The sequence below is a fragment of the Streptomyces beijiangensis genome (genome assembly GCF_017315755.1).
Classification (GTDB): Bacteria; Actinomycetota; Actinomycetes; order Streptomycetales; family Streptomycetaceae; genus Streptomyces; species Streptomyces beijiangensis.
In genome coordinates this window covers 1-46,906 of record NZ_JAFLRJ010000099.1, presented here as the reverse complement: position 1 = coordinate 46,906, position 46,906 = coordinate 1, and the positions used below count along the sequence as shown (strand labels likewise).

Genomic DNA, 46,906 nt, shown 5'->3' with positions numbered 1-46,906 from the left:
GAGGAGCCCAAGATCCCCGTCGGTGTCCACGACCTCGGCGCACATGATCAGCCGGGACAGCAGGCCATGGCCGTGGCGCTGGCAGACGTCGGCCACGGCCTGGTGGAGGTCCGCGGTGAAGTCGCCGTTCACTCGCCGGCCTCGGCGATCTCGCTCATCCCGTTCAGGAACAGGGGGCGGATCTCCTCAACGGCCGGTCCGACGTGCGGGTATGGGCGCTGGTTGTAGGTGCGCCCCAGCGAGTCCTGGCCGACGAACCCGTACTCCAGGCGGCGGCCCTGCGGCTTGTTCGTGCCGACGATGCCGACGACCGCATCGCCGGAGGTCTGCACGCTGTGCGTCCAGCTCCTGCGGTAGTCGCCAGTTGGTGCGTTCGGCCCCGGACGACCAGAGGCGTGCGCTTTGATCCGGGTCTCCAGAAGCATCGCATAGTGCCGCACCGCGACAACCGCCCGCGGCAGGGTCAGCGCCGCCCAGCGGTCCAAGGCGGCAGCAATCTGCGCCCCGTTGGAGTACGCGCCCGCGTCAGGATGCGCGTTCGGGTGCGGGTTCAGTGGTGACGGCATCAGAGGACTCCCATCCGGCCCAGTCCCCACGCGCCCATTCGATGAGCAACCGCAGCATGGCCCTGGTGAGCTCCTGCGGCTGCCCGTCCAGTAGATCATGACGGGTCAGCACGGCCCGCTCCAGTTCACGGCCGTCGATCGCCTCCAGGAAGGAGGCCGCGGCAGGTCCTGGGTCGGGGGCCTCGCCGACGACCACCCGCGCCAACCCGTCGAACTCCGCGCCGGCGCGGGGGCTCAAATGCAGGACAGCGGTGCACGGTTCCCCGGCCGCCTGCTGGAGGGAGTACGCGGCCACGTGCCGCGAGACGTCGACCCCGTCGAGCACCATTGCGGCGCCTACCGCATTCGGGGTGACCCGCAACCGGCAAAGACCCGACTCCTCGCGTTCGTGTGCGGTCACAGCATCGCCCCTACGCTGCCGCCCTGCTCATCGAGCCGCGTTACGCGCACAACTTCCCAGGTGGAAGCCTGCGTTCGCGCTTCGGCGTACCACAGGCGGCCTACCGCAACCGAGGTTGTGTCGGCTGCTCCGATGACCTCGACCTGGTCGCCGGGCTCAGCAACAGGCGCGGTCAGCGGGGTCAGGAGCTGGTACCAGGCCGCGGACTCTCCCGCCCAGTCCACGCCGGTCATCTGGGTGGCCGTGATCTGCCCGTGGGTGGAGAGCAGCGCGCCCTGTCCCTCGTACACGATCTCCCGCACGGGCTCCCCCGTGTCAGGGTCGATGGGTGCGCCGGAGAGACGGCTGATCCGGACCGTGTCGACGAGCAGCCCCTCCAGCTGGGCAATCGTCGCGGGTATGTCGAGCAGCATGGGTCAACTCCCGTTGTTCAAGGTGGTGTCGTACTTCAGCCAGCTCACCCGGACCACGGGGGTGCTGGTGCGCTCCACGCTGTCCAGGGTCCAGATGCGCCCCACCGCATCGGGGTCCTTGGAGGCGGTCAGGGTGATGCGGTGCTCGGCGGTGGCGCTCGGCGCGCTGATCGGGGTGAGCATCCGGTACCGGCCGCTCGTGCCGACCGGTGTGCCCTGCCCGTCGGTGAGCCGTACGGTCACGTCCGCCCCGTGATCGGGCAGGACTGCACCGGGGCCTTCCCAGATGATCGTGTCCGGGGTCTGCTCGAACGTGTCGGGGTTGAAGACGCCAGGGATGAAGATCTTCACCGTGTCGGTGAGGACACGCTGTTCCACCACCCGGCGGGCGCTCTCAAGCGGCAGTCCCCCGACTGGTGTTGTCATGCACTCCAGCGTAGGGCGGGACACTGACACACCCCTGGAGCATGAGCCGGGGATGGTGCGGCACAACCGGCGAGAACCCAGCCCGCCGGCGGGGCGATGTCCTATGGGCACTCCTGCGCGACGGCAGACTCTTCACCCTCCATCCGCCCGTCGCCCAAGCCGCGTAATGGACCAGCACACCTCACACACCTGGCGATACCCTGCGGACCACCCCCTGCCTTTGATTCGGCCATTAAGCCTTCACTGACCTCGGAGGTCTGCCCATGTTCACGTCGATCCACTGGCACTGCTACATGCGGGTCCGCGATCGACGCAAGGCCGAACGGCTGGTGGACCGCATGCGGAACCTGTTGGGCGACCCCATGGAGATCGAGAGCTACGGCCGCTATTGGAAGATCCCAGAGCTCGCCGAGGTCCGCCTGAGCTCGCCGCTCAACCAGGACAACGCGGCCGAAGCTCTCCTCAACACCCTTGAGGCCGCATGGAAGCTCGCGCGAGGCTGGCGCATGATCGACGCTGACGCTCGCCGCTTCGAGTTCGAGGGCATCGCCGCTGCAACGACCGGGGCTCAGTTCATCGTCCCCGGAGTCGAGTGGATAGCGTTCCTCATCACAGATGACTCGGCAGGGTCGTCTTGACTTGCCCATTGAGACTCCACCGACCGCCTGAACACGTGCAGCCGTGTCCTACGACTTCACGTAGGTGATCACCGCGACAACGGTACCGATGGTGGTCGCCACGCCGACCACAATGGCACCGATCCGGCAGTTGGTGGTACAGAAACCAGGCTCCGGCGGCGCCTCAGACCCTTGCTTGATCGAGCTCTGTACCTGGCCGCTGGCCTGTGAGGTGACCAGGTTGACTTGTGCGTTCGGCGAGCCATGCACCGCCACGTTAAGAGCCTGGCCAACCTGCTCCTCAGTGGGAGCCCCTGGCTATCCGGCATGATCGCCCTCAGCTCTCCAACCAGCCCAGTAAACAGCCGTACTCGTCAGGTCCGGCGGCGAAATCGTCGGGGCGGCGACGGAGACATGCGGTCCGAAGCAGCCTGCTTCCCGGGCGTACACACGGCCCGCTCACCCACCGTGGGGGCACCAGCCGGACAGCCGGCGCGGCCCTGAGGAGTGGGGAAGCCTGTCGTGGCCGGGGCGGTCGGCTCCACGGCTTTGCCCACCTCCCCGGTTCGGGTCCCGCGTCGAGCAAGACCAGGGGGCCACTCGGTCACATTGCGGGCAGGGGTGAAGCCTGCCCGAGTCGCCGGCGAGCGTACGGCCCCCTGATCATGCTCGACCCCAAACCAGGCAGGACACCGGCCAAAGCCGCGCAGCCGGCCTCAGCTTGCCAGTCTCCGTGCCAGATCACTCAGCTCCGGCACGTTCATCCCCACCGCAATGGCCACCAAGAGGAGGATCGCGATTTGGAGGGCGGACTTCCTCGGGCTGAAGGGCGCGGGTGACGTGAGGTTGTCGAGGTAGCGGACGGCCCACAGGCCAAGCGCGAGGCACGCTCCTGCGACCAATGCCGGACCCATCTTGCGACCATGGAAGAACACCACGAAGGTCGCCAAGCGCCCAGAGCCGACCGCAGCGGAAAAATGATCAGCCCCACGAAGCGACCAAGCAAGTCACACCCACTCACGCTTGACATGCGTTTTGAACGAGTTCAAGATCTAGCTCGGCAAGTACAGCATGCTTGAGCCGTGGGGCCGTGATGATCAGGGGGCGGGATGAGCAGGCGGATAGTCGGATGGTGGTTCGTCGCAGTACTGGGCGCTGCTTCGGTACTCATCTCAGGGTGTGCGCACTCGGTCGACCCCGACGAGCTTCCCGGCGTGTACCGCAACGGGAAGACCGGCGGCGAGATCACGCTCGATTCCGACGGCACATTCACCGCCACTGATCTGTCGACAGACGCGCACACCGACCCCGAAGATTTGCACGGCCAATGGGAGTTCGTCGACAGCAGCGGCAGCGACTTCGTCTACCTGGACATCGATGAGCGTGGCATCGGTGAGGTCTCCGGTGTCCAGCTCTACGCGCGCGGCGAAGGGAAGGTGGAGTTCAGCCTTCCGGATGGGTCGTGGTCCCTGGCGCTCACCAAGGTGTCCGCCCAGTAGATCAGTGTGCCCAGTCCGGCGTGTGGTGGCACCACACCCGGCGGTAGCCGATCCGGGAGCGGCAGCTCCGGGTGGCGACCAATGCATTGATGAATCTGCAATGTTGGGCAACCGCGAGGATCCGATCGTTTGCCTCACCGAGGATCTTGATCATGGCTGCTCGGGTAGGACGAGTTCCACCAGAAGCGACGCATAGAGGCCGGAAGCAGCCGGAACGATCCCACATGAACGATCTACGCTGGGCAAGGAATCAGAAGGTTGCACGTGCCCGATCCGTGCCCGATGGATCGGGGAACCCCGGGGAACGGCAGGACGATCCCCCGGTCAGCGAGGCGACCGCCGGACGACATCAGCGCAGGCGAGAGCCAGAACACCCCTTGATCGCCCTGCGATTCCCAAGCTCAGGGCGCGGGTTCGATTCCCGTCGCTCGCTCCACCGACCTCGTCCGGATGCGCACCCTCTGACGTTGCCCGATGATGCGTACAGGAAGACCATTGGAGGCGCCGTGAGTCCGCGCAAGAAAACCTGCGGAACGTGCGGTCAGCGGATGGTCGGTCGCTGGCGCCTGGGGAGGCTGCGGAGGAAGTGCACACCGAAGCGGTGTCGTACGGAGGCCAGCGGGCTGGACATCGGCGCGGAAGGAGCAGAATTCGCTGCAGAAGGGATCATGGAGGCGCTCTACCACGGTGCCCTGAGAGGGATCGCCACCGGAGCGAGGGCCGTAATCCGAGTCCTGTTCGACTAGGTCGCCCCGCCCCGGCGGGCTGCTACCTCTTCCTCGCAGATCTCGCACTTCAGCCAATCGCCCAACGAATGCCAGGTCCGCCCACCTGGAACCGCGATCAAGCCCTCCCATTGGTAACCACAGAGTGCCACTCGCTCTGGCCCGGGCTGCAGGTGACAGGTCGCCGTGGGCTCCTCGGGGTCGATCTCGTAGACGAACCGAGTCTGCGACTCCCACGGCAGCAGGTCGAAGACCCGTCGCCAGCCGCGACGAGGCAGCGGCCACCCCAGACGCTCAGTCGAGACGATCAACAATTCCTCAGCCACACTCCAATAATCACTCAGGTGCTGCTGTACAGCAGAGAAATACAGCAACCGTTCCGACCAACACCGACCGTAATTGATCCTCACTGCCCGGCTGACCAGGCGAGGAGACCTGAGCGACCTTGAGGCCGGTAGTTCGCATCGAGGGGGTCAGCCGTTTCTCGCCGGCGCATCGCACTCGCTCCTGTAGCGGCAGCTGCCACAGCAGCGCGGAGCACTGACACGCTGGCGCACATATAGCCAGGCTTCAGACAGCTACGGTGTGTGTGAAGCCGAGCGTCGTTAGCCCTTCGGCGCGACAGAGCCGATCGGATGGGCCCCCTACTTCGGTCTGTAGTACTTGGTAGGCCGCTCCCCTCGCCTGGCCCCAGTGCATGGCGGCACGCCACAGCAGGCGGCCGAGGCCCCGGCCACGCATCTCGGGGAGAACCGCGAAGTACTGGGGCATCAGCTGGCGTGCGCCGATCGCATCGGGGTGGATCTCCATGGGGCCAATCGCACCAACGACCCTGTTCTTGTCAACGGCGGTGAGGACCGGGCCGCCGCGTCCTGCCTGCATCTGGGAATGGAGGAAGGCGAGTCCGTCGGCGGACATCGCTTCGGCGAAGACGGCGAAGGTGCTCTGCACAGCATCCGGCCAGGCCGAGAGGACATCAACGGGCCCAGCAGGGCGGGGACAGGAGCGGGCGGTGAAGTCCTGGAGTTGGATACGGACACCGCGCGGGACCGTCTCAGGTCCGAGCGGTCGTACGACCCTCGCGCCGACCACGCCATGGAGGGCTGCGAGCTTCGCGGCAAGCTCGGCGGCCTGGTCGAGGATGTCACCCCGGTGCCCGTACGCGTAGACCTTGACGACGCCGCGGCCTCGGCGGGTCAGCGTGGGGATGAGTGTCTGATCGCGCTCGTGCACCACGTCGCGAGGCAGGACCACCTCGTTCTTCTCCATGCTCCAGCGGCGGTCTTTGTCGTAGTGCAGGAAGTACCGATCGTATGCGGCAGCGGTCAGCGTGTCTTCGAAGAGGTCGACGGTCAGCGCATGGGGGTGGACAGGGCCGAGGGTGGGCACAACCGGCGCGGTCAGCACGGGGCGTAGCCAGTCCCAGCGGAAGAACATGTGCGGCACCTTAGCGGCTTGGAAGCAAGGGGCTCCGGCCCCGACGGATGCCCGCCAGGGCTGGAGCGCAATGTGTCGGTGGGCGGATTCTCAGTGGGGGTTGTCGTCTCCGGCGTCGCAGGAGCACTCGGCGCTCTCAACGATCGTGTCGAGGTCACCGACGGTCGTGACCTTCAGAGTCGATATGGGCGGCGCGGGGCGGCGGCTGGCCGGCGGAGGGCCGCTGAGGATCTGCACCGGTACCGGGCGGGGTGTCATGAGGCGTGCTCCTTGTCTCCGTGCTGGCAGTAACTGTGCAGCGGCGCCTTCGCCTCCTGGTAGTGCTTGGCCAGGGGGCGGCAGACCCGGCAGGTTCCGGACAGGGCGCAGCCCTCGCACCCTCCGGTGCGAAGCATGAGACGGTCCGCGATTGCGCCGAGGCGCAGGAGACCGTCGGCGCCTTCAGCCATGAGGTCGATCTGGTCGTCGCGGCCGACCTTGCAGATCGAGACCTTCGCGTGCGGGTCGGCGTGGAAGAAGGTGTGTCCCGCGTTGCATCCGGCGAAGGTCTTCCGCTGGCGCAGGTGGTCGGCGGACTGAGCGAGGAGGGGTTCGCCGCCGCCGTAGATCGTGGGCGTCATGTTGGTGTAGGCGTGATGCTCGATCCCCCACTGTTCGGCGAGAGCGCCCATCGCGTCGGCCTCGTGCGCGTTGTCCTCGGTGACCACAACGTTGATCCGCAGTGGCAGTCCGGCGTTGCGGGCCGCAGTGATGCCCCGGTGGAATGACTTCCACGCACCGCGCCGCTGGGTGAGTGCGTCGAAGCTCTCCTCGCTCGCCCCGTACATGCTCACCACCAGCCGGTACGGCGGGTTTTGCGTGAAGAGACGGAGCAGGTCGGGCCGCCACAGCAGGGAACCGTTGGTGGAGATCGTCAGCATCATTCCGGCCTGCCAGGCGTACCGGTAGGCACCCTGGAAGTGCGGGTCCATGGTCGGTTCGCCGCCGGTGATCTGGAGCCACAGGACGCCGGCCTGGCGCATGATTTCGAGTAACCGCACCTTGTCGTCCCACAGAAGGCCGGAGAACGGGCGCTCTCCCAGATAGCAGTGTTTGCACCCGAAGTTGCAGCCCAGATTGATCTCCCACGACGCACGGCAGTACCCGTAGGCCGATTTCTCGCGGACCAGGACCGTGCCTTCCGCTGACTGTCCGGCAAGGTCCAGCCCCCAGGTGGAGGCGGCAGTCTCGGCGACCCAGGCGGGCAGTCGTTCGCAGGCGGCGACGGCGCTCGCGATCTCTTCATAGTGGCCAGCCGGTATGCGGGCTCCGGAGCGGGCACCGGGGCGCAGCAGCAGATGACCGTCGAGGAACGGGCTGGCGATCAGCGCGTGGGTCATTGGGTGGTCCTCTGTCCCGTGAGGCGAGTTCGGTGATTGATCGGTGCGTACGGAGTGCGGCTGGAGGCAAGGCAGTAGATCTCCCCCAGCCCGTAACAGGCATCACAGACCCCGCCGGTCTTGGGGTTTGCCCCGCTCCCGGAACAGTCAGGGCACTGTTCGGCGCGCGGCTCGATCAACGGGGAGGGCCGGGGCGGGAGCAGGTTGGCTGCCATGGGCGTACCTCCTGGATGTGCACCGGTTGCTGTCAGCCGATCTCGCGGGTGTACGGATCGGTGTTCCAGGTGCGGGGATGTGGGCACGCACGGTCTTCCCTCCGCGCTCCTGTCTCAGGAACCACCAGAGGTCCGCGCCGAGCTCCCGGATCAGCCGAAGGCCGCGGCCCCGCTCTTCGTCCTCACCGGGAAAACAGACGGCTCCGAAATCAGGAGGGTCAGGCAGGGGGTCGGACACGTCCACGAGGAGGCTTCCGTCCTCAAGGATGGCCAGCCGCAGGTCCAGAAGATGCCCGACCACATAGCCGTGGTTGATCGCGTTCGTCACCAGTTCGCTGACCACGAGCATCGCGACTTCCACGTCACCCTGCCAGGAGCACAGCGTCATCCAGCGCCGGGCGTTGATACGGCTGAGCCCTACGGACCTGTGAATCAAGGGCAGGCTCGCCGACCACTCGCCCCTGACTGGAGAGATGGCCTCGGACGCTGAGGCGGCTCGTGAGCTCACCACTCCATCCCCACCGTGCCCATCACGCCGGGACCGCGTAGCTGCGCTTGGTGCTGCTTGAGAAGCACCCGGCTCACGCGTGCCAAGGCTCGAAGGTGCACCCAACGCGCCATACGTGTACGGGCGCCAGCCTCACCGTCCGCCGGATTCCACGGAAGCAACAGTTGCTCCGCATCGCTCAGCGCACCGATCAGTTGCGGAGACCGCCGCTCTGTAGGCACGCGCTCCGCGTGGGGAATGAGCACGCGAATGTCCGCGGTCACCTGATCCGTAGCCGCACACAGTTCCTGCTCCGAAGGCACCGTCCTGGGCATCCGTAGAGCACCCTCATAGTTCGCCTTGATGGCCCTACCGTCGACCAGCCGCGCATCGGCGGTATCAGCCCAGGCAATCCCCTCGGATGGGGGTTCGATGTCGGCCTGATTCATACCAACGACGTTAGTCAGCAGGCCACTTGAGCCTCAATGAAGTTCTACGAAGTTGCGCCGATTCACCCGAGCGCGTCGATGGCGGCCGTGATCAGCGCCCGCGCCTGAGGCCCGTACACGGCCATGCGTTGCACTGCCGCGAACGCCTTGACGTAGACCCCCACCTCGTCCGGCACAGTGATGTTGATTTCCGCCGACAGGTTCTCCACCTGCACGCGCTCGTCGTCGAAGACCATGAACGTCTCCAACGGCCACATCCTCCGGTGTGCCGCGAAGGGAATCACGCCGAACGCCACTGAAGGCAGCGACATCACTTCCAGCAGGTAGCCCAACTGCCCAGCCATCACAGACGCGCCACCAATGCGGTACCGCAACACCGCTTCCTCAACGAGGAGGACGAAGCGGTGATCGCCGTCGCGGATGACGTGCGACCGCGCGAGGCGGGCCGCGGCTGCGGCCGGCGCATCGTTCGGCGTGCCCTGAAAGTCGCTGATCGACGTCAGCAGAGACTCCGCGTACCCCTGCGTCTGGAGCAAACCAGGCACGACGTTCGAGCAGTACACCCGAAACAAGTGGGTGCTCTCGTAGAGCGGGACGTCGACCTCTTGGCGCCGCTTGATGCCCGTCTGGTGGATCCGCTTCCACTCGACATACATCTGGTCAGCGACACGGGTCTTGGCGATCAGCTCAGCAACGTGCTCCTGGGCCGTGCACGCGGCGAGGTACCTCCGAATGTCCTCATCGGTCGGCAGCGTCACCGCGTTCTCCAGCCGCGACACCTTCGACTTGTGCCAGCCGCACCGGGCAGCTACCTCATAGCCCTTCAGCCCAGCTGTCCTACGCAGGTCCACCAGGCGCGCGGCGACACCTTCGCGGGCCGCCTGAGCGGCGGACGAGGGCGAAGCGTTCATCAGGCAGTTGTCCCGGGATGCGTGTGCGACGTCTCAGACCTTGTACTCGTCGTGCGGAGTGCCGAGCTCCCACACCGCTTCGAATGCGTCTGCACACAGACCTACGACGGCGGCCTCAGCGCACATCAGTGGGTCGAGCGCGTGGCCGTCACCGGAGAAGAGGTTAAACCGCACGACGCGCCGGTCAATCAGCCAGAAGTCATTGCCGGGTAGCGCAACACCAGAGGCCTGACTCCTTGGGAGCCATCGGACCCCCTCACCAGCCTGGAGGTTGGCACCGGTGATCGCATGCTCGAAGCGGACGTACTCGGTAACCGGCTCGGACACGATGCGGGCACGGCGCACGACGACACCGCGCGCGACAGTCCGCTCGACCAGGGATACCCACGGACGCCAGAACTCTGAGTCGTACGCGGGGACGCTCCCATCGGCCCGCCAGGCGTCGACAACATCCCTCTCCTCGTCGACGCCATAGTGGTCGCGCATCTCCAAATGCACAGCGGAGTGCTCTGCGGAGTCAAGCAGTTGATCGAAGCTGGGCACGCTCGGCGGCATTGCACGCCTCCCTGATCAGCGGCACCATTCGTGCCGGCACTCGGATTACCGCTTCATTGTCCGGTCGCGGGCTCTTCTGCTCGCACTCGGCAAGCGTCGCCGCGTCGGCCACGTAGCCCTGGAAGATCAGGTCGGGTTCGACCGGAGTGGTGTCTACCCACACAGCCGGGCAGTTGCCCCCACCCGTTTCCGGATCGATCCCAATGAAAGTTAGTGCCATGACTGCCTCCCGCGTCTAGATGGTTGCGCGATGTTGCAGAACAAACACTTCGACGATCTCTCACCCAACAACCAACTCTGGCACGTGACTTGTCCGACCGGCTACGCCTACGAACACTTCCGGCCAGTTGGTCAGGCAGGGTTGGGAACATCCGGCCGGGGCCCGAACGCCCGACGGCACCGCGGGTGGGAGATCGGCCAGGACGCCGCGTCGTCCACGGTGCGGAGCGTGCCGGTTGCGAGGTCAGGGTCCTGGTGGGAGGTCCATCCGCAGCCGATCCCGTCGAAGACCTCCACATACCCGACGCCGGCCTCCCTGGCCACGTTGAGGGTGCCCGCGTTGTACGCCACCGCCGACTTCGCGAGCGTCGCCGCCTCCGCCCAGGCCCTCACCGGCACGCGGGCTCCGTTGCGGTAGACGACGTGCGTCAGCGACTGCGCGGCCAGCCGGTCAGCGAGGTTCTTCGCAGCCTGGCGCGCTGTGGTGTTCCCCGCGGCAAGAAGCGGGACCTCCTCGCGGGCGGCGGCGCGCGCTGCCCGGTACCAGCGTTCCGCCATCCGCTCCGCCTCCTGCGACCGGCGCAGGAAGTCCCCATACGAGTCGGAGGCAAGAGACTGAAGGGCATCGGCGTGAGGCTGGGTCCAACCGAACGGGCCCGCGCCAGCAGCACGGACCGCGGCCTGGGCGCCCTGCTCGTACAGGTACGGCAGCTGTCGCCGTACGAACGCCTGCGCCTCGTTATCCACACGGCTGTGGAAATCCGAGATGCCGGTCTTGAACTCCTCCAACGTCTGGAGGACGTACGGGAGCCGCCACCGGGCGACAATCGACGTGATCACCACGGCCTGCTTGTCGGCGAGACGCTGCCAGGCGTCCTCAAGGACCGCAGCAACCCGTCGGGCCACCACATCGGGATCGCCCGGTGTCAGGGGCGGCCAGTCGTACGGCACCCGGTCACCACCTGCGCCGTACGGGCACCAGCGGGACCGCCACCAGGTCGGGCACGCCGTCACCGCCCACGGTCGTCGTCTCGTCCGGGCCCACTATGTCGGCCAGCCCGGCGATCTGCCGTTCGGTGCCGGTGAGGTTGTTGGTCTGGTCGACGGTCACCACCCCGTCCACGGTCACACGCAGCGGCTCGGCGAGCATCAGGGCCCGGCGCTCGACCAGTACCTCGAGCGCGACCGCCCGCGCGGTGCGCAGCCTGGCGTACCGGGTGTCGAGGTCGGTCGGGTCGGTTGCGGGGCCAAGCTGGGCGAGCAGCCAAGCCCGTACGGTCTCATCCACGCGGGGCTCCTTCGTACGAGTGAGGCCCCGCACCACTTCGGGTGCCGGGCCTCCCAGGGCTGATCACTTGGGGTCGAGCCAACGGACTCGGGTGTCGTCGCCGTGCCCGTGAACGGTCATGGCCATATCCAGGTCCGGCCAGATCACGACGGACGGGTACGGGCCACGCCACTGCATGACGACCTGCCCGTTGCTGAACTCGACGCCGTCCACCACCGTTCCGGTACCGGACACCCCGGAGTGGTCGACGGTGCGCTCCAGCACGAACCTACGCATCGTCCGTCGCCTTCTTGGCGGCCCTGCGCCGGACGGGCTTGGCCGCCTCGTCCGGGATCAGGGCCTCGTGCTCCGGCTCCGGCTCCGGCTCCGGCTCCGGCTCCGGCTCCGGCTCCGGCTCCGGCTCCGGCTCCGGGGCATCCTCGGCCAGGGCCTCGTCGAACTCCTCCGGCTCCCAGCACGCAGGGTTGGTGATCGCCGTAGTCAGGCTCTCGTCGGGCTCGTCACCGGGCTGGAGAACGACCCGTTCATGGGTGAGCGGGTGCTCCACGTGCACAGCGGTCGCCAGTCGTCGGCCCATGTCAGATCACCGTCGCCACGAGGTGCGCGTCCGGGGTGTGCATGACCGGCATGGCGACAGCGGCACCCTTGGTCCAGATCTGGCCGGGGTCGTCCTGCACACCTCGGGTGATGACCAGCCCGGGGGCGTCCTCGCGGACGATCGTCGGGTTGTTCACGCCCTGGAGGTTCAGGGACTCCCAGGTACGACCCCACTGGACGTTGGCCCACTTGTTCCGGTCACCGGGGATGTAGATCCACTTGTCCTCGGAAAGGACCTTCGTGGACACCCCGTCGACGCGGACCTGCGCCTTGTAGAACCGGACCGGCGGCAGGGAGTAGTTCGCCCGGACCGTCTGGACCTGCTGCGGGTTCAGCGTGGCTGTGGGCGTCGCGGACGGGGACACGCTGCCGTAGTACGCGGCCCGGTAGGCCTGGTTGTTCGCCAGGTACGAGTACGCCTTCTTCGACGTGAGAACGAACTCCGGCTCCGGAACGCCGAGGTCGTCGAGGTACTGGAGCCACCCCAGCTCGTCCTTGATCGGGTCGGACGCGGGGTCGGACCACGGCACCGGGGCCGTAGGACGGTTGCCCGCCGGCATCCCGAAGTCGGCCTCCGTGATGAACCCGTTCTCGTTGATGGACAGCTTCCCGTCGAGGAGCACATCGGCCGCGGCCAGCTCCAGGCGCGACTGGATCGCCTCGACGTGGCGCTCCACGTCGTCGTACAGCAGCTCCAGCATCCGGTCCGTGTCCGCGCCGCGCTCAGCTTCGAGGAGCAGCTGCTCCTGCTCGCCGACAACAAGCTTCTGACCCATCGGAGGGAGCTGGCCCTGACGGGTGTTGGACCACGCCTCGCGGGTCGCGAACGGCACGGACGCGTCGTAAGCACGGTACTTGGCGGTGTTGACGTACCTGCCGTTGTCCTTGACCTTCCACAGCACCGTGTTGAGCTTCAGTGCCGGGAAGACCTCCTTGGTGAGGAGGAAGTCTTCCTTGGTCGGAATGGCGCGGGCGAAGGTGGTCAGGTCGTGCGCGGTGACGTCCTTCAGGAGGTCCTGAATGGTCATAGCGGCCTCCTTAGACGAAGCGGATCTGGGCGGTGGCGGAAGGGACGACGGTGACGACGGCGATCGGGAGCTTCGCTGTGATCACGGAGCCGTGCCACAGCAGAGCTGCGGGGACCTTCGTCTGTCCGGGAGCGAACTGGGCCTCAGCGAAGACGAACCCGGCGAGGTTCTGCGTGCCGTCAGTCGCGCCGACCGTGTAGAGGCCGTACAGGCCGGAGGCGGTGATCCGCCCCACGGGGATGCCGGACTTGAAGCGGGAGTACGGCTGGTACGGGTCGGTGGACGCCACGTAGTGGGTGCCCGCGACGAACTTGGATACGTCGAGAGTGACGGTGTCGGTGGAGTCGGTGCCGTGAAGCGACGCGAGCCACGACCGGTCGGCCGTGTACGTAGCCGAACTGGAGATGGGCTGAATGGACAAAGCCCCTACCTCTCATGGACGTTGCGGATTCCCGCGCACTCACCGGGTGGTGGTGCCGTCCACGAGCTGAGGTAGGGGCGTGGTCCCCATGTCCGGCCTTGGCCCGCCGGTGGGATGGGTCCTTGACGATCACCCGAAGGTGATCACTCCGAGATGTACCCGCGCCTGCGGGCCATGTCAACTCCGGCCTTGCCGGGCGGCGTTGGGGTGGACCGCTTGGGGCCGCCACCGGCCGGGGAGCCGCCAGGAGCCGGGGCCGACTCCTGGTGCTGCGTACCGAACAGCGTCGGACGCCGCACCTTCAGCGCCTCGGCAGCCTCGGTGACCGCGGTCTCGTCTGCGTCATCCGCCACGGCCGCACGCAGCAGGGCCTCCGCGTCTACCAGGTCATCGCCGAGCGCACCGAGACCGAGGAGAGCCGCACGCCGCTGCGCCACCCGCTCCCGCGCGGAAGCCGCCGCGATCCGCTGGTCTGCCTCCTGCGCCCGCTGCGTCGCCGCCTGCTCGCGCCGCTCGATCTCCGACAGGGCCGCCGTCTGCGCTTCCCGCTGCGCAGCCACGAACTGGGTGAGGTCCTCGGGCTTCTCGAAGCCGAGGCCCTCCAGCAGCTGCTTGATCCCGGTCCGCTCCCCCTGCTGCTTCTCACGGGCCAAGAGCCGCGACAGCGTGTCCTGGTCCACCGTCGTTCCGCCCTGCGGAGACGGGTCGCTGGAGGGGTCTCCCTCGGACGCGCCGAGGATGGGGTGGATGGGCCGGCCGTCCTTGCGGAAGCCGAGCACAGCGTGGGGGTGGGGCAGTAGGCGAGACACGAGTCCTCCGGGTCACGAGCGCCCCCGCGCCAACAGCCAGTGTAGTCAAACGAGATCACTTCGGAAGCCGTCCTTGGGAGGTCCACTCCTCAAGGCCCTTTTGGCATTTGAGGGAGGTAACTGTCTTACACGTCGGGCCATTTGCAGGCCTGTAACCACCAACTCGCCCAAGAACTCGGAATATGACCCATTGTCATCGCGCATTACCAGAGATACACAGAGAGTGATGCATTAATAACAGAAAAAGAACCTGTGAATTCCTTAAGCGTTGGGCTATGTTTCTCGCCGCAGATCAACCTGTGCAGGGATCGACCTTCTCGCACAGTCGCAAAATGGGGGGAATTATGTCGTACAGAACCGTTGTGGCCGCAGCATTGACTGTGGCCGGGGTTATGGGGTCTCTTGCCGTGCCCGCGCTCGCCTCGGACACCACGCAGGTCGCATTCACCGGGCAGGTCGACTCCGCCGTCAGCCTCACCGGTGCGCAATTCCGCCTCCAGGCGGATGCGACCGCCGACCAGGTAGACGCCGTGGCCGAAGGCGCAGAAGTACCCGCCCTGTCGCTCCCCTCGGGGAGCGACACGATCACCACCGCCGGCAGCACGTTCACCGTGAAGGTGGACCCCGCTGACATCCCGGCCGAGTTCATCGGCCCCAACGGGGTCGTCTCCTTCGACTTGGAGATCTTCGATGCCAAGTCGAACAAGTACACCTGGACCACTCAGTCCGCCCGGCTCGACGGGGGCGCCTGGAAGGATCCGCTCACTTCCGCCGAGCTGAACAACGCCAAGGCTCGTTCCGCAACAACTTCTGCACCGCCGTCAGTTACTACGCACCTTGACGCGGCGACGGCCGCAGTCGCGTCGTCATTTTCGCCAGTCCAGACTCGATCTGAGCAGTGCATAACCACCAAGGGTGGTTACCACGACGCGATGGCGCAGATTGGTACTGGGTACCCCGCCGCACCCGGGTACGGCACGACTCGTGGGTCGGCGTGGCTGAACCACCAGAGCGGCTCGGAGATCACCTTCGGGGCCGGTCTGTCGACTAACGGCACTACATGGAAAGCCTCCGGCAGCACTTCGGTCGCCACCTCCAAGTCCGTCTCGTTTGACTGGGACCCCAGCACCTTCTGGAACCAGCAGTACAAGGTCGAGGTGCGCTACGTCACCTACACGAGGTCCTGCGGCGGCATCCTGATCAACAAGCAGGTCAAGGCAACCAGCGAGACCGGTGTCTTCAAGACCGGTCAGCCCGGTACCGGGACACCTCCCAACTGGCTCTCCACGAGCAAGTGCGGCTTCAACTACGCTGCCGGAACGTGGTCCAAGACCACCGGAAAGGCGTACAGCTACGGCACAGGCGTCGACATCAGCAGTGTCATCGGCATCGACCTGAGCACCTCCCGTGCCTACACCTCGTCCTCGAAGCTGAACTACAAGATGGACAAGGCCCACGACTCGCTGTGCGGCGACACGGACAAGCCCGGCCTCTCCGGAAAGGTCCAGCAGTTCTACGACCGCATCGAAGAGGAACTGTGACAGGCAACCAGCCTGCCGAGTCCGCCCCCGCCAACAGGTGGGGGCGGCTCGCCCCGCGGGCCCGCCGCTTGTTGATCGGCGCAGCTGTGATTTCCGTGATGGCGGCCGCCGTGGTGTGGCGTGCCCCTTGGCACGAAAGCAGGCTGGAACATGCCAACGGAGCCGGCCCCCTGCAGTCACACACTGACGTCGGTACTACCAGCATGTTCGCCCCACAGGACAAAGCAACCTGGTACGGGACCTTCGGCTCCTACCTCATGTGCTCTACCAGCGGCGCAAAGATCACTGTCGAAGGAATTCGCTATTCGGAGCCGGTCAAACCAGCCGGAGTTTCCGCCGAGCTGAGGACGGTCACGGCCAAGCAGCGCCAGAATCCGACACGTGGCGGTTACGTCGGCGGCGGTATCGGCCGCCCGCCGCACCTCAGCACCGTGAACATGCTTGGCAACCTGGCACCTGCTGGTGCCGGAACTGTGATTGACCAGAAATGCTCCGACCAGGACAAGCAATCCAACAGCTTTCAAGAACTGCTATTCGTCCTGAAGACAGACCAGCGTGGCGGGCGCATCGATCACGTATGGATCGACTACCGGCTCGGCTCCGACGCCTACTCGCTCCGCCTGGACTGGCAGATGATCACCTGCGGTGACCGCGTCCCGAAGATCGATGGTGAAGACGTCTGCGACGGTTCGGCAGGCTCGTGAGCCGTCAACGAACCCCTCAAGGGTGCTCGAACAGCAGCAACTGACCGCGATCCCAGCCATTTGGCTCCAGCTCAACGCGATGGTGTTCGAGCCAGGGTGTGGGCCGAGGCTGGGGATCCGCCAGAGATGGCCGACCCCTGGTAACTCCCACAGGTCCGCGATGATCTGCGCCGCGGCCCCTTACCGTCGCTTCGTCCAGGGCGGTCATCTCCACGCACAGGAGTCCGAGCCTACCCAGGGCCGCGTGATCTGCTGCCTCGCCATCGTTGCCATGTTGGCGGCGACGTCCTTGCGCGCGGGACCGGTTCCTGGACAGCAGGCAATCCACTCCCGCGAGGTACAGCTACGCAGCCGCGCTGTCTTGCTCATGGGCGTGCTTGAGGGCCATCCGGGCAGTGACCACGTCCGAGCCGGAGAGGCCTGCCCAGTACGGGTGAGTCATCACCGACGTCGCCAGCTCAAGGACCAGGGCTCGAATCCGTGTGAGCTCGGCGGCCTGCTCTGGGGTGTATCCGGGCGATGTGGGTCTGGGGTGGTTGCGGCGGTACCAGTGCGCGGGATCTTCCATCGCCTCCATGGGTTCGGCGCTCAGGGGGAGCGTCGCGGCGAAGGTCAGCTGCTCGGCCTGGGCCTGGTGGAGGGCGAGCTGCGCGGCACGGAGATCGTCGGGGAAGTCGTAGTCATCGGGCACGGAGCGGATAGTACTCCTGTTCGATTACCGCACGGCGAAGACTCGCCTCAGCACTACACTCGCACGCATGTTCGAGCTGCCGCCTGACCTGCCCCGCCTCCGGGTCCTGGAGGCATGGGGGCACGTCTACCTCCGCAGCATCCAGGAGGCGATCAAGGCCGCCGAGGAACGCGAGAGGGCCGAGGCGCGCAAGACGCCCATCCCTCGCCCCAGCGCGCCGCCCGCTCCCGCCGCATGGGTCGTCGACCGGAGCATCGGCAACCTGCCTCCAGTGGTTCACGGGGCAGAGGACTGCTTCGCACGTGCCGACGACTTCGGGACCCGGCCGACCACCCCTGAAGCGGCTCGACGCGCCCTCACGGACGGCAGCGTCACGGCCTGCGTCGTGTGCCGCCCGGACACTGCGCTCGGCATCGTCGACTGAGTCGGCGAAGACGGCTCACGGGCCGACGCCGGTTCGCGCTCTGGCCCTCCTTGGCGGCTGGACAACGGCCCGCGCGTTGCGTCGGTAGCTTGACGCACATGACGCACATCAAGGATCTTGCTGCTCGTTTGGACCGCGTGGAAACCGAGTTGGCACTGCATCGGTTGGCCTACGACTACTGCATAGGGGCCGATCACCGCGATCGAGTGCGATGGGAAGCCGTCTGGACCGCGGACGCGGTCTGGGCAACCAGTCCCGACAGGATATTCAGCGGGATCCAAGCCATCTGCGGCGCGGTCGAGCAGCAGTGGCAGGCATTCCCCGTCATGCAGCACGCCACGGCCAACCACACGGTGGACCTGGGCGGTCCAGTTACGAGCGGGCGTTCGGACGTAGTGGTGCTCGTTCAGCTGCGCGACGGCCGCTGGATCGCAGGAGGTGGCACTTACGAGGATGAATACCGCCGCGAGGACGGGAGATGGCGGATCGCACGTCGCAATGTGGTGCGTCCCTTTGACTTGGCCCCTATGGCGCCGAGCCAGGGACCCCCGTACGACGACGAGGCGATCTGAAGCGCGGCCGACACATGTTCGGCCGGACAGACCCCTAGCGCGCGAGTACCGACGCAGGGGCCCCATGATCCAGAGCTTCCGGGATCTCCAGTCGCGTAATGCGCGCCTGCCGGTCAGTTCACTGTGGGCTCCCTCCCCGGAGGAGCTTGTTCGGGCACCAGTGGGACGGGCCCAATCTCCAGGTCCACTTCCGGCAGCCCCAGGAACTCGCGCACGACCGCGTTGTCCCCAGTGGCGTCGGCGAGGAGCCCGGCCGCGGCGAACGCACGCGCCTGAATGCGGTCGATCTCCTCTTGGGCGTCCTCGACGGGGTATCCGGCATCCATGAGCATCCGCACCCCGGTCTCCAAGGACATGATCCCGGCCTCGTAGGCCTTGACGACCTCCTCCAGGATCGCGGCCCGGTCGGTGGGGGTGTGCGGGCCGAACATGATCCGCGCACTGGGCGTTTCCCCGGCGGGCCACACCTGGCCGGCCTGATGGAGGCGCGTGGCCATGCGCAACAGCAGTGCGTACTTGTGGGCACGGGCGAGCCGCATTGAGCCCACAAGGGAGTCGAGGGGGCCGAGGGCGAGCTGCAGGGCGTAGCCGGACGGCAGGGCGGTCGGGTCAAGCGTGCCGAGCCCGGCCGAGGTGACGCGGGAGTTCACGGCGATCCGGTCGATCAGGTGATCCGTACGCTCCCGGAGCTCGGCGAGCTGTGGGGCGGTGTTCAGGACGTCCATGCGTCCGCCGTCGGCGAGCTGGAACACCGAGCCGGGTGCGAGGGCGAGCGGCTTGGGCTGGCCGGTTGTGCGGTCCACGCCGATGCGGGCACCGGAGACGGACACGACGGGGGCGCCGGTGGTTCCTGCGGCGGCCGCGGCATCGGTGTCGGTGGCGGACAACTCGTCGAGGCCCTGGAGGATCGGGGCCAGGGCGGGCCGCCCCCAGTGCTCCCCCGGTTCAGGGATGCTGTTGGTGATGTGGACGACGGGGATGAAGTCGACCATCAGGTCGAGGCGTTCGAGGACTTCGCCGTCGGAGCGCACCCGGAATGCGGCCTTGTCCTCGGGGAGGGTGTAGACGGTGTGACTGCCCTTGAGGTCCTCCAGGAGCCATTCCGCGTCGGTGAGGTAGCAGGTGATCCCGGACGGCTTGCCGGGCGCCCACGGGTAGGTGCGGCTGATCGTGCCGGTGTCGGCGTTGACCTTGTCGCCGACGATCAGGACAGGATCGCCGCCGGTGCCGTAGATCCATTCGCGGCGGGGGATGCCGTCCTTCGTGGCCCCTGGCTTCGTGGCCGCGCCGATCGGGCCCAGCTCGTACGTGATCCTCCGTACGCGGGCCTTGAGGCCCTTGGCCTGGTCCTCGGGGAGGTCCCATGCGAAGTGCACGCGCCGCGGGTACTCGGCGGCGTCCATCTCCCCGTCCTCGGGCCACTCCGGGAAGTAGAACCCAGGGTCGTAACTCCGCAGCAGGGCACGCCCCTTGGACGGCTCCCAGGCCAGGGTGTAGACGGCGTCACCGCACCGTACGGCTGAGCGTTCCGTCTGCTGCATGCGCAGCTCCAGGAGCTCCTTCTCCGCCCACTTCCGCAGCCGCTCCTGCGCCTCGGCGGCTTCGACTGCGCCGGCCGGGGGCTGCTCGTCGTCGGCGTGCTCCGCGCCGGGGACGATGATGGTCTGCTCCGTGCCGAGGAGATAGCCGAGCACCGTCTCGATGAGCTTCGAGGCGTCGCCCAACTCCCGCCGCCCCAGGGCAGTGTCATCCCCCGTCGAGGCGGCTGCGAGTTGACCGGCCTGCCCCTGGTCGTACGCGGCGAGGAGCTTGTACGCGGACAGGCGTCGCAGGTCCTCGTCGGGCACCCACGTGGAGGCCAGTTCGGCGAGCGGGCCACCCGGCTTGCGGGGGTTCGCCATGACGGGCTTGTAGTTGAGCCACGACCAGACGTCGATCACAACATCGCGGATGCGCACCGCGGGCCTCCAGCAGCACCCCCGCGCCCGCCATGATCAGGCTACGGCCTCAGCCCACCTCGACGATCGTCCCGCCCGGTTCGAGCTGTGCCAGCTTCACGTCATGCGTGCAGCCGTAGACGAAGTCGACCCGGTGCTTGTCACCGAACTCCTTCGCCAGGTCCTGGTAATCCCACTGCTGGCCACAGTCGGCTTCTGTCGGCAGGGCCTGAACTCGGGTGACTCCCCCACGATGAAGACGCACATTACGCAGCTGCTCCCCCGCGATCCGGCCACGCTCCTGCACACGGGCGGTCTCATCAACGCGGGCCTGAGCCTCGCTCTTGACCTGCTCTCGCGCGGACCCACCGCCGTCGCTCGTCCCGCTGCTCGCAGCGAATGCGACAACTCCCCCCGCGATGGCCAGCATCACCACCGCCATGACGACGGTCCATCTCCCCTGATTCCCCATGGCGCGGGAGCGTAGCAGCGACAGAACCCCTGATGAGGCGCTGGCCGTTGCTTCCTATGCCTGAACTTCACTCAGCATCATCAGAGTTGGCGCACGTGCACCCGCGCTCTGCGTATCGTCTGAGGTGCGTCACTGACGGACCTCTGCCTGCCGACATCCTTCACCGCGCCCGCCAGGGCGCAGGATGCCGGTTGGAGGAGGCCCGCATGGGTCGCAAAAAGAAGAAGCCCAGCCGCCAGAAGATGGTCATCCTGCTGATTCAAATTGCAATCGCAGTCTGGAACCACTTCTAGCAGCTGGACCCCGGAGGGGCGTCGGCCAAGCTTCCAGGCCTAAAGTCGGCGCTCCTCCAACACGTTGCCAATGCTGATCTTGCGCAGCACTGGCACTACACACCTCATGAGAGTAGTCCCCCAATCCTTGCTTTCTGGTGCGGCTAAGCAAGTCTGAGCGGGTAATTTAGGGAACAGGCACCGTATCCGTACTGGGGCCGTAACCGCATGTCAGCGGCGCCCGTCCAGCCGTTTGTCGTTGAGCGTGGTGACTCCTGTATCCAGTTGGTCTGGGTCGGCAAGCTCCGTCAACGCGTGTACGCCGGCGTCCATCCGGTCCGGGGAGTCCATGCCTGCGACCCAGGTGACCATCTGGTCCTCCAGCTTGGGGAAGTGGCCGATGTGGTGGATGAGGCCCTGTTCGTAGAGCTGGGCTATCGGCTCGGCCCTCAGGCGTTTGCCGACCTTCGCGGTGACCTCTAGGACCATGGGCATGAGGAGTCCTCGGGTTACGCCTTCGCGCTGGAGTTGCTCCCAGGCCTGGCGAACGATCTGGCGGGCCATGTCGCCGCCGTAGTTGGACTCCACGACGATCGCGTCGGCCTTGAGGTCGAGGGCGAGGCGGCAGGCGGTGCGGCCCCAGGCGTTGGCGCCCATGCTGCCGGAGCGGTCATCGAGGACGTAGAGGTGGCCGTCGTAGCCGCGGGCTGCGCCGACGATGCCGGTTTCGTCGGAGACGGTGGAGTCTCCGCCTGCGGGGTCGACGGCGACGACAATGCGCGCCATGTCGAGGCCGCCGAACGCGATCACGGAGGTGCGGTTGTCGTCGATCCAGGAGCGGGACCAGACGCCGCCCTCGGGCGGTCGGGGCTGCTGCTGGTAGAGAGCTGCCCATACGCGTTCGCCGACGCGCTTGCGGGTCTTGGCGTGGTGGGTGGCGTCGAAGCGTTCGGGCCAGAGTGGTTCGCCGACAGCGCGACCAAGGATGTCGTCGGGGTTGTCCGCGATGGCGGGAAGGTCGATGATCTTCCACTCGTTGGCTTCGGCCTCGGCGATGATGCGGCCCGACAGGTCGTCTTCGTGCCAGCGGGTCTGGATGACGCAGATCGCGCCGTCGGGCTCCAGGCGTGTCTGGAGTACGGACTGCCACCAGTCCCATGCCCGCTTTCGCATGGTGGGGCTGTCGGCGTCGGCCATGTCTTTGACGGGGTCGTCGACGATGGCGATGGTGGCGCCCTTGCCGGTGAGGCCTCCGCCGATGCCTGCTGCAACGAGGCCGCCTTCGTGTCCGGCGATGTCGAAGCGGTTGGCGGCCTTGGAGCCGCGGTTGAGCTGGATGCCGAGGAGGTCACCCCAGGTGTCGATGGCGTCGCGAATCCACCGGCCGTGTTCGTCGGCGAGGTCGGCGGAGTACGAGGCGATCATGACCCTGCGGTCTGGGTACTTCCGCAGGTACCAGAGAGGTCCCCACCTGGAGGCGCGGCGGGACTTGCCGTGCCGGGGCGGCATGGAGAGCATGACGCGCTCCGCCCGACCCTCCGCCATGTCGATCCAGGCCTGGTCGACCATGTTGAGGTGCCGGGCCTGCATCTCGCGGCGGTCGGTGACAATCGCGGCGAGCGCACCCGGTGAGGCATCCATGGCGATGCTGCGCTCAACCTCTGCGAGCAGGGCGCGCATACGCGGGGTGGCGCGCCCGGCGAGGGCCCGACGCACTCCGGCCGGCTGCCCGCGGTAGACGGCGAGGAGTTCACGGACGCGGTCGCTGCTACTCGGAGCCATGGGCGGACTCCTCGGTGACAGCAATGAGGGCTTCGAGCTCGGCAAGATCCGTGGTCTCAACCTGGATGGGACCGCCGCCGGTGCCGGTGATCTCGGTCTTCGCCGGGCGGTCGAGGCCGAGGAGACGGGCGCGGCGTTCCATAACGCGTAGGGCGCGATCGATGGCCGGGAGTTCGCCGTCCTTCACGGCCTGGCGGTAAGCGACGAAGAACAGCCGGTCGAGGCGCTCCGCTTCGACGGTCCGCAGCTCGTCAACCCTGTCGTCGAGCTGCGCTTGGCGCTGCTTCAGAGCTTCGCGTATGTCCTTGCAGGCGGCGCGGATCAGGGCATCGTCGGCGGGAGGCTCCAGGCCCTTGCCGTACCGCTCGATGCCGTATCCCTGCGGGTAGGCAACGCCCGTCGTATTGATGGCGGGGTCTGCGGAAAGCTTCAGGGCGATGGTGAGCCAGTCGACACCGGCAACGTGCAGTTCGATGGCGTCGGCGCGGCGCTTGGCGATTGCTGCACGCTGCGCCTTGGTGGGGCGGGCCACGGGGCGTCCTCCGTCAGGTACGCCCCCGCACCCACGTTCATGGTCCCACCTGATGGCCCGACGGTCGGCCTGGCTACTTCCTCACTCTGTAGTGACGCTCCCTGGTAATCCCGCGCAAACGCTGCGTCTGGGAAAATGCGATGTGATCACCATCGACGTCAGAACCGCCACCGACGAACGTGAGCTGCATGCGCTCTTGAAGCGAGAGCTTGGGTTCCCGGCCTTCTATGGCATGAACTGGGATGCCTTCTGGGACGCCGTCACCGGGCTGGTCGAGATCCCTGAGGGCATCCGCTTCACCGGCTGGGAGCATCTCGCTGAGCGGGTGCCTCGCGGTGCGGACATGCTCCGGCGAAGCCTCGACGACTACCGAGATCAGTACTGCGCTGGGTTCATATCCGAGTACGCATAGGCTCAGAAGGAACACGCAAGCCGTGGCTTCGAGGAACGATTGACCCCTCGACGCAAACTACCGGCCCCAAGGTCGCTGAGGCCTCCCGTCCTGGTCAGAGCAACGACGGGTACTGACTGACACGAACAGTTGCGGTACTTCGGTGCAGTACGGCAGGCGCCTGGCCCATTCGGTCAGTCGGCCGCGCTGGCGGAGGTCATATAGTCCAAGGCCGGATCGGGCGAACCGCACTGCAAGATCTCCTCCACCTTGGCCCAGGCAGTGAGAGGAACCTCGTAGCAGTAGATCATCCAAGGGTCATCCGCGTCCGGCGTGATCACTTCACGAAGCTTGACGATCTGCTCCCGGCTAATGGGGTGTTCCGTGCGCAGGAACTCGTCTTCCTTGCTAAATCCATCCAAGGACCAGACGACGTGAGGTGCTTCCATAGCCATGATCCGAGCTTAAGGCCGTCGGACAGCGAGGCTTCATGGCGTGTGGCGCGATGCCAGCCACTCCGCATCGGAAGCGTCAGCTATCCGCCCATAGATGTGAGAACGGTAACTTTTACCCTTTTATACTTAATGGATCTTTTAGGCTCGTTCTGACGGATACCCCAAAAGCGACAGGATGCAAGCCCGTGAGTACCCAGTACCCCGCCGCTCCACAGGAGCCCGCGCCCCAGGCGCCGCAGCCGATCATCATCAACAACAACGTCGCCGCTTCAGCAGCTGCGACGGCTGTGGCGGGTTACGGGCTGCGAGGGCGGCGACGCCAGTCCGGCGTGGTCCACCTGTGGCTGTTCCTGCTCACCGCCGGCATAGGCAACATCATCTACGCCTGGTACATCAGCGACTGGAACAAGAAGCGCGGCCTGTAGCACCCAAGGCCGGTGGAGCGGGTTTGGCCGATGTCCTGCCTGGTTTGGGGTCGGGCGTGATCAGGGAGCCGCACGCTCGCCAGCGACTCAGGCGGGCCTCACCCCTGCCCGCGATGTCACCGAGTGACTCCCTGGCCCCTCTCAACGGAGCTCTACCATGTGCGGTGCCGTATTCGGGTTGGTTCGGCACCGCACCGCTCCGTGCGTCAATGCAGCGGCAGCTGCCCTATGACATTCCGAGTTCCTGGGCCACGGGGACGAACTCCCCGAATGTCAGGGGTGCCGGCTTGGTGGAGGTGGTGGGCGAACTGCCAGTTCCGGCAGGTCGCATAGTGCCGGTCGTGGCTGTTGGGTGCTTCGGCGGGTATGGAGTGCGCCCCCCAGCCGATGATGGGACGGGCGCCGGTGAGGGTGACGGCCAGGCCATGGACGGCGAGTTCCTCGGTGTGGCCGGGTGCCGGTTCGAAGGCCAGGTGGGGATTGTCCGCCCAGCGGGACGGGTCGGTGGTGACGCCGCAGAGGTACCAGGCAATGGGTGTGGGGCGCTCGTTGAGCGGGGTGGACATCTGCCGGAGCTCGGGGCCGACGTGCTTGCTGTAGGGGCCGTGGAGTGAGCGGGCGCAGTGCAGGCTGAGGTCGATGCCGGTGACGTACTTGAGCCAGAGGTACCGGTATTTGCGGTCGCCTTGGGTGATGCTGATGCGGGCCGGCTCCACGTTTCCCCCTTCGTGTGATGGTGTGCGGATCACACCACATCTATCTATATTCTATAGGCATAAGCTGGTGTGGTCAAGATCCATCCCTGTCGGCGCAGGCCCTCAACAGCCCCTCGACGAGGGGCTTGTGTCTGTTGTGGCGGTAGTTGCCGGGGTACTCCATGTTGAACTCCGCTTCCAGCGCGGCGCGCCTCCGCTCGGGGTCGACTGGGAGCGGCTGACGGCACTCCACGGTGAGCGATCCGCCCGTGTCCACGCCGAGCTTCACCACCCCGAAGTACCGCCGGAGCAGGGCGGTCAGGGACTCGGGGGTGTGGAACCTCTGCATGGTCCAGACGCCTGAGCGGAACGTCGCGGAGAATCCGTTCTCGTCGACGAACTCCAACGCGCGCCGGTAGCGGTTGTTGCGGTACTTCTTGCCGCTGTTCCGCTTGGTGATCGACTTCTCGTGCCGGGTGCCTGTGTAGAACACCCCGTCGTCGGCGCACAGGGTGTTGCAGGTGATGAGGACGTGCTCCTCGAACTCCAGGGACGTGATGCTGTTGATCACTGAGTCGAGAACCACGATGTCGTACTGGCCGTTGGCGCGAACGTCCTTCTGGAGGTCGCGGATGTGGGCGACGGTCGCGGCGACGTCGAGGGCGTTCTGTGTGCCCTTCGCCTTGACGTGGGGCTCGTACCAGTGGGCGTCGAAGCCCTGCCCCTTGAGCATCTGGATGTAGGCGGCCTCCCCCGCTCCGAAGTCGACGATGCGCTGGGAGCGTTTCGCGTGGGGCAGGACGTGGTTCTTGTAGACCGCGGACTGGGCGCTGTCCCCGTCGTCGCCGCCCAACCGGTGCATCTGGCACCAGTGCTGGTTGTAGGGCTTGATACCGAGCGCGGTGTAGTCGTACACCCCATACTCGCCCTCCAGCCACACCAGCAGCTCGTCCGCTTCCTGCACGGACACCCGGTAGCAGAGGACGTCCTTGCGGAGGTCGACGGCGGCAACCGCGTAGTCGTTGTTGAGGATGACCCGGCCGTTGTGGTCGGCGACGATCGTCCCCCAGGGCCCGTAGCGGGTGATGAGGCGGGCGATCTCGGACCGGACGGCGGCGGAGTCCCGCTTCCGGACGGTGATGTTGTCGGCGGTCACCCACTCCCACCCGTGAGTGTCCTCGGAGGCCGGGGTGACGGTGACGCTGGACCCGTCGGTCTCCACCGAGTTGTGGAGCAGGTTGAACTGGACTTCGTCCTGGGTGGTGACCTGGGATCCGAGGAGGATGGCCGGGGCCGTTGTGTGCCCGAGCGCCTTGAGGGACTTGGTTCTCTGGTGGCCGGCGACCAGGACCCCGTTCCCGTTGACGATGACGGGCTTTACGCAGCCGAACAGGTCGAGGGACCGCTTCAGCCGCTCGAAAGCGTCAGCGTCGAGGCGGCGCGGGTTGTAGGGGGCGGGCTTTAGCTGTGCGAGCGGGTAGTCGGCGGTGAACTCAGGCAACTTCCTGCTCCTTGCGGCTCTCGTGGGCGTCGAGGAGGTGGTGGCCGAACCCGGCGTCGGTGCCTCGCTGTTCGTAGAACGCGGCGTGCACGGCGTTGAGCCGGTCGATTTCCTCGCTGCTGACTTGGACGCGGATGGTCCCCCATTGGACGTAGCCCCACGTGAGGTATTCGTCGGCGACCTTGTCGCCTGCCGCTTCGGCGGTCTCGGCAGACAGGACGCTTGGGATGTCCATGCTGTCGAGGAGGGCGTCCAGGGCGTCCTGGTCGTAGCCGGTGCCATCGAGGTCGGGAAGCTCGGCGAGGATGTCGGCCAGGAGCGCGGTGTCGTACCCGGCGAGGTCCGAGGTGCGGTTGTCGACGATGACGATGCGGGCCGCGGCTTCGTCGTCGACGTCGACGTACGTGACGGCTATCTGGTCCCAGCCGAGTGCGGCGGCGGCCTTGAAGGTGTGGTTGCCCGCGAGGATCTCGTTCGGGCGGCCGGTGGCCGTGCCGCGGTTGACGACGATGGCCCGATACTGGCCGTGGGTGTTGAGGGACTCGGAGATCGAGGTGAGGTCTCCGGTGCGCGGGTTGCGGTGGTAGGGCGCCAGGTCGCTGATCGGGACGGCGAGGGCGGCGAGTTCCGCAGGGATTCGGGCTGTGCTGTCGGACACGGTGCAGTGATCCTTCGGCGAATCCCCGCGCCTTGTCTCACAGCCTAGGTGATCAACAGGGCTGTCGGACAGCAAGCGCCCCGCCGCGTCGTACGGGCGGGGCGCACTGTGCAGTTGCTGTCATACGCCCTGGTTGGCGGCCTTCGGCTGCTGGTACACCTCGACCTTGGTTCCGAGGATCTTCGGGGAGATGCCTTGCGGGTAGGCGCCCATGTCCCACGCGTTGCGGTGGATCTCTGCGTAGTGTCCGACAGCTTTGCGGACGGCATCGGCTCGGGACAGGCCCGCTTCCTGGAGCACCTTCATGTCGTCGGCGATGGGCGCACGGTGGATCGCCGCGTAGTGGCGGACGGCATCGTGGAGCGCCTCGGACTTCGAGAGGCCGGTGCTCAGGAGCAGGTTCAGGTCCTCGACGGCAGACGCGTCGAAGCGTGCGCCTACGCGGTCGCCGGGGGCCACGGGCTTGCTTTCGGGGGTGCGGGTAGGGTTCGGCTCAGCCATGGGGAGGTCACTCTCCTTGTGGTCAGGGCCCCGACCGGAGGCGCAATCTCCTGGATCGGGGCCTGTCTCGTTCTGGGATCTGTCTTCCGACGGTACCTGCCGGACGGCCAACACGGCGGTGCGGCAGGTGAGTTCACGGCATCAGCGGTGGACCGGCCATACCCAGCCGGACTGCTCGTCGCAGTGCCACTTCGAGCGCCGATGGTGTCGGGCCCGCCAGGAGCAGCGCACCAGGCGGAAGCGGCGGAAGCGCACTGACCGGCATTGGCGAGCTCTGGCGCCTGTCATCATGCCGCCGCCTGCGACTGATTGAGGACGTTGACGGTTCGGCACGGGTGGGCAGTGATGAGCCCGTGGAAACGGGAGCCGTCCCACGTTGAGCACAGCTCGCACACGATCAGTCCCCCGAAGCGCATGGGGTGGTGCAGGTCGGCGACGAGGCTGCGGATGCCTTCGCCCGCCTGGGCGCGCTTCTCCGCCTCCGCGATCGCCTCCTCGGCGGCGTTGAGACGTCGGTGCAGCGCGCGTATGGCCCCGGTCTGCCCGCCGGCGGAGCGGCGGGCCTGGTCCCGCTCGGCGACGAGGCGACGGACGCCTTCATCGAGGGCGTCGCCCTCCGCCAGCAGGAGTTTGCCGTCGCGGGCCCGGCCGACGAGGTGAAGCAGTCCGGACTCGGTCCGGTCAGCCATCGGTTCGGCTCTCCCGTACGGACCAGTCATGGCTGTTCTGGCCGGGTGTTCCGTCGTCATCGGCACCGGTCAGGTTGGTCCGGGTAGCGATGACGGCGAGCCAGGTCGCGCGGATGGCGATCGCGACGAGCAGGGTGTAGACGAGGTAGGTCATCTCTCTCCAAGAGGCGCGGGTGGGGCCGCCGTCCGGAGTGCGGAGGGCGGCCCCGGGTGGGGGTTGGGTTAGCGGTTGTTGCAGCCGCAGATGCCGGTGGGCCAGCACCAGGAGTCACAGCCGTTGCACCAGACCGCTCCGGGGACGGGCGGGGTGCGCTGCGGTTCTGCGGGCGCGGACGCGGGGGTGGTGGTCATGCGGCGTGGCTCTCCGGGTGGTAGTGGCGTGCACCTATCTCGTCGGCCAACTCGGCGAGGTGCAGGCGGGCTTGTTCGGGTGATGTGGGTGTCAGGCGGAAGGCCCGCCTGCCTCCGTCAGTCCCTTGTGGGGGGCCGGGGCGTGAGGGTCTTCGCTGTTCGGCGAGGAGCGCGGACAGTGGGCCGTATCGCTCTTCGAGGAGCTGGGTATACAGGTCTGGGTCGGCTGCGCCGGTGGTGTTGTACTGCATGACTTCCCTTCCGTGAAGAACCGGCCCGTCACCGCGGAGTGGGGTGACGGGCCGGTTGGATGCGGTGGGTCCCTCAAGTGCTCCGCATAGGGCGGGGCCGGTCCTGGCGGGCAGGGCGCGGGGGATCGTCCGCCCGCCAGGTTCCGGAGGGTGCCGCATTCCACGGCTCGAACGGGGGTGCCGCTCGATGTGATGGACCGTAGCACCTTGAGATGTTGTGATCTACTTTTCGCGTTTCGATTGCGTACTTTGCCCGTCAAGTACCTCTATCTCCAGGGTCCCGCACGGGTCCGGCTGAACGAACAGAGCGTCCTGGTGGACTTGTTCCGCGCCGGCGGTGAAGTCGGTGGGGGACATCGTTGCCCAGTTGGGGCGTTCGGGACTGGTCACGGCAGGGTCTCCTTGGGGGGCAGATTGCGCCGGATGCTCTGACGCAATGCCGAACTCTCAGTGGGTTCATATGTTGGCTTTATGGACATTCGATGCGACACCTCTGGACCACGGAAGAGCTCTGCCTCCCTCCTGGCCTTGGTCTGCGTCACCTTGCTCATGACGCTGTACGCGGGAACCGCGCAGGCCAACACCAGCCCTGGTGCACAGGCAGAGATCGGGAGCCCGACGGTCGATTGCGGCGGGACAACGGACGGCATCGCGGTGTGCGATGACGATCCGGGCGAGTTCGTCTGCAAGGACGCGTCCGCGACTCCGTTCCGCTACTACGCGAGGAATTCGGACGGCAGTTGCGCCCCCGGCGCGGTGGACGTGACCACGCTCCCTATCCCCCACCCGGAGCCACAGATCCCCACCTGACCCCGGAGGCTCTCCGCACGAGGCCGGGCCCTGGTGGGGCCCGGCCGACGGCCGAAGTCAACTGGCGGTCGCCTGCTCGTTGACGATGATTTCGTGGGCTTCGGCGTGCGCCTTGGCCTGGCGCAGGTTGAACCGCGCCTGCTGAACTGCTTCGGCTACGCGGTCCATCTGCTCCAGCCGGGCACCTACCTCCCCCTCCAGAGCGAAGGAGAGCGCGGCCGGGTCGGCCTTGACGATCTGGTCGAGGAGGCCGCGGATTCGCTCGATGCCGTCGAGGGTGTTGCGGGTGCGGGTCTGGGCCACGGCCCGCTCTTCGCGCTCTTCGGGCGTCATGTCCTCGACGATCATGCAGACCTCTTGGTTCTGCTGCTGCCGGAGCGCGTAGGCGAAGTGGACGAGCGCGTTGTCTCCGGCGAAGTCGCCACGGGCCCACTTGGCGAGGACTTCCCGCTGGTTGCCGGGGGTGAGCTCGGCGAGCTTGACGGCGGCCTGGGTGCCGATGGCGCCGGTGTTGACCTGCTCGGCGATCTCGGCGGTGAGGTTCAGCAGGGCGAGGCGCTGGTTGATGTACGGGACGGTCTTCCCGAAGTCCTTGGCCACGGTGGCGGGGGTCGCGCCTTCTTCGTCGTCGAGGATGCGGGCGAAGGCGCGGGCCTCTTCGAGGGGGAGCATGTCGGCGCGGGTGACGTTCTCGCTGACGCTGCGCTTGAAGGCCTTGAGGTCGTCGGTTTCGACGATGACGCTGGCCTGGATGGTGATCGCGCCGAGGATCTGGTGGGCGCGGACCCGGCGCTCCCCGGCGACGATCTCGTAGCGGTTGACGCCGAGCTTGCGGACCTCGATGGGCTGCATCTGCCCGTAGATCGCGATGGAGTCGACCAGCTCCTGGAGCTTGGCCTCGTCGAAGTGTTCGCGGGGCTGGTTCTCGTTGCGGACGATGTGGGCCATCTTCAGCGTCTTGATCATGACTCTCCCCAAGAGTTCAGTTCGAGGGCCGCTCCCCCTCACCTCTTAGGTTTATTCTATAGGCATTATGGGCCGGACTCAAGACACCCTTGAAGAGTTTTCGCAGTTCAGCGAGCGAACGAGGCGACAAAGCCGCAGCCTTTCACGCTGCGTTCAGCACGGGGTTCTCACAATCCTCAAGACCCTCCACGGAGCCCGGCTCCAGCAACGCGATCACGCGAAAAGCGCCGACTACATCAGCCTTCCCCGCACTCACCGGACGCCGGTTCGGGTCGCCGACATCCCGCATGACGGCCCGCACCGCGTCCGCGCTGATCACCCGAAACCTCCCCTGGAGTGCGCGCCGCGCAGGGCTCGCCCCGGGGTGCGTGAATGTCCGCAGGCCACGCCTCCCCAGCGCAGGCCGTGCGGTCTGCGCCATCGTGACTACAGCATGTGCCACTGTCAAGTCAGTGCGTGAGGAGGCGACTTCAGGCTCGCAGCCACTCCGGGTTGGCCCCGAGCCACATAGCCAGCTGGAACGACGACTCAAGGTTCCGCTCGTCCATGAGCTCTTTTACGATCTTGGTGAGCGTGCTCTTGGCCATGCCGAGACGTATTGCTGCTGCCGCTTGTGTGCGCCCCGCAGCCAGTTGCCGCATGACTTCCCGTTGCTGTTCAAACCGCGACCTTTCGGCTGAAGGCGCCCCATCCCCTGCGGGCTGGCGCGCCCACTCGGTCGCCGTGTCCCAGTCTCTTCGGAAGTCCTCGGCCAGATAGCCCACCATGGCGGGCTCGGTAACGAGATAGGCACCCGCTTCACCGGCAGCAGCCTGGTCCGGGTCGTCGCTGAAGAACGCCCACCGACGGTCCCCGATGACCACCTTGGCGAAAGGCTGGGACGACGTACGGAATCGTGCGCCGCCGGCTGCGAGTTGCTCAACGTGGGACCGAAGCGCAGGGTCCGCCTGCGACGTCTGGGCGTACAACGTGCGCATCGCGACCCCGCGGGCCAGAAGCTCCAGGTCGCGCTCAAGTACGGCTTCCAGCGCGCCGCGTGCGCGGGGCCCCGGCTGCCCGACCAGGATTGTTTGCTGTACATCTTCGAGCAGCTCGTTGATCCGCGCGTTCGCTTCCCCCGAGGTGAGACGGTGGATGGCAGGCGTTCGAGCCCCGGCTGCTGCGGGCCCGAGTTCGGACGAGAGCTCTGCATACCGGAGGGCCTGACGGGCCCCCTTGGCTACGAGGTCGAGCGCCATCTTGGCCACCCTGCGCTCGGCGTCCCAGGGGTTAACCGGCACGCAGGAATCTCCGATGGCACCCGCGACAGCCAGCCCGTACTGCACCAGTAGGTGGGTGTCCGCAGCGTCGGGGTCAAGGCGACCGTCACCCCCGCTGATTGCCTTCTTGTACACCTCCACGACGCGCGCCCACTCGGCCTTTTCGACGTCTGTCCCCACAACCGCCCCGCCCCCCGGTCTTTCGACCGATGTGCTTTTGACCGGTCCTCATCCCCATGATCCGGTTCGTGAAAGGCCTTACCGTAATGCATGTCACGTACAGAGGTTCGACATTGAACGGCGGGTAGCGCGCTCGTGCCCCTGCCCAAGGAGACACATGCGTTCACGCCTGATCCGCGCCGCACTCGGAGCCTTCGCCGCAGCCGCACTGCTCGCCACTGCCGGAACGGTTGCTGGCGGCGATCATGACCGCACCAACCGGCCGGCCCTTGCTGACGTCCAGTGGGGCGCCCCGCCCGAGGCGCCTGCGGATGGCACGGATGCCCCGAAGGACGTTCAGTGGAGCGTGATCTCCGCAGCCGGGTCTGGCAACGAAACCGTCCCGCAGGATGTCCAGTGGAACAGTGCTCCCAACGGAGCCGAGGGGACCGAGACGACCGCCTCGTAAAAAAGCGTCGCTGTCGATGATGGCGCGTGGGGCGGGCGTCGGTTCAGGCCGCGTTCGCTCCACGCCAGTGGAGCACGACCCGTCCAGGCTCCACAGTTCGTACGCCAGGCTTCGAGGCCTGGAAGACCTCGACTTTTTCGAGCAGCAAGGTACACAGCGCCCTCCGCGAATCTACGGGGGCTGTGTTCCACCACTCCACCAGGTTCTCCACCCCGCCCACCGGGGCGTTCGCCGCTTGTTCGGCGAAGCGCAACTGCTTGCGCACGTCGCGAAGCCTGGTCGCGTTTTCCGTCTTCCCGGCCCGGTAGTCGGCCTGGGTGATGCCGGAGTCGAGGTAAACGACACTGAGCCTGCCGGAGCGATCCATCAGGGCGTCAAGCTCCACCCGCAGGGCTGCAACCTTCTCGTCGAAGTACTTCCGCAGGGCGATCAATCGCTCCTGAACGCCGGACTTGGACAGTTCCGCGACCACGTACGTGCCGACGTAGTCCTCCAGGAGACCCGCCGTGATGCGGACCTTCCCGCAACCGCCGTCCTCGTTGGGCAAGCAACGGTAGCCGGGCGTGCGGTTGTTGGCCCTGGCCCCGACCAGGGGATGGCGACATAGCCCGCAGTCGCTTCCGCCCTCGGAGAGCATGTAGTCGAAGGGGTCGGACCGTTCGGGGCCGCGGGGTAGATCCTTCAGCCGGTGGTACTCGTCCGGCGTGATGACGTACGCAAGTCCGGTCTCGACGAGTTCACCGGTTTCCGGATCCGCGGCGAGGCCCGCGATCTTCGGGTTATCCAGCCACCGGCTCAACGTCATAACCGCCCACTGTCCACCGCGCGTGGTCCTGTGGCCGGCCGAGTTCATCCACCGCACAACTTCGGTTTTGTTCGGGACCTTCATGGCGAGGAGCCGTGAGGCCGCCCCTCGGCCCGCCTGGGCCTCGTCGTCCTTCAGCCGGGTACGGCTCTCATCGGCAAATCCATATAGCCGCGCCACTGATCAGCCCTTTCAGCATCTCGAACCGGGAGCAGAACAGACGGATGGGGCACTTCCTCCATATGTTCTACCTACGTTCAGGGTGCAGCCAACAGGCATCACAACGAGAATTGCACCGAGTCCGGCCGCTCCTAGTGACACCCGTATTGGACCTCCGCCGTGACGCGCAAGGTCACCGGGGCGGCAATCTAGAACGCACGTTCGAAAGACCTGTCGCCGGGCTCCAGAGCCCGGACCTGCCCGTCGTCGCAGTTGCCGCGTTTCCCCCGCGCCAACACGCGCACACAATACGCAACCTGTGCGACCGGTACGCAAGGGTCGCACAGGTCAAGAGACCGACTTGCAAGGTTTAAGGGTCACCCGAGCCTCCACACCCCGCCGCGCACTTTCGCCCGAAGAGTGCCTCCTGAGCTGCACAAACGTCACATCCCCCAGGCGGCTACCGCTGAGGGATGTGAAGATTGTGCGTGGGCGTGGACTGTTGCGTTCCGGGTCAGCCGGGGAGGTCTCTGAGGCTTCACGCAGCAGGGGCCACGCCCAGCACTTCCCACAGCGCCCCCGTGGGGACCTTGACCACTTCCCCGAGTTTCAAGGTGCGCACGGGGAACTCGTCCCGCCTCAGAAGTTCGTAAGCCTTGGACTTCCCGATGCCGAGTGCTCGAGCGGCGGTTTCCACGCTCACGGTGAGCGGAAGCGCCAGCAGTTCCTGAAGCGTCATCCGCGAAGCGGTACGGCCTTGCTTGCTGTCAGTCATGTCGTTGTCGCAATCTCCCCCGCGCCAACTTCCCTACAGCATATGCCAGATGGCCCCGGCAGCAACACAAGTGGATCCGCATCCGCACGTCAACAGACACCCTTTTCCGACACAATTAGCTCACACCTAACAGCTCCATCCCAGGGGGGATGATGTTCGAGCCTTCGTACTACAGACGGTGCGGCTGCAGGACGCCCGCACTCGACACTCACGGGCAGCAAGTCGTCGACGAGGACGACATACCCGTCCTCACGACGATCGGTGCCGCCTGCCCCAAGCTCAAGAACCCCAAGCACGGCACCTGGACCTTCAACTTCGAGCTCGAAGCGGGCGAGAACGGCAAGCGGCGCCGGGTTCGCCGTACCGGCTGGCGCACCAAGGACGAAGCCCAGGCGGAGGCTAAGAAGGCCTACGACGAGGCTATGGCCGGCGGGGACATCCTGTCCGGCGAGACCGTTGAGCAGTACCTCACGGCCTGGCTGGAGCGGAAGCGTGCATTGGCCCGTACCACTGCCCATGGATACGAGGAGCACATCGACCTCTACCTCGTCCCGCATCTGGGGCACATCAAGCGCCGTGATCTTCGCCCCCGTCACATCGAGGCCATGTACGACCGGATCGAGGAAGGGAACGCGACGGTCCAGGCGAACTGGCTGCGCCTGGAGGAGCTGGGCAAAGTCCGGGACAATGCGCGTGCCCGTTGGAGGGCTCACCGTGTCACGACCGGCAGCACCCGGGAGGCGCGCCGCATCACGCAACAGGAGAGGAACGCGCTGCGGGATCAGTGGTACGCGACGGCGGCCGAGCTGAAGGAAGCCCGGAAGGGCATGAAGCTCAAGAAGACCGGGCCGGCCACCATGAAGCGCATCAACGCCACCTTGTCCTCGGCGCTGAACAGTGGGGTCAAGAAGGGCGACTTCTCGAAGAACTGGGCGGGGATGATCGAGCTGCCGAGCTCGAAGCGCCCCAGGGCCCAGGTGTGGACGGACGCGCGGGTAACCGAGTGGGAGCGGACGGGAGTTCGCCCCTTCCCCGTGATGGTGTGGACTCCCCGGCAGACGGGCCGCTTCCTCGACCTGGTGGCCGAGGACCGCATGTACGCGCTGTGGCATCTGCTGGTGTTCCGGGGACTCCGCCGCGGCGAGGCCTGCGCGCTGCCCTGGTCCGAGGTTGATCTGGAGAACGGATGGATCAGCATCACGCAGCAGATGGTGGCGTTCTCCAAGTTCACGTTCGGCGAGGCCCCCAAGGCCGACAGCGAGCGCACCATTCCCATCGACGCTCCGACCCGTGATGCGCTGCGCGCCTGGAAGACGTGCCAGGAGCAGGAAGCTGCGGAGTGGTCCGGGAAGACGCCGTACGTGAACAGCGGCTGTGTGTTCACGCAGGAGGACGGGAAGCCGTATCACCCCGACTGGTACAGCCGACGCTTCGCGCGGCTCCTGGAGCTCCTGGAGCTGCCGCCGATCCGTCTCCACGATCTGCGGCACGGCTCGGCCACTCTGGCGCTCGCGGCGGACGTGGACATCAAGGTCGTCCAGGAGCGGCTGGGGCACTCCTCGCGGCAGATCACTTCGGACACCTACACGTCGGTGGTGCCCGAGCTGATGCACGCGGAGGCGGACGCGATGGCCGCGATCGTGCCGCGCACCGTGGTTCCGAAGCCGGATGAGCTCGACGTTCCAGCCGCAGAAGATGCCCCGAAAGGGTCCGGCTTCGGGCGGGCCGCATGAGCGTTCGAAGGCCTCTGGGTCACACCCGGAGACTTGCGGGCACACCCTCTGACAGCCCGGTCACACATTGGTCACACATGCCCGGCCAGTTGGGCCACTGATCGCCGACGGGGTGCCGTGACGCTCCCCGGATACAAGGAAACCCCAGCTGGGAACGTTTCTTCGCTGAGGTCTCAGAGTGGGGCGGGTGGGACTCGAACCCACGGCCGACGGATTATGAGTCCGCTGCTCTAACCGGCTGAGCTACCGCCCCTTACGGCGCGTCGCGCACACTTGTGCGCGCCGTCTGCCGCAGCATAGCCGCTCATACGATCTCCTGCCTCGGATGGTCGGCTTCGCATGACCATGAGGACTCCGGGGCGGTGCGGGCGGTTGCGCGGGGGCCGGAAAGTCATCCGAAAAAGCGGAAGAGGGGCCCTCTCGGGCCCCTCTTCCTTCTTGTGCTCCCCCGACTGGACTCGAACCAGTAACCCTCCGGTTAACAGCCGAATGCTCTGCCAATTGAGCTACAGGGGATCGCGCTCCCCCGACTGGACTCGAACCAGTAACCTGCCGGTTAACAGCCGGCTGCTCTGCCAATTGAGCTACAGGGGATTGCTGCGTTGCCTCGAACGTACCTACCCCGAGTGTTCCCGGAGGGCGTGCCTTCGCTGCGACACATACATTAGCGCAAGCAGGGGGGTGCTCCGCCAATCGGTTCCGCCCCGGGTGATCACGGGCGTCGCCGGGTAGGCGGTCCGCACCGACTGAGGGAAGGGTGGCTGCCATGCGGTACAAGCTCACGTTCGTCGCCGGACTGGCTCTCGGGTATGTGATCGGGACCCGGGCCGGCAGGGAGCGCTACGAACAGCTGAAGAAGTCCGCGCGGCAGATCGCGCAGAATCCGGCGGTACGCAACACCGTCGAGTCCGCGGCCCAGAGCGGGCGCGAGGCGGCGGGCAAGGCGTACCAGTCGGTGAGCGAGAAGGTCGGCTCGAAGATCGGCGACGTCGGCGACAAGATGCCCGCTTCGGTGGCCGCCCGGGTGCGGTCGCTCAAGGAGCGCAGCAGTGGTGGCGAGGACGACTGGGGTACCAGTAACACCTGAGGCGGTGGAGGTGCGGCACAATCACCGGCATGGGGATAGTCGCCGGTCTTGACAGTTCTTCCGCGTTCACGCGCATCGTCGTCTGCGATACGGACACGGGCGCCGTGCTGCGCCAGGGGTACGCACCTCACCCCGTGGAGGCGAAATCCGCGGAGGTCGATCCGCAGGCCTGGCTGCTCTCGCTGGGCGAGGCCGCCGGTGGAGGGCTCCTCGAAGGCGTCCAGGCCATCGGGGTCTCCGCGCAGCACGGCCTTGTGCCGCTGGACCGGCAGGGAAACCTGGTGCGGCCCGCGCTGGTCGGCAACGACAAGCGGGCCCAGGTGGCCGCCGCGGATCTGGTGGATCTGCTGGGCGGCAAGCAGGCCTGGGCCGAGGCGGTCGGTTCCGTACCCCAGTCGTCGCAGCCCGTGGCGAAGCTCCGCTGGCTGGCCAGGCACGAACCCGAGAACGCCGCGAAGGTGGCTGCCGTGATGCAGCCGCACGACTGGCTGGTGTGGCAGCTGCTCGGCCGGCCCGCCCGGCGGACCACCGACCGCGGTGCCGCTTCGGGGACCGGGTACTGGTCCGCGGAGAGCGGGACCTGGCGGCCGGATCTCGTGGAACTGGCGCTGGGGCACCCGGCCGCACTGCCCGAGGTGCTCGGTCCCTCGGAGTCCGCGGGGACCACCCCCGAGGGGCTGCTGATCTCGGCCGGGACCGGCGAGACCATGGCGGCCGCGTTCGGGCTCGGGGTCGGCGTGGGGGATGTCGTCGTCTCCCTGGGCGCCTCCGGGTCCGTAATGGCCGTGCACGATGAGGTGCTCGCCGATCCGAGTGGGGTCATTACTTCGTTCGCCGACGCCACCGGAATGCATCTGCCGGTGGTGCATACGCTCAATGCCGTACGGGCGCTGCGCGGCACGGCTGAACTGCTCGGGGTGGACAGCCTTGAGGAGCTCTCCGAGCTGGCGCTGAAGTCCACCCCGGGAGCCTCGGGTCTCGTGCTGCTGCCGTATCTGGAGGGCGAGCGGACGCCTCAGCTGCCGCACACCGCGGGGACGTTGTCGGGGCTGCGGCGCGAATCCATGAAGCGCGAGCATCTCGCACGGGCCGCTTTCGAGGGCATGCTCTGCTCGCTGGCCGATGCCATGGAGGTGCTGCGCGGGCGGGGCGTGGAGGTGCGGCGGGTGTTCCTGCTGGGTGCGGCCGCCGAACTCGGTGCCGTACAGGCCTGTGCGCCGGCGGTCTTCGGGGCGCAGGTCGTCGTGGTGCAGCCCGGTGACTACGCGGCGATCGGCGCTGCCCGGCAGGCCGCATGGGCCCTGGGCGTGTCCGAGGGGACGCTCGACACGGCGACTCCGCCGTCCTGGCAGGGGGCCGTGGCGCAGGTCCTGGAGCCCGGTGAGGAGCTGGCCGTGGGGCAGGCGGTGCGTCAGCAGTACATAGCCACGCGTGACCAGATCCACCCCGGGGCCTTCGGCGAAGGGGCCTGAAGGCCGGGTTCTTGACCCGCGCTTGAGGAAAAGGGTTCGAGGTTGGGGCCCTGTGTGGCGGAAAATGAGCTGACCTCACGATGCGGAGCCCGGCCAAGACCTCCGCCACCCTCCTTCGCCGACCCCGAGAGACTGCGCGTGCTCATAAAACTTCTGCGGACCTACCTGCGTCCGTACAAAAAACCGATGGCACTGCTGGCGCTGCTGCAGCTCCTGCAGACCAGCGCCACCCTCTACCTGCCGACCCTCAACGCGAACATCATCGACAAGGGGGTCGTGAAGGGGGACTCGGGCTACATCCTGACCTTCGGCGGCGTCATGATCGCCATCAGCCTGGTCCAGGTCGTGTGCAACATGGGCGCGGTCTACTACGGCGCCCGGACCGCGTCGGCGGTCGGGAGGGATCTGCGGGCCGGGATCTTCGACCGCGTGCAGTCCTTCTCCGCACGGGAGGTCGGGCACTTCGGAGCGCCGTCCCTGATCACGCGGACCACCAATGACGTCCAGCAGGTACAGATGCTGGTGCTGATGGCGTTCACCCTGATGGCCTCCGCGCCGATCATGTGTGTCGGCGCGATCATCATGGCGCTGGGCCAGGACGTGCCGCTGTCGCTGGTGCTGGTCGCCGTCCTGCCGGTGATGCTGATCGCCGTCTCGCTGATCATCCGGAAGATGCGGCCGCTGTTCCGGACCATGCAGGTGCGCCTCGACACGGTGAACCGGGTGCTGCGCGAGCAGATCACCGGCAACCGCGTCATCCGGGCCTTCGTACGGGACGGTTACGAGAAGGAGCGCTTCGAGGAGGCCAACGCCGAGCTGACCGAAGTGTCGCTGGGCACCGGACGGCTGATGGCACTGATGTTCCCGACCGTCATGACGGTGGTGAATGTGTCGAGCATCGCCGTGGTGTGGTTCGGGGCGCATCGCATCGACAGCGGCGCGATGCAGATCGGGGCGCTGACCGCGTTCCTCGCGTATCTGATGCAGATCGTGATGTCCGTGATGATGGCCACCTTCATGTTCATGATGGTGCCGCGCGCCGAGGTCTGCGCCGAGCGGATCGAGGAAGTGCTCGCCACGGATTCGAGTGTGGTGCCGCCCTCGAAGGCGGATGCCGTCTTCGAGCTGGCCCGGCACGGTCATCTGGCCGTACGGGGAGCCGACTTCAAGTATCCGGGGGCCGAGGCCTCCGTGCTGCGGGACGTCGAGCTGGAGGCCAGGCCCGGGGAGACGACCGCGGTCATCGGGTCCACGGGCAGCGGGAAGTCGACGCTGCTCGGGCTCGTGCCACGGCTGTTCGACGCGACCGGCGGTGAGGTGCTGGTCGACGGCATCGATGTGCGGACGCTCGATCCTGTGTTGCTGGCGAAGACCGTTTCGCTGGTGCCGCAGAAGCCGTATCTCTTCTCGGGGACCGTTGCTACGAATCTTCGGTACGGGAATCCGGACGCGAGCGACGAGGACCTGTGGCACGCGCTGGACGTGGCGCAGGCCAAGGGGTTCGTGGAGAACCTGGAGGGCGGGCTGAACGCGCCGATCGCCCAGGGCGGGACCAATGTGTCGGGCGGGCAGCGGCAGCGGCTGGCCATCGCCCGGACGCTCGTCGCCCGGCCGGAGATCTATCTGTTCGACGACTCCTTCTCGGCTCTGGACTATGCGACCGACGCGGCGCTGCGGGCCGCGCTGCGGCGCGAGACGTCCGAGGCGACCGTGGTGATCGTGGCCCAGCGGGTGTCGACCATCCGTGACGCCGACCGGATCGTGGTCATGGACGAAGGGCGTGTGGTCGGGACGGGCCGCCATCACGAGCTGATGGCCGGCAACGAAACGTACCGGGAGATCGTGCTCTCCCAGCTGACCGAGGCGGAGGCAGCCTGATGGCCGGTCCTGGTGGACGCATGATGATGGGCCCGACGCAGAAGTCCATGGACTTCAAGGGGTCGGGCAAGCGGCTGCTGCGGATGCTCGCGCAGGAGCGGGCCGCACTGATGGGGATGCTGCTGGCCGTGATCGGCAGCGTGGCGCTCTCGGTGGTCGGGCCGAAGATTCTGGGGCGGGCGACCGACCTGGTCTTCGCGGGGATCGTCGGACGGCAGATGCCGTCGGGGATCACCAAGGCGCAGGCGCTCGAAGGTTTGCGCGGCAAGGGGCAGGGCGGACTCGCCACCATGCTCTCGGGGACCGATTTCACCCCGGGGCAGGGCATCGACTTCGACAAGATCGGGGCGGTGCTGCTTGCCGCGCTCGCGATCTTCGTGTGCGCGGGGCTGCTGATGCTGGTCGCGACGCGGCTGGTGGCGCGGATCGTCAACGCGGCGGTCTACCGGATGCGCGAGGAGATCCAGGCGAAGCTGTCGCGGCTGCCGCTGTCGTACTTCGACAAGGCGAAGCGCGGTGAGGTGCTGAGCCGGACCACCAATGACGTGGACAACATCGGGCAGACCCTGCAGCAGTCGATGGGGCAGCTGGTCAACTCGCTGCTGACCATCATCGGTGTGCTGGTGATGATGTTCTCGATCTCCTGGCTGCTCGCGCTGGTCGCGCTGGTGACCATTCCGCTGTCGGTGTTCGTGGCGACCCGGGTCGGGAAGAGGTCGCAGCCTCAGTTCGTACAGCAGTGGAAGGTGACCGGGAAGCTCAACGCCCATGTGGAGGAGATGTACACCGGCCATGCGCTGGTGAAGGTCTTCGGGCGGCAGGACGAGTCGGCCGAGCTCTTCAGGGAGCAAAACGACGCGCTGTACGAGGCCGGGTTCAAGGCGCAGTTCAACAGCGGGATCATGCAGCCGCTGATGATGTTCGTCTCCAACCTGAACTATGTGCTGGTGGCCGTGGTCGGCGGACTGCGGGTCGCCACCGGGGCGCTGTCCATCGGTGATGTGCAGGCCTTCATCCAGTACTCGCGGCAGTTCTCGATGCCGCTGACCCAGGTCGCCTCGATGGCCAACCTGGTGCAGTCGGGTGTCGCGTCGGCCGAGCGGATCTTCGAGCTCCTCGACGCGGAGGAGCAGGAGGAGGACGTCGCCACGGGCGAGCGGCCGCAGGAGCTCCGGGGCAGTGTCTCGCTGGAGCACGTGGCCTTCCGTTACGAGAAGGACAAGCCGCTCATCGAGGACCTGTCGCTGGCCGTCGAGCCCGGCCACACGGTCGCGATCGTGGGGCCGACGGGTGCGGGCAAGACCACGCTGGTCAATCTGCTGATGCGGTTCTACGAGGTCACCGGCGGGCGGATCGCGCTCGACGGGGTCGACATCGCGAAGATGACGCGCGAGGAGCTGCGGTCCGGGATCGGGATGGTGCTGCAGGACACCTGGCTGTTCGGCGGGTCCATCGCGGACAACATCGCCTACGGGGCGTCCGCCGACCGGAAGGTCACCCGGGAGGAGATCGAGGAGGCGGCGCGGGCCGCGCATGCGGACCGGTTCATCCGTACGCTCCCCGAGGGGTACGACACCGTCATCGACGACGAGGGCACCGGGGTCAGCGCGGGCGAGAAGCAGCTGATCACCATCGCGCGGGCGTTCCTGTCCGACCCGGTGATCCTGGTGCTCGACGAGGCCACCAGTTCTGTCGATACGCGGACCGAGGTGCTCATCCAGAAGGCGATGGCACGGCTCGCGCACGGGCGTACGTCGTTCGTGATCGCGCACCGGCTCTCCACGATCCGCGATGCGGATGTGATTCTGGTGATGGAGAACGGGGCGATCGTCGAACAGGGCTCGCACGAGGAGCTGCTGGCGGCGGAGGGCGCGTACGCACGGCTGTACGCGGCGCAGTTCGCCCAGGCGGTCGCAGAGGTCGACTAGGCGGGTGCGCGGCCTTCGGCCGCTTGTCCTCAATCGCTGGACGGGCTTGAAATGCCCACCTGGGCAAATCAAGCCCCTCCGGCGATTGAGGAGCGCGGGTCTGGGGGCGGAGCCCCCAGGGCGGGGACCGGCCTCAGTCCAGGTAGCCCCGCAGCTGGTCCGCAAAGGCATGGTCGCGAAGCTTGTTCAGCGTCTTCGACTCGATCTGGCGGATCCGTTCCCGCGTGACCCCGAAGATCCGCCCGATCTCCTCCAGCGTGCGGGGACGCCCGTCCGCCAGCCCGTAACGGAGCTGCACGACCTTGCGTTCGCGTTCACCGAGGGTCGAGAGGACCGCCTCCAGGTGTTCCCTGAGGAGCAGGAAGGCCGCCGACTCCACCGGGGACGCCGCGTCGCCGTCCTCGATGAGGTCGCCGAACGCCACGTCGTCCTCCTCGCCCACGGGAGCGTGCAGACTGACCGGCTCCTGGGCCAGTCGCAGGACTTCGCTGACCCGCTCGGCCGTGAGGTCCAGCTGGCCGGCGACCTCCTCGGGCGTCGGTTCGTAACCGCGCTCCTGGAGCATCCGGCGCTGGACCCGGACGACCCGGTTGATCAACTCGACGACGTGGACCGGGACTCGTATCGTCCTGGCCTGGTCGGCGAGGGCGCGGGACATGGCCTGGCGTATCCACCAGGTCGCGTACGTGGAGAATTTGTAGCCGCGTGCGTAGTCGAACTTCTCGACCGCCCGGATCAGCCCGAGGTTTCCCTCCTGGACCAGGTCCAGCATGGTCAGGCCGCGGCCCACATAGCGCTTGGCGACGGAGACGACCAGGCGGAGGTTGGCCTCGATGAGGCGGCGCTTGGCCATCCGGCCGATCACCACCAACTTGTCGAGATCCACGGCCAGTTGGGAGTCCGGGTCGGAAGTTGTCGCGAGTTTCTCCTCGGCGAAGAGGCCTGCTTCGACCTTACGGGCGAGGTCCACCTCGTCGGCCGCGGTGAGCAGGGGGATGCGGCCGATCTCCCGTAAGTACTGGCGGAAGAGATCCGATGAGGGGCCCGAGGTGTCCGCGCGGTTGCGGCTCGGTTCGGGAGGCTCGGGGACCTCTTCCTCCTCCATGACGGCCTCAGCGGGCACGTCCGGCTCGCCCTCCGTCTCCGTCTCGCTGTCGGTGTCGCTCTCGGTCTCGCTCTGCGGTTCGACGTCCGGCTCCGCTTCCGGTTCCGCGCCTTCGCGTCGTGGCGGGCGCGCAGCCCGGCTCTGCGGGGGGACTGCCGTGACCGCTTCGTTGTCGGTCAGGGTCTGGGTCTGCACGGGTGCGACCTCCAGGGTTCTCGCTGCCGGAACGGGGGCGTACGGCAGCGGGACATGGGCGGCCGAGCCGCCGTCCGTCCCGTACACGATGAGCGGATCCGCGGGGGTGAGTGGCCCACTGTTCGTGGGCCGGCCGCGCTCCGAGGACTCAGGCACCGCAACCCAGTGTGGGGTACGACACATCGCCGCCACGAGGGGCGTGCGGTGACTTTTTGAGTCCGCGCTGTAACCGGGTGGTTACCGGGGCGGGGTGGGCGGAACCCCGTCAGAGCGCTTCCGCGCCCCGGTTTCGGAGGGACTGCGCGTACTGCTGGAGGACCCAGAGTTCGTTCTGTACGGCCGCCACGTGCTCCGGTGAGCCAAGGCCGCCGAGGCGGGTCAACGTGCCCTGGACCTCGGTGATACGGCGCTCCACCGCGCGCAGCCGGACATGGACCAGCTGGTTGCCCGCGTAGACCTCGTCGACGTTCTTGGCGTGGATGGCCTCGACGGCGAGCTCGGTGACCAGGGCGCGGACCGTGTCGTTCGGGGCGATGTCGATGACCGTGGTCAGGTAGTCGGGGGTGGCCTGGTCGGCGCCGCCCGCCTCGTCGATGCACTGGCGGACCGCTGCGTACGGAGGCGCCGTGAACTCGTCGATGCCGTACGCGTCGAAGGCCGGGGAGACCAGTTCCGGGCGCTGCAGGGCCAGTTTGAGGAGCTCGCGCTCGGTGCGGTGCGCCGGGGAGCGGAGGTTGAGCGCGGGGCCGCCGGAGGAGGCGACCGGGGCCAGGATCTCGCCGCGGGCGGCGGAGCCCCGGGTGGGCGCGGGGGCATTGCCCCGGTTGTTGCGGGCCCACTGGGCTAGCCGGCTGATGCGTTTGACGACGAACTGGGTGTCCAGGATGCCGACCATGCCCGCCAGCTGGACCGCGACCTCGTGCTGGGCGCCGCTGTTCTTGATCCGGGCGACGACCGGGGCCGCCTCGTCCAGGGCCGCGGCGCGGCCCGCCGGGGTCTCCAGGTCGTAGCGGCTGACGATCTGGCGGAGCGCGAACTCGAAGAGCGGGGTGCGGGGTTCGACCAGGTCGCGTACGGTCTGGTCGCCCTTGGCGAGGCGGAGGTCGCAGGGGTCCATGCCGTCGGGGGCGATCGCGATGTACGTCTCGGCGGCGAACTTCTGATCGTCCTCGAAGGCGCGCAGGGCGGCCTTCTGGCCGGCCGCGTCACCATCGAAGGTGAAGATCACCCGGGCCGAGCCGTTGTCCATCAGGAGGCGGCGGAGGATCTTGATGTGGTCCGTGCCGAAGGCCGTGCCGCAGGTGGCGACGGCGGTCGTGACGCCTGCGAGGTGGCAGGCCATGACGTCGGTGTACCCCTCGACGACCACGGCGCGCGACGACTTGGCGATGTCCTTCTTGGCCAGGTCGATTCCGTACAGGACCTGGGACTTCTTGTAGATCGACGTCTCGGGGGTGTTGAGGTACTTGGGGCCGTTGTCGTCGTCGCGGAGCTTGCGGGCGCCGAAGCCGACGACCTCGCCGCTGGTGTCGCGAATCGGCCACATCAGGCGGCCGCGGAAACGGTCGATGGGCTTGCCGCCGCGGGCCTCCTGGGAGAGGCCCGAGGTGATCAGCTCCTTGTCGCTGAAGCCCTTGCCGCGGAGGTGGCGCGTGAGGTGGTCCCAGCCCGCCGGGCTGTAGCCGACGCTGAAGTGCGTGGCCGCGGCCTGGTCGAAGCCCCGCCCGGCCAGGAACTTGCGGCCGATCTCCGCCTCGGGGGTGTCCAGCTGTTCCACATAGAACTGGGCCGCCGCCTTGTGCGCCTCGACCAGCCGGATCCGCTCGCCGCGCTGGTTGGAGGGGTTGTACCCGCCTTCTTCGTACCGGAGGGTGATGCCCGCGGTGCCCGCGAGCCGCTCGACGGCCTCGGAGAAGGTGAGGGTGTCGATCTTCCGGATGAAGGCGATCGTGTCGCCGCCCTCCTGGCAGCCGAAGCAGTGGAAGAGACCCTTGCTCGGGCTGACCTGGAAGGACGGGGACTTCTCGTCGTGGAAGGGGCAGAGGCCCTTGAGGTTGCCGCCGCCCGCATTGCGCAGCTGAAGGTACTCGGACACAACGGCGTCGATCGGGACCGCGTCCCTGACCGCCTTCACGTCGTCATCGTTGATCCTGCCTGCCACGTGTGAAGTGTAAGGGGGCGGACTGACAGCAGATGGCTCGGAGGGCTCAGGGCGTCAGAGAGTCCAGGGGCACCGACGGGTCGCCCAGCGCCTCAGGGTCCACCTCCGCACCGGAGCGGATCAGTTGTTGCACGGGGTCTGTGACGTCCCACACATTGACGTTCATCCCGGCCAGCACCCTGCGGTCCTTCAGCCAGAACGCGATGAACTCGCGCTTGCCCGCGTCGCCGCGGACGATCACCTGGTCGTAGCTGCCGGGGGGCGCCCAGCCCGAGTACTCCAGGCCCAGGTCGTACTGGTCGGAGAAGAAGTAGGGGATGCGGTCGTAACTGACCTCGCGGCCGAGCATCGCGCGGGCCGCGGCGGGGCCGCCGTTCAGCGCGTTGGCCCAGTGCTCGACGCGCAGGGTGGTACCGAGGAGGGGGTGGTGGGCGGAGGCCACGTCGCCGGCCGCGTAGATGTCGGGGTCGGAGGTGCGCAGGCTCGTGTCCACCGCGATGCCGCCGCCCTGGGCGCGGGGTGCGAGGTCCAGGCCCGCCGCCTCCGCCAGGCCGGTGCGGGGCGCGGCGCCGATCGCGGCGAGGACGTCGTGGGCAGGGTGCTCCTGGCCGTCGGAGGTCAGGGCCGCCAGGACCATGCCGTCGTGGCCGGAAATCTCCG

57 protein-coding genes and 3 tRNA genes are annotated in these 46,906 nt (G+C 67.1%); 15 read left to right on the top strand and 45 right to left on the bottom strand.

Annotated features, from left to right (window positions below):
* Nucleotides 1-128 precede the first annotated feature (128 nt).
* Genes J0695_RS11580 through J0695_RS11565 form a run of 4 tightly spaced genes read right to left on the bottom strand, consistent with a single transcriptional unit; the run spans nucleotide 129 to nucleotide 1,805 of the window.
* On the bottom strand, nucleotides 129-566 hold the full coding sequence (locus J0695_RS11580; RefSeq protein WP_206961837.1) for an HK97 gp10 family phage protein: 438 nt from the start codon (nucleotides 564-566) through the stop codon (nucleotides 129-131).
* The gene (locus tag J0695_RS11575; protein ID WP_206961836.1) at nucleotides 526-966 is read right to left on the bottom strand and encodes a hypothetical protein; all 441 of its coding nucleotides are present in this window, start codon (nucleotides 964-966) and stop codon (nucleotides 526-528) included. The genes J0695_RS11580 and J0695_RS11575 overlap by 41 nt, the downstream gene beginning before the upstream one ends.
* Entirely contained in the window at nucleotides 963-1,379 is a 417-nt protein-coding gene (locus tag J0695_RS11570; RefSeq protein WP_206961835.1) for a DUF6093 family protein, read from the bottom strand. Before J0695_RS11570 ends, J0695_RS11575 begins: the two co-directional genes overlap by 4 nt.
* Nucleotides 1,380-1,382: 3 nt before the next feature.
* A complete protein-coding gene (locus J0695_RS11565) occupies nucleotides 1,383-1,805 on the bottom strand; it encodes a DUF6093 family protein (protein WP_206961834.1) in 423 nt (140 codons plus the stop codon).
* Nucleotides 1,806-2,068: 263 nt separating this feature from the next.
* On the opposite strand from J0695_RS11565, the gene J0695_RS11560 reads away from it, so the two are divergent.
* Nucleotides 2,069-2,443, top strand: a complete 375-nt coding sequence (locus J0695_RS11560) for a hypothetical protein (RefSeq protein WP_206961833.1) — start codon at nucleotides 2,069-2,071, stop codon at nucleotides 2,441-2,443.
* A 48-nt stretch (nucleotides 2,444-2,491) separates the two neighbouring features.
* Here the strand turns inward: J0695_RS11560 and J0695_RS11555 are convergent, their stop codons facing one another.
* On the bottom strand, nucleotides 2,492-2,698 hold the full coding sequence (locus tag J0695_RS11555; protein ID WP_206961832.1) for a hypothetical protein: 207 nt from the start codon (nucleotides 2,696-2,698) through the stop codon (nucleotides 2,492-2,494).
* Between the two features lie 440 nt (nucleotides 2,699-3,138).
* On the bottom strand, nucleotides 3,139-3,372 hold the full coding sequence (locus tag J0695_RS11550) for a hypothetical protein (protein WP_206961831.1): 234 nt from the start codon (nucleotides 3,370-3,372) through the stop codon (nucleotides 3,139-3,141).
* A 159-nt stretch (nucleotides 3,373-3,531) separates the two neighbouring features.
* Between J0695_RS11550 and J0695_RS11545 the strand changes: the two genes are divergently transcribed.
* On the top strand, nucleotides 3,532-3,921 hold the full coding sequence (locus J0695_RS11545; RefSeq protein ID WP_206961830.1) for a hypothetical protein: 390 nt from the start codon (nucleotides 3,532-3,534) through the stop codon (nucleotides 3,919-3,921).
* A 1,295-nt stretch (nucleotides 3,922-5,216) separates the two neighbouring features.
* On the opposite strand, the gene J0695_RS11540 is transcribed toward J0695_RS11545, so the two are convergent.
* The 15 genes from J0695_RS11540 to J0695_RS11475 form a co-directional block, all read right to left on the bottom strand.
* A complete protein-coding gene (locus J0695_RS11540; RefSeq protein ID WP_206961829.1) occupies nucleotides 5,217-6,083 on the bottom strand; it encodes a GNAT family N-acetyltransferase in 867 nt (288 codons plus the stop codon).
* A gap of 90 nt (nucleotides 6,084-6,173) precedes the next feature.
* Nucleotides 6,174-6,341, bottom strand: coding sequence for a hypothetical protein (locus J0695_RS11535; protein WP_206961828.1), 168 nt, complete (start codon nucleotides 6,339-6,341; stop codon nucleotides 6,174-6,176).
* Nucleotides 6,338-7,462: a radical SAM protein gene (locus J0695_RS11530; RefSeq protein ID WP_206961827.1), complete on the bottom strand. Its 1,125-nt coding sequence runs from the start codon at nucleotides 7,460-7,462 to the stop codon at nucleotides 6,338-6,340. The genes J0695_RS11535 and J0695_RS11530 overlap by 4 nt, the downstream gene beginning before the upstream one ends.
* Before the next feature lie 147 nt (nucleotides 7,463-7,609).
* Nucleotides 7,610-8,026, bottom strand: a complete 417-nt coding sequence (locus J0695_RS45620) for an ATP-binding protein (RefSeq protein ID WP_372445748.1) — start codon at nucleotides 8,024-8,026, stop codon at nucleotides 7,610-7,612.
* A 155-nt stretch (nucleotides 8,027-8,181) separates the two neighbouring features.
* On the bottom strand, nucleotides 8,182-8,613 hold the full coding sequence (locus J0695_RS11525; protein ID WP_206961826.1) for a hypothetical protein: 432 nt from the start codon (nucleotides 8,611-8,613) through the stop codon (nucleotides 8,182-8,184).
* Nucleotides 8,614-8,675: 62 nt separating this feature from the next.
* Nucleotides 8,676-9,524 carry a helix-turn-helix domain-containing protein gene (locus tag J0695_RS11520; protein ID WP_206961825.1) on the bottom strand — a complete coding sequence of 283 codons (849 nt, stop codon included), beginning with the start codon at nucleotides 9,522-9,524 and terminating at the stop codon, nucleotides 8,676-8,678.
* Between the two features lie 33 nt (nucleotides 9,525-9,557).
* Nucleotides 9,558-10,079, bottom strand: a complete 522-nt coding sequence (locus J0695_RS11515; RefSeq protein WP_206961824.1) for a DUF6879 family protein — start codon at nucleotides 10,077-10,079, stop codon at nucleotides 9,558-9,560.
* The gene (locus J0695_RS11510) at nucleotides 10,042-10,299 is read right to left on the bottom strand and encodes a hypothetical protein (protein ID WP_206961823.1); all 258 of its coding nucleotides are present in this window, start codon (nucleotides 10,297-10,299) and stop codon (nucleotides 10,042-10,044) included. Before J0695_RS11510 ends, J0695_RS11515 begins: the two co-directional genes overlap by 38 nt.
* A 131-nt stretch (nucleotides 10,300-10,430) precedes the next feature.
* A complete protein-coding gene (locus J0695_RS11505) occupies nucleotides 10,431-11,249 on the bottom strand; it encodes a phage minor capsid protein (protein WP_206961822.1) in 819 nt (272 codons plus the stop codon).
* Nucleotides 11,250-11,253: 4 nt separating this feature from the next.
* Nucleotides 11,254-11,586: a hypothetical protein gene (locus J0695_RS11500; protein WP_206961821.1), complete on the bottom strand. Its 333-nt coding sequence runs from the start codon at nucleotides 11,584-11,586 to the stop codon at nucleotides 11,254-11,256.
* 63 nt (nucleotides 11,587-11,649) lie between these two features.
* Nucleotides 11,650-11,862, bottom strand: coding sequence for a hypothetical protein (locus J0695_RS11495; RefSeq protein ID WP_206961820.1), 213 nt, complete (start codon nucleotides 11,860-11,862; stop codon nucleotides 11,650-11,652).
* The gene (locus J0695_RS11490; RefSeq protein WP_206961819.1) at nucleotides 11,855-12,163 is read right to left on the bottom strand and encodes a hypothetical protein; all 309 of its coding nucleotides are present in this window, start codon (nucleotides 12,161-12,163) and stop codon (nucleotides 11,855-11,857) included. Before J0695_RS11490 ends, J0695_RS11495 begins: the two co-directional genes overlap by 8 nt.
* 1 nt (nucleotide 12,164) lies before the next feature.
* On the bottom strand, nucleotides 12,165-13,211 hold the full coding sequence (locus J0695_RS11485) for a major capsid protein (RefSeq protein ID WP_206961818.1): 1,047 nt from the start codon (nucleotides 13,209-13,211) through the stop codon (nucleotides 12,165-12,167).
* A gap of 10 nt (nucleotides 13,212-13,221) precedes the next feature.
* On the bottom strand, nucleotides 13,222-13,632 hold the full coding sequence (locus J0695_RS11480; protein ID WP_206961817.1) for a head decoration protein: 411 nt from the start codon (nucleotides 13,630-13,632) through the stop codon (nucleotides 13,222-13,224).
* Between the two features lie 143 nt (nucleotides 13,633-13,775).
* Nucleotides 13,776-14,441 (bottom strand): hypothetical protein, encoded by a 666-nt coding sequence (locus J0695_RS11475; RefSeq protein WP_206961816.1) that lies wholly within the window; start codon nucleotides 14,439-14,441, stop codon nucleotides 13,776-13,778.
* A 392-nt stretch (nucleotides 14,442-14,833) separates the two neighbouring features.
* Here J0695_RS11475 and J0695_RS11470 point away from each other — a divergent pair, with 392 nt between their 5' ends.
* Both J0695_RS11470 and J0695_RS11465 read left to right on the top strand, forming a co-directional pair.
* The gene (locus J0695_RS11470) at nucleotides 14,834-15,982 is read left to right on the top strand and encodes a hypothetical protein (protein WP_242552518.1); all 1,149 of its coding nucleotides are present in this window, start codon (nucleotides 14,834-14,836) and stop codon (nucleotides 15,980-15,982) included.
* Nucleotides 15,979-16,686 (top strand): hypothetical protein, encoded by a 708-nt coding sequence (locus J0695_RS11465; protein ID WP_307798561.1) that lies wholly within the window; start codon nucleotides 15,979-15,981, stop codon nucleotides 16,684-16,686. Before J0695_RS11470 ends, J0695_RS11465 begins: the two co-directional genes overlap by 4 nt.
* 343 nt (nucleotides 16,687-17,029) lie before the next feature.
* On the opposite strand, the gene J0695_RS11460 is transcribed toward J0695_RS11465, so the two are convergent.
* Nucleotides 17,030-17,377, bottom strand: coding sequence for a DUF8825 domain-containing protein (locus tag J0695_RS11460; RefSeq protein WP_206961814.1), 348 nt, complete (start codon nucleotides 17,375-17,377; stop codon nucleotides 17,030-17,032).
* Between the two features lie 67 nt (nucleotides 17,378-17,444).
* Between J0695_RS11460 and J0695_RS11455 the strand changes: the two genes are divergently transcribed.
* Together J0695_RS11455 and J0695_RS11450 are read left to right on the top strand one after the other, a co-directional pair.
* A complete protein-coding gene (locus J0695_RS11455) occupies nucleotides 17,445-17,801 on the top strand; it encodes a DUF6233 domain-containing protein (protein ID WP_206961813.1) in 357 nt (118 codons plus the stop codon).
* A 98-nt stretch (nucleotides 17,802-17,899) separates the two neighbouring features.
* Entirely contained in the window at nucleotides 17,900-18,373 is a 474-nt protein-coding gene (locus J0695_RS11450) for a nuclear transport factor 2 family protein (RefSeq protein ID WP_206961812.1), read from the top strand.
* 113 nt (nucleotides 18,374-18,486) lie between these two features.
* On the opposite strand, the gene J0695_RS11445 is transcribed toward J0695_RS11450, so the two are convergent.
* The 4 genes from J0695_RS11445 to J0695_RS11430 all read right to left on the bottom strand — a co-directional run bounded on the left by J0695_RS11445 (nucleotide 18,487) and on the right by J0695_RS11430 (nucleotide 23,368).
* Nucleotides 18,487-20,331, bottom strand: coding sequence for a phage portal protein (locus tag J0695_RS11445; protein WP_206961811.1), 1,845 nt, complete (start codon nucleotides 20,329-20,331; stop codon nucleotides 18,487-18,489).
* A gap of 49 nt (nucleotides 20,332-20,380) precedes the next feature.
* A complete protein-coding gene (locus J0695_RS11440) occupies nucleotides 20,381-20,752 on the bottom strand; it encodes a hypothetical protein (RefSeq protein ID WP_206961810.1) in 372 nt (123 codons plus the stop codon).
* Between the two features lie 533 nt (nucleotides 20,753-21,285).
* Complete coding sequence (locus tag J0695_RS11435; protein ID WP_206961809.1) at nucleotides 21,286-22,836, bottom strand: terminase large subunit domain-containing protein; 1,551 nt, start codon at nucleotides 22,834-22,836, stop codon at nucleotides 21,286-21,288.
* Entirely contained in the window at nucleotides 22,823-23,368 is a 546-nt protein-coding gene (locus tag J0695_RS11430; RefSeq protein ID WP_206961808.1) for a hypothetical protein, read from the bottom strand. Before J0695_RS11430 ends, J0695_RS11435 begins: the two co-directional genes overlap by 14 nt.
* 142 nt (nucleotides 23,369-23,510) lie before the next feature.
* On the opposite strand from J0695_RS11430, the gene J0695_RS45165 reads away from it, so the two are divergent.
* Nucleotides 23,511-23,780, top strand: a complete 270-nt coding sequence (locus tag J0695_RS45165; RefSeq protein ID WP_206961807.1) for a barstar family protein — start codon at nucleotides 23,511-23,513, stop codon at nucleotides 23,778-23,780.
* Nucleotides 23,781-23,953: 173 nt separating this feature from the next.
* Here the strand turns inward: J0695_RS45165 and J0695_RS11420 are convergent, their stop codons facing one another.
* A complete protein-coding gene (locus J0695_RS11420) occupies nucleotides 23,954-24,214 on the bottom strand; it encodes a DUF7683 domain-containing protein (protein ID WP_206961806.1) in 261 nt (86 codons plus the stop codon).
* Nucleotides 24,215-24,399: 185 nt separating this feature from the next.
* On the opposite strand from J0695_RS11420, the gene J0695_RS11415 reads away from it, so the two are divergent.
* Nucleotides 24,400-24,639, top strand: a complete 240-nt coding sequence (locus J0695_RS11415; RefSeq protein ID WP_206961805.1) for a DUF8108 domain-containing protein — start codon at nucleotides 24,400-24,402, stop codon at nucleotides 24,637-24,639.
* Between the two features lie 206 nt (nucleotides 24,640-24,845).
* On the opposite strand, the gene J0695_RS11410 is transcribed toward J0695_RS11415, so the two are convergent.
* The 7 genes from J0695_RS11410 to J0695_RS45160 form a co-directional block, all read right to left on the bottom strand.
* Nucleotides 24,846-25,355, bottom strand: a complete 510-nt coding sequence (locus J0695_RS11410) for a hypothetical protein (RefSeq protein WP_206961804.1) — start codon at nucleotides 25,353-25,355, stop codon at nucleotides 24,846-24,848.
* 73 nt (nucleotides 25,356-25,428) lie between these two features.
* Entirely contained in the window at nucleotides 25,429-26,835 is a 1,407-nt protein-coding gene (locus J0695_RS11405; RefSeq protein WP_242552517.1) for a ParB N-terminal domain-containing protein, read from the bottom strand.
* Nucleotides 26,828-27,493, bottom strand: a complete 666-nt coding sequence (locus J0695_RS43805) for a ParB/RepB/Spo0J family partition protein (protein WP_307798559.1) — start codon at nucleotides 27,491-27,493, stop codon at nucleotides 26,828-26,830. Before J0695_RS43805 ends, J0695_RS11405 begins: the two co-directional genes overlap by 8 nt.
* A 120-nt stretch (nucleotides 27,494-27,613) precedes the next feature.
* Nucleotides 27,614-27,994, bottom strand: a complete 381-nt coding sequence (locus tag J0695_RS11400) for a hypothetical protein (protein ID WP_206961802.1) — start codon at nucleotides 27,992-27,994, stop codon at nucleotides 27,614-27,616.
* Nucleotides 27,995-28,281: 287 nt separating this feature from the next.
* Entirely contained in the window at nucleotides 28,282-28,683 is a 402-nt protein-coding gene (locus J0695_RS11395; protein ID WP_206961801.1) for a hypothetical protein, read from the bottom strand.
* A complete protein-coding gene (locus J0695_RS11390) occupies nucleotides 28,676-28,837 on the bottom strand; it encodes a hypothetical protein (RefSeq protein WP_206961800.1) in 162 nt (53 codons plus the stop codon). The genes J0695_RS11395 and J0695_RS11390 overlap by 8 nt, the downstream gene beginning before the upstream one ends.
* A gap of 68 nt (nucleotides 28,838-28,905) precedes the next feature.
* Nucleotides 28,906-29,034: a hypothetical protein gene (locus J0695_RS45160; protein ID WP_277989969.1), complete on the bottom strand. Its 129-nt coding sequence runs from the start codon at nucleotides 29,032-29,034 to the stop codon at nucleotides 28,906-28,908.
* Nucleotides 29,035-29,834: 800 nt separating this feature from the next.
* Here J0695_RS45160 and J0695_RS11385 point away from each other — a divergent pair.
* The gene (locus J0695_RS11385) at nucleotides 29,835-30,095 is read left to right on the top strand and encodes a hypothetical protein (RefSeq protein WP_206961799.1); all 261 of its coding nucleotides are present in this window, start codon (nucleotides 29,835-29,837) and stop codon (nucleotides 30,093-30,095) included.
* Nucleotides 30,096-30,152: 57 nt separating this feature from the next.
* Here the strand turns inward: J0695_RS11385 and J0695_RS11380 are convergent, their stop codons facing one another.
* The 3 genes from J0695_RS11380 to J0695_RS11370 all read right to left on the bottom strand — a co-directional run bounded on the left by J0695_RS11380 (nucleotide 30,153) and on the right by J0695_RS11370 (nucleotide 32,500).
* Nucleotides 30,153-31,061: a ParB/RepB/Spo0J family partition protein gene (locus J0695_RS11380; protein WP_206961798.1), complete on the bottom strand. Its 909-nt coding sequence runs from the start codon at nucleotides 31,059-31,061 to the stop codon at nucleotides 30,153-30,155.
* A gap of 142 nt (nucleotides 31,062-31,203) precedes the next feature.
* Nucleotides 31,204-31,380, bottom strand: a complete 177-nt coding sequence (locus J0695_RS11375; RefSeq protein ID WP_206961797.1) for a hypothetical protein — start codon at nucleotides 31,378-31,380, stop codon at nucleotides 31,204-31,206.
* Between the two features lie 151 nt (nucleotides 31,381-31,531).
* The gene (locus tag J0695_RS11370) at nucleotides 31,532-32,500 is read right to left on the bottom strand and encodes a phospholipase D-like domain-containing protein (RefSeq protein ID WP_206961796.1); all 969 of its coding nucleotides are present in this window, start codon (nucleotides 32,498-32,500) and stop codon (nucleotides 31,532-31,534) included.
* A gap of 157 nt (nucleotides 32,501-32,657) precedes the next feature.
* Here J0695_RS11370 and J0695_RS11365 point away from each other — a divergent pair, with 157 nt between their 5' ends.
* Nucleotides 32,658-32,948: a hypothetical protein gene (locus J0695_RS11365; RefSeq protein WP_206961795.1), complete on the top strand. Its 291-nt coding sequence runs from the start codon at nucleotides 32,658-32,660 to the stop codon at nucleotides 32,946-32,948.
* 43 nt (nucleotides 32,949-32,991) lie between these two features.
* Here the strand turns inward: J0695_RS11365 and J0695_RS11360 are convergent, their stop codons facing one another.
* Together J0695_RS11360 and J0695_RS11355 are read right to left on the bottom strand one after the other, a co-directional pair.
* Nucleotides 32,992-33,837, bottom strand: coding sequence for a hypothetical protein (locus J0695_RS11360; RefSeq protein ID WP_206961794.1), 846 nt, complete (start codon nucleotides 33,835-33,837; stop codon nucleotides 32,992-32,994).
* 613 nt (nucleotides 33,838-34,450) lie between these two features.
* A complete protein-coding gene (locus tag J0695_RS11355) occupies nucleotides 34,451-34,687 on the bottom strand; it encodes a DNA-binding protein (protein WP_242552515.1) in 237 nt (78 codons plus the stop codon).
* Nucleotides 34,688-34,836: 149 nt separating this feature from the next.
* On the opposite strand from J0695_RS11355, the gene J0695_RS11350 reads away from it, so the two are divergent.
* The gene (locus tag J0695_RS11350) at nucleotides 34,837-36,420 is read left to right on the top strand and encodes a site-specific integrase (protein WP_206961793.1); all 1,584 of its coding nucleotides are present in this window, start codon (nucleotides 34,837-34,839) and stop codon (nucleotides 36,418-36,420) included.
* Between the two features lie 179 nt (nucleotides 36,421-36,599).
* Here J0695_RS11350 and J0695_RS11345 read toward each other — a convergent pair.
* The 3 genes from J0695_RS11345 to J0695_RS11335 form a co-directional block, all read right to left on the bottom strand.
* A tRNA-Ile gene (locus J0695_RS11345) sits at nucleotides 36,600-36,673 on the bottom strand.
* A 190-nt stretch (nucleotides 36,674-36,863) separates the two neighbouring features.
* A tRNA-Asn gene (locus tag J0695_RS11340) sits at nucleotides 36,864-36,936 on the bottom strand.
* Between the two features lie 5 nt (nucleotides 36,937-36,941).
* Nucleotides 36,942-37,014 (bottom strand) — tRNA-Asn (locus J0695_RS11335).
* 172 nt (nucleotides 37,015-37,186) lie between these two features.
* Between J0695_RS11335 and J0695_RS11330 the strand changes: the two genes are divergently transcribed.
* From J0695_RS11330 to J0695_RS11315, 4 genes are all read left to right on the top strand, one after another.
* On the top strand, nucleotides 37,187-37,507 hold the full coding sequence (locus tag J0695_RS11330) for a YtxH domain-containing protein (protein WP_206961792.1): 321 nt from the start codon (nucleotides 37,187-37,189) through the stop codon (nucleotides 37,505-37,507).
* A gap of 29 nt (nucleotides 37,508-37,536) precedes the next feature.
* Nucleotides 37,537-38,979: an FGGY family carbohydrate kinase gene (locus tag J0695_RS11325; RefSeq protein ID WP_206961791.1), complete on the top strand. Its 1,443-nt coding sequence runs from the start codon at nucleotides 37,537-37,539 to the stop codon at nucleotides 38,977-38,979.
* Nucleotides 38,980-39,117: 138 nt separating this feature from the next.
* On the top strand, nucleotides 39,118-40,857 hold the full coding sequence (locus J0695_RS11320; RefSeq protein ID WP_206961790.1) for an ABC transporter ATP-binding protein: 1,740 nt from the start codon (nucleotides 39,118-39,120) through the stop codon (nucleotides 40,855-40,857).
* The gene (locus J0695_RS11315; RefSeq protein WP_206961789.1) at nucleotides 40,857-42,785 is read left to right on the top strand and encodes an ABC transporter ATP-binding protein; all 1,929 of its coding nucleotides are present in this window, start codon (nucleotides 40,857-40,859) and stop codon (nucleotides 42,783-42,785) included. The genes J0695_RS11320 and J0695_RS11315 overlap by 1 nt, the downstream gene beginning before the upstream one ends.
* Nucleotides 42,786-42,918: 133 nt before the next feature.
* Here the strand turns inward: J0695_RS11315 and J0695_RS11310 are convergent, their stop codons facing one another.
* From J0695_RS11310 to J0695_RS11300, 3 genes are all read right to left on the bottom strand, one after another.
* The gene (locus J0695_RS11310) at nucleotides 42,919-44,241 is read right to left on the bottom strand and encodes an RNA polymerase sigma factor (RefSeq protein ID WP_206961788.1); all 1,323 of its coding nucleotides are present in this window, start codon (nucleotides 44,239-44,241) and stop codon (nucleotides 42,919-42,921) included.
* 109 nt (nucleotides 44,242-44,350) lie between these two features.
* Nucleotides 44,351-46,246: a DNA primase gene (gene dnaG, locus J0695_RS11305; RefSeq protein WP_206961787.1), complete on the bottom strand. Its 1,896-nt coding sequence runs from the start codon at nucleotides 46,244-46,246 to the stop codon at nucleotides 44,351-44,353.
* Nucleotides 46,247-46,292: 46 nt separating this feature from the next.
* Nucleotides 46,293-46,906 (bottom strand): oxidoreductase C-terminal domain-containing protein (locus J0695_RS11300; protein ID WP_206961786.1); only part of this gene is annotated, 614 nt, incomplete at its 5' end.

Coding starts and splice junctions, on each gene's coding strand:
- J0695_RS11545 (WP_206961830.1), top strand. CDS start 3,532: ATGAGCAGGCGGATAGTCGGATGGTGGTTCGTCGCAGTACTGGGCGCT.
- J0695_RS11390 (WP_206961800.1), bottom strand. CDS start 28,837: ATGACCTACCTCGTCTACACCCTGCTCGTCGCGATCGCCATCCGCGCG.
- J0695_RS11450 (WP_206961812.1), top strand. CDS start 17,900: ATGACGCACATCAAGGATCTTGCTGCTCGTTTGGACCGCGTGGAAACC.
- J0695_RS11515 (WP_206961824.1), bottom strand. CDS start 10,079: ATGCCGCCGAGCGTGCCCAGCTTCGATCAACTGCTTGACTCCGCAGAG.
- J0695_RS11350 (WP_206961793.1), top strand. CDS start 34,837: ATGATGTTCGAGCCTTCGTACTACAGACGGTGCGGCTGCAGGACGCCC.
- J0695_RS11560 (WP_206961833.1), top strand. CDS start 2,069: ATGTTCACGTCGATCCACTGGCACTGCTACATGCGGGTCCGCGATCGA.
- J0695_RS11530 (WP_206961827.1), bottom strand. CDS start 7,462: ATGACCCACGCGCTGATCGCCAGCCCGTTCCTCGACGGTCATCTGCTG.
- J0695_RS11325 (WP_206961791.1), top strand. CDS start 37,537: ATGGGGATAGTCGCCGGTCTTGACAGTTCTTCCGCGTTCACGCGCATC.
- J0695_RS11540 (WP_206961829.1), bottom strand. CDS start 6,083: ATGTTCTTCCGCTGGGACTGGCTACGCCCCGTGCTGACCGCGCCGGTT.
- J0695_RS11490 (WP_206961819.1), bottom strand. CDS start 12,163: ATGGGCCGACGACTGGCGACCGCTGTGCACGTGGAGCACCCGCTCACC.
- J0695_RS11495 (WP_206961820.1), bottom strand. CDS start 11,862: ATGCGTAGGTTCGTGCTGGAGCGCACCGTCGACCACTCCGGGGTGTCC.
- J0695_RS45160 (WP_277989969.1), bottom strand. CDS start 29,034: ATGACCACCACCCCCGCGTCCGCGCCCGCAGAACCGCAGCGCACCCCG.
- J0695_RS11435 (WP_206961809.1), bottom strand. CDS start 22,836: ATGGCTCCGAGTAGCAGCGACCGCGTCCGTGAACTCCTCGCCGTCTAC.
- J0695_RS11535 (WP_206961828.1), bottom strand. CDS start 6,341: ATGACACCCCGCCCGGTACCGGTGCAGATCCTCAGCGGCCCTCCGCCG.
- J0695_RS11420 (WP_206961806.1), bottom strand. CDS start 24,214: ATGGCTATGGAAGCACCTCACGTCGTCTGGTCCTTGGATGGATTTAGC.
- J0695_RS11510 (WP_206961823.1), bottom strand. CDS start 10,299: ATGGCACTAACTTTCATTGGGATCGATCCGGAAACGGGTGGGGGCAAC.
- J0695_RS11440 (WP_206961810.1), bottom strand. CDS start 20,752: ATGGCGGTGGTGATGCTGGCCATCGCGGGGGGAGTTGTCGCATTCGCT.
- J0695_RS11400 (WP_206961802.1), bottom strand. CDS start 27,994: ATGGCTGAGCCGAACCCTACCCGCACCCCCGAAAGCAAGCCCGTGGCC.
- J0695_RS11360 (WP_206961794.1), bottom strand. CDS start 33,837: ATGAAGGTCCCGAACAAAACCGAAGTTGTGCGGTGGATGAACTCGGCC.
- J0695_RS45620 (WP_372445748.1), bottom strand. CDS start 8,026: ATGCTCGTGGTCAGCGAACTGGTGACGAACGCGATCAACCACGGCTAT.
- J0695_RS11525 (WP_206961826.1), bottom strand. CDS start 8,613: ATGAATCAGGCCGACATCGAACCCCCATCCGAGGGGATTGCCTGGGCT.
- J0695_RS11455 (WP_206961813.1), top strand. CDS start 17,445: ATGTTCGAGCTGCCGCCTGACCTGCCCCGCCTCCGGGTCCTGGAGGCA.
- J0695_RS11570 (WP_206961835.1), bottom strand. CDS start 1,379: ATGCTGCTCGACATACCCGCGACGATTGCCCAGCTGGAGGGGCTGCTC.
- J0695_RS11485 (WP_206961818.1), bottom strand. CDS start 13,211: ATGACCATTCAGGACCTCCTGAAGGACGTCACCGCGCACGACCTGACC.
- J0695_RS11380 (WP_206961798.1), bottom strand. CDS start 31,061: ATGATCAAGACGCTGAAGATGGCCCACATCGTCCGCAACGAGAACCAG.
- J0695_RS11580 (WP_206961837.1), bottom strand. CDS start 566: ATGCCGTCACCACTGAACCCGCACCCGAACGCGCATCCTGACGCGGGC.
- J0695_RS11565 (WP_206961834.1), bottom strand. CDS start 1,805: ATGACAACACCAGTCGGGGGACTGCCGCTTGAGAGCGCCCGCCGGGTG.
- J0695_RS11330 (WP_206961792.1), top strand. CDS start 37,187: ATGCGGTACAAGCTCACGTTCGTCGCCGGACTGGCTCTCGGGTATGTG.
- J0695_RS11520 (WP_206961825.1), bottom strand. CDS start 9,524: ATGAACGCTTCGCCCTCGTCCGCCGCTCAGGCGGCCCGCGAAGGTGTC.
- J0695_RS11470 (WP_242552518.1), top strand. CDS start 14,834: ATGGGGTCTCTTGCCGTGCCCGCGCTCGCCTCGGACACCACGCAGGTC.
- J0695_RS11365 (WP_206961795.1), top strand. CDS start 32,658: ATGCGTTCACGCCTGATCCGCGCCGCACTCGGAGCCTTCGCCGCAGCC.
- J0695_RS11395 (WP_206961801.1), bottom strand. CDS start 28,683: ATGGCTGACCGGACCGAGTCCGGACTGCTTCACCTCGTCGGCCGGGCC.
- J0695_RS11355 (WP_242552515.1), bottom strand. CDS start 34,687: ATGACTGACAGCAAGCAAGGCCGTACCGCTTCGCGGATGACGCTTCAG.
- J0695_RS11315 (WP_206961789.1), top strand. CDS start 40,857: ATGGCCGGTCCTGGTGGACGCATGATGATGGGCCCGACGCAGAAGTCC.
- J0695_RS11385 (WP_206961799.1), top strand. CDS start 29,835: ATGACGCTGTACGCGGGAACCGCGCAGGCCAACACCAGCCCTGGTGCA.